The organism is Halomonas sp. GT (genome assembly GCF_002082565.1).
GTDB lineage: Bacteria > Pseudomonadota > Gammaproteobacteria > Pseudomonadales > Halomonadaceae > Vreelandella.
The window spans coordinates 1895617-1951773 of record NZ_CP020562.1; the positions used below are offsets into that span (position 1 = coordinate 1895617).

Genomic DNA, 56157 nt, shown 5'->3' on the forward strand with positions numbered 1-56157 from the left:
CTAACTTGGTGGAAACCAGTCGAGCGATAGGCGAGTCTGGCAATGTCGATGATTGGTATGCCTCGCTGGAAAAGTTTGCCCGCATGCCACCCAATTGCCAGACGGTCCGCATGGCGCTGCTGCTGGGCGTTATCGAGCGAGGCATCGAGCCATGCTCTCCCCACGAGTACTGGTACGAAGAAGCCCTTGCGCTACCCAATGCGCACCCGGGCCTGCGCCAAAGGGTTATTTCCAGGTTAGAAGAGAATTTAATTGGTTAACATCTATCCCCTAAGCGTCTGGCGTTCTTTGTGCCTGAGCGATCGCTAGCAGCTGTGAAACCGACAGAAATAGCGTCACATTAATTTGCGAAATACCAAAAAAATCAGCATGATAGTTCCTAGCTACTTGTAAGGTTCTAATAATAAGGTGAATCATGGAAACGAGTGCTATGCAGGCGTTGTTAGATAAAGCACGCTGTCTAAAACAACCCGAACGAGAGCGGACACTGTTTGATACAGGGGCGCAGGGTTACTTTGATACTGACAACAGACTTGCTCGCTTTCTTTCCGCGCAATAGTCATGGAGAGTGGAAATGGCTGATAGCAGGGAAGCCCAATTTCAACAAGACATCATCGACGCCATGGCCACCGGTGGTTGGGCAGTGGGCACTGCCAGCGGCTATGACCGTACCACAGCACTTTATACCGAAGATCTGCTGGGGTATGTGCAGGAAGCTTGGCCCGAGCGCTGGGAGAAGTTCTGCAAGGCTAACCCGCAATCGTCTGAAACGGTGTTTGTGCAGAAATTGGTACGCGAACTGGAGCGGGCGGGCACGCTAGAAGTGCTGCGCCATGGTTTTAAAGTACCGGGCGTGACGTTCGACCTGTGTAGCTTTAAACCTGACCACGCCATGAACCCTGACGCGCTTTCCCGCTACCGTGCCAACCGCCTACGCGTGGTGCCGGAAGTTTCTTACTCGCCCCATGCCCGAGAGAAGGGCAAGGGCGGCGAAAGCTATAACCCGCGTCTGGATCTGGTGCTATTTGTTAACGGCATACCCACTGCTACGCTTGAGCTGAAAAGCGAATTCAAGCAGTCGGTGGAAAATGCCAAGCGCCAATACCGCAACGATCGACCGCTAAAAGATCCCATTACTCGCAAGGTCGAGCCGCTGCTGGCGTTTAAGCGCGGCGCGCTGGTGCACTTTGCGGTTAGCCAAGCGGAAGTGGCCATGACCACCAAGCTGGCGGGTAAAGAGACGTTTTTTCTGCCGTTTAACCTGGGCAGCGAAGGCGGCGGTGCCGGTAATCCGCCAGCAAAAGATGACAACGGCTACGCCACAAGCTACTTGTGGGAGCGTGTGCTCTTGCCGGATGCTTGGCTGAAGATTCTCGGGCGTTTTTTGCACTTGGAGCAGAAAACCACCGAAGACTTTCACGGTCGACGCAAAACGAAAGAAACGCTGATTTTCCCGCGCTACCACCAATGGGAAGTGGTTAATCAGCTGATTGAGACCACCCAAGCCGAAGATGGCGGCCAGCGCTATCTAGTTCAGCACAGCGCTGGTTCAGGTAAGTCCAACTCGATTGCCTGGCTGGCCCACCAGCTCGCCAACCTCTATGACGAAAGCGGCCAGCAGAAGCGCTTCAACTCAGTGATTGTGGTGACTGACCGCACCGTGCTAGATAGCCAGCTGCAAAACACCATCTACCAGTTTGAACATGCCCATGGCGTGGTCTGCCCCATTACCCGCGATGTCGGCAATCAGAGCAAATCTGAACAGCTGGCGGAGGCGCTGGCGAGCAATACCCGCATCATCATCGTTACCATTCAAACGTTCCCTGCGCTGTTCGATGCCCTTGATAAGCGGCCTACGCTTGCCGAAGGTCGCTATGCAGTGATTGCCGACGAAGCTCACTCCTCACAGGCAGGCGATTCTGCGCGCAAGCTCAAGGCGCTGCTAGCCGCCGCAGGAGAGAGCGCTGATGAAGACGAAGAAATCAGTGCAGAAGCAATGTTAGATGCAGCCGTATCCACTCGTCGCCCGAATGAGCGCATCAGCTACTACGCCTTTACCGCCACACCCAAGGCCAAAACACTAGAACTGTTTGGCCGTGTGCCAGACCCAAGCTTGCCGCCAAGTGCGGACAACAAGCCTGAGCCATTTCATCTCTACTCAATGCGCCAAGCTATCGAGGAAGGCTTCATTCTGGATGTGCTGCGTAATTACGTCACCTACAGTACCGCCTGGAAACTGGCCCATTTAGAAGATGAAGAGCAGGAAGTAGACGCCAAAAAGGCCTCTCGCGCATTAGCTAAGTGGGTGCGCTTGCATCCTTACAACATTGCCCAGCGCGTAGAGGTCATTGTTGAGCACTTTCGCGCCAATGTGCGTCATTTGCTAGATGGCCAGGCCAAGGCCATGGTGGTCACCGCTAGCCGCCAAGAGGCGGTACGCTACCAGCTGGCGATGCGCCAGTATGTGGAAGCTCAAGGCTATAGCGACGTGCATCCCTTGGTGGCGTTTTCCGGCAGCGTACCGGCAGATGAGATCATTCCTGAAGAAGTCAGCGAAACCAGCAAGCTACTCAACCCCGGCGTGCGTGGGCGTGACTTAGCCAAGGCGCTGGACAGCGACGATTTCAACGTTATGATCGCCGCTAACAAGTACCAGACCGGCTTTGACCAGCCCAAGCTATGCGCCATGTACGTGGATAAAAAACTGCAGGGCGTAGACTGCGTGCAGACGCTCTCGCGGCTGAACCGCCTGTTTCCCGGCAAACAGACATTTATCCTCGATTTTTTTAATGAACCACAAGAAATCTTAGAAGCGTTTGCGCCGTATTACCGCAAAGCAACCTTGGCTGACGTTTCCGACCCGCAGGTGGTGTATGACCTTAAACGCACACTGGATGCTAACGGCATTTATCACTGGCCGGAGGTAGAAGCGTTCGCGACTGCTTTCTTTGACCCTAAAGCACCGGCCTCGCGCCTGAGTTATCACTGCCAGCCCGCTCAAGATCGATTCAAAAAGCGTTATGAAGTCACCGTAGAGCAGCAACAAACATGGAAAGATGCTCGCCAGCAGGCGGAACAGCAGGGTGACGAAAAAGGGCGCATGCGTGCGGAGCAGGAGTTAGAAGACGCAGGCAAGACCCGCGATGAGCTTGACCTGTTCCGCAAAAACTTACAGAGCTTTGTACGCACCTATGAATTTCTCAGTCAGATCATCCACTTCGATGATGCTGAATTAGAACAGCTGTGCGTGTATGCCAAGCACCTGCATCCCTTGCTACGTATTGATCGGTTATTAATTGGCGACCCTATTGATGTCAGCGAACTTGAGCTGGACAGCTATCGGCTGACCAAACGCGCTGAACAGCGCCTCTCGCTTGAAGAGGAGAGCGGCGATTACGGCTTGAAACCGATTTCAGATGTTGGCTCCGGTAAACCCCATGACCCCGAAACTCAACGCCTTAATGAGATCATTGAGCGCCTGAATGACCTCTATGGCGCAGATATTAGCGATGGCGATAAGCTGCATTTTGCCAATGGCATTGCTGACCGCATTGAGCGTGATGATGCTGTTATGGCTCAGATTAATCATCATGATGAAACCCAAGTGATGCACGGGCTGTTTCCCAAGCGCGTCACCGACGCCGTGTTAGATGCCATGAACGACCATGAAAAGCTCAGTATGCCGTTACTGGAGAACGAAGAAACCGGCAGGCAGTTCGCGCTGCTTATCCTGAAGCTACTCACAGGTCGGCAGCCTGATGGTCGAATCTAGCGTATGATAATGGCTTCAAACGTGATGGACTCATCACGACACTGCAAAGATTTTACTGCCTGCGTCAGGTGGATGATTTACATCACATGGGTTGGAGGACACAGTGAATGGCTAAAGTTGGCTACCTCACGCACCTAGAAATTAATGGTTTTCGCTCTATCGAGTCTACCTCGCTAGAGCTCAAGCCACTGAACGTGCTCATTGGCCCTAATGGTGCGGGGAAGTCGAACTTCATCAATTTTTTTCGCTTCATGAATAAGCTGCTTCAAAAAGATTTGCAGCTATATGTAGCGGAACAGGGCGGAGCGGATGCGCTGCTTCATTTTGGCCGAAAACAGACTCCTACGCTTTCAACGTACTTGCGCTTTGATCCAAACAGCTATGGGGCAACCTTGATTCCATCGCAAGATGGGCGGCTAGTCTTTAAAGAAGAGTTTTGCGAGTTTTTTGCTGACGCCATAGGCTTTTCAGGTGGCGACAAAAAAAAAGCGCTTGCTAAGCCTGGTGCTGACGAATCAGCCTTGCCAGCACCGCAGGGTATGACTATTGCAGGTAATGTGGCTAAGCACATTTCCGACTGGAAGGTATATCACTTTCATGATACCAGCAGCAGTGCGCCTATGAAGCAGGCGGGAGAGCTGTTAGATAATGATCGCTTACGCGAACAGGGTGAAAACTTAGCGGCCTTCCTTTATGACATTCAGACCCATAACCCAGACATCTATAAGCGAATCGTGTCCACGATCCAGCGGGTCGCGCCGTTTTTTCACGATTTCATACTGGCACCTGAACGGCATAACGACAGTAAAATTCGGCTGCGTTGGAAACATAAAGGCAGCGACGCCTATTTTGATGCGCATGCACTTTCAGACGGTACGCTGCGCTTTATTTGCATGGCTACCTTACTGCTACAGCCCAGCCTACCTTCCCTGATATTGTTAGATGAACCTGAGCTAGGTTTGCACCCGTATGCCATACAGCTATTGGGTTCCATGCTTAGGCTGGTTAGCCAATCAACTCAAATTATTATCTCTACGCAGTCAGTATCGCTGGCTAATGAGTTTGGCGCTGACGATGTGGTCGTCGTTGAACATCACGAAAATCGCTCAACCTTTAAGCGTTTAGATGCGGGTGCGCTAGAAGCATGGTTGGATGACTATCGCTTAGGAGACCTTTGGGAGAAAAATCTGCTGGGAGGTACGCCAGCATGATTCGATTGGGTATTAGTGTTGAAGGGGCAACGGAACGCGAGTTTGTGACGCGGGTATTGGCACCGGTATTGGCACATAGCAATGTGTTTGCGTATCCCATTGATATGCATGGGCGTGTTTCGCTTGAGCGGGTTGAAAAAGAGCTTAGCAAGCTTCTTGCGATGTTTGACCATGTGACCACATTCTACGATTTCTATGGATTTCATAAACGGCCAGAGGGTAGTGTTGATGCGTTAGAAGCAGCGATCAACGATTTGATATCAGCCGATAAACGGCATCGATTTACGCCATACGTTCAGCAGTATGAATTTGAAGCGCTGGTGCTCGCAGTTCCTGACCGTGCAGAAAGTGTCATTGGCGTTAGTGGCCTGGGCGATAAGATCCGTCAGATAGTAGATCAGTGTGGCGGGGCTGAACAAGTCAACGATGGTTATGACACCTGCCCCTCACGGCGTATTAAAGCGATTGCCCCTCAGTATGATAAAAAATTCCATGGTCCAGTTACTTTAGAAGATGGTTTGCAGGAGGCGAGGGCAGCTTGCCCTCGCTTTGATGCTTGGCTGACTGCTATAGAACAGCTCAGAATAAAAATATGACTAAATAAAATTTAATTCTGGCCGATAGTTTCATTGCAGCATTCAAAAGCTAAAAAAGGATTTGCAATGAAATTAGCAAATGCTATGGCAGTTTCGTGCGTGATTGGATTGGCGGCTATGCCTGTTACTGCCAATGCCTACTTTGGTGAGCCTGGTACCTGGGCAAGGGGTTGGGGCCAAGGAACGGCAGAGTATATGGCGGTAAGTTCTGACGGCTCTGCTGAGTTGTACATTGCATGTAATGATGAAAACCCAGTGAGCATGACGCTGACTATTGACGGTATCGCTTACGGGAATGACCGGCAGGGTGAGTTCAATCTTGTACTGGATGGTTATGAAATATCCATTCCACATTTCACTAATTCACGCGCGCACGCTGAAGGGTTCCTTTATGCTTGGGAACGCATGCGTAAAGCCACAAGTATTATTGCTGTGACAGATGATGGTAAGCGTGTGGAGCTTCCAAGTCGTGGCTCTGCGGCAGCACTGCCAAGTGTTGACTCTCCCGCGATGGGCTGTAAAACACAATTCTACTCGTTCTGAAGGATTTTAGGCGCTGTGCCAAGCAGCGCCTAAATATGACAGTTGTTCCTTAAAGGATGTAATCCGCCCATTCCTGCATCATTGCTCTACGCTTTTCAAACAGATCTCCACGTCGATAGGCGGCTTCCACTTTGTTTTCAATGGCATGTGCTAACGCCATTTCAGCTACATCCCTAGGGTAGCTCGTTACCTCGCCTGTCCAATCCCTAAAGCTTGAGCGGAAACCGTGGGGTACAAAGTAACCTTGCTCGCCGTTTGGTCCGTACCCCAGCCCCCGCATGAACTGTAAAAGAGACATATTGGAAAGTGGGCGGCCAGTTTTCATGCCTGGAAAAATATGGTTGTTACCTTTCATGCGCGGGAGAGTAAGAAGCAGATCTACTGCTTGACTAGATAATGGCACCCTGTGCTCACGATTCGCTTTCATACGTGTGGCGGGTATCTGCCAAGTTGATTTTGCTATGTCGATTTCATGCCACTCAGCATTGAGTACTTCTGACGTGCGAGTAGCGGTCAATATGAGGAACTGCAGCGCTTTAGAAGACATGCTGTTGTAATGCTGAATTGAGTTCATAAACGCCGCTACTTGCTCGTAAGGCATAGCAGGGTGGTGATTCACCTTTTGAACCCTCGAAGGCTTAGCTAGGAGTTTGTCGAGATGGCCACGCCAGCGGGCAGGGTTAACCGGGTCGCGATATTCATGTGCCGCTGCGAAGTCTAATACGTTTTCAATACGTCCTTGTACACGCTTAGCGGTCTCGTTTTTGACCGTCCAGATAGGCGTTAAAATCTTCAATATGTCCTGAGTTGTGACTTCCTCTACAGGGAGGTTTCCTATCACAGGGCGCACGTATGTTTTAAGCGTGCTTACCCATTGACGCGCATGTTTAGCATTCCGCCAGCTGCGGCGGTGCGACTGGATATAGCGTGCTGCGCAGTGCGTAAACGTTACAGGCGCAATTTCTTTTTCAGTTCTCTGCTCACGAGCTGCTAACGGGTCGATACCCTGCTTAACGAGCTTACGTTGCTCAGAAGCTACATCTCTTGCCTCAGATAGAGATGTATCTGCATAGCTACCAAGACCCATATCTCTCAGCTTGCCATCCCAGCGAAAACGGTAAATCCAGCTTGCGCCGCCACCTTTACCAATTTTGAGGTACAGCCCATCCCCATCATTGGTCATGCCAGGGTTTGATTCCCTGACCAGCTTTTGAACGCCTTTAGTCGTCAGTTTTCCCATAGCCGCTATCCCCGTAGTAGGTTTTCAGCGTACCATATTCCAGCCCATACTCCAGCCCATACTTAGTCTCTGTTTTACGTAATATAAGAATGGATGGGGCTGGACTGTTTTGGCTGTTTTTTTATTTCAAATCAGTGGCTTGATGGAAGGCATTGGATGCTGTTGGATATTTAATATACGGACTGTCCCTCCGCCACTTATCTCGAAAAGCCCCTGATTCGTCAGGGGCTTTTTTCGTTTCTAAGCTTTGCGCTTCCTGCCAAGTAAGCCTTCTATAAAATGCACCGGTCTTTCACTGTGTCCAGATTGTGTTTGGGAGTCTGTAAGCCCGCGGCGCATTTGGCATAGCCTCCCCTATTTCAAAGCGTGAAATTTTGCGCTGCACTTGGCATAGCCGCCGGCAAGTCATATATTGATCATAAGGATACGATCAATATTAGATGTGGATTGCTTGAAGCTTCTACTCCAAAAACTTGCAAGTGAAAGTCGTCTTGGTGGAGATCGACAGCTTGTAGTGCCCGCAAAAGAGCTGCTCTTTACATCATGCCAGTGCTAAATTTTCCCTGATCTCACTCGCCATCCCCCGCAGCCTATTCACACACCGTTCTATAAACGCGCTCTCAAGCGCTTTTTTTGTTAGGTGAGATGTTGGGTAATTTTTTGTGACAGGTTTCGCTTCCTAAGCTACTGTCATCTTAAGGATTGTGAGAGATTATGATGCGTTGTTTTCGACCTCACGTTCACGTTGAGTAGCGCTAAAAAAGGGAAGTAAGCATGTCTAAAAAAACCAATTTATTCTCTATTTCGACCGCTGTGGCGCTTTCTCTGCTACTAGTTTCCTCTACGCTGGCCAGTGAGGCCAGTGAGGCCAGTGAGGCCAGTGAGGCCAGTGAGGCCAGTGAGGCCAGTGAGGCCAGTGAGGCCAGTGAGGCCAGTGAGTCGAATGAAGTGTATAGCGAGACGGCAACAGGGATGGTTGAGGTCGTTGTTCAAGCAATCTGCGATGGCGATATAGAAAGGCACCTTGGGATGCATCAACGTAAAATTGAACCGGATCCCTATTATGAAGAGAAATTTTCTGTCTTCCACGAAGCATGTAACGATGCGGGTATTGCGGAGATTGAAGTAGCGTCGGATTTTGATGATGACGTCATGCAGGAGCAGAAGCGCCGGTATTTAATTAACGCGAATATTGTGATGGGAGACGGGGCTGTTTACACGACGTCGATTCGAGTAGCTTGGGGCGCAGTCCAGGGTCCAGAAGGCAGTGAGCCCGTTGAGACGTGGAGATTGGCTGGGCTAAGTAGAGTACAGGTGCCCATTCTTAATGAGGCTCTGTCACAGGATTAGATCCAGGTTGATCTCTGCTTAAGCCAGCGACCCCAGGAGGAATCGTAGCGTGTTACCCCTGGGGATATAAGTTGGCGAGATATGCCGTTTTAGATTTTGATATCGTAGTCGACGTATTTGTTCATTAGCTCGTCGTAGGTGCCGTCTTGCTTGATCTCTCGCAGTGCCTCATTGAACTGCTCCGCCAGGGCTTCGTTACGAGGGTGAAAGGCTGCCGCCACGCCATGCCCGAAGTAGTGCTTGGGCTCGCGTATTAGCGGCGAGCTGGTAACAATCCCACTGCCTTCAGCGTTAACTTCAAGCGATGACAACGCTAGCGGGTAATACATAAACGCTGCGTCTAAGCGACCTGTTCTAATGTCCACTGCGAGATCTTCACCCGTTGCATAGCGGCGTACGTCAACGAGATCGCCATAGGTATCGGTAATGTACTCATCACGGATGGTCCCACGCTGAACGCCTACCGATAGGCCCTCAAGGGCGTCATGATCCTCAATATTGACCTCGTTGCCTTCCTGAGTTACCCATACACTAGGGTTGCTGTAGTAGGGTTCTGAGAACAGTACTTGTTCGCGGCGTGCATCGGTGATTGCCATTGAGGACATGATGGCGTCGTATTTTCGTGCTAATAAGCCGGGGATGATGCCGTCCCAGCCTTGCTCTACCCATTCGCACTCACGCTGGATGCGTCGACATACTTCTTCACCCAGCTCCACTTCAAAGCCTGTTAAGGTGCCGTCGGGCAAACGATACTCAAAAGGCTCAAAGGGAACATCAACAGCGAGACGAAGTGGGTTATCGGAGTAGGCCGGAACGGCGAATAGCAGTGATGTAAGTGCCGTTGCTATTCCTACGTGGCTGCGGGGCATAGTACTTTCCTTTTTTCGTTTTTATATAAGGTGTTGGTTAATTAATTTTGCATGATTCGCCTAATAGGTAAAGTGCTAGTTAACTAGGTGTGCCCAGTACCCATGATAAAAAGGCCCTGATGCTTCAGGGCCCTTTGTGGTTCCTAGACGCGTTGCTTTCGCGATTTGATCGTTTCAGCTTTATGACCTTGATCGCAATGGCCGCCACTGAGCATGCCAGGGCAGGGAAAATAACGTCTAACACTGAATCAAGCGTCCAGCCATGCCAAACCCCTTCAAACATGCCCACTGGTAATGTTTGCCCCCATTCCCAACCACGTTGAACGGCTAGCCTGTATTCATGTTGTGCAATCTCACGCCCAAGCAATAGGGCTACTGCGATAGCACCAGTGACTCTTGCGTTTGCAAAAGGAAGCAGGGCCATTTGAATCAGCAGCGCGACCAACACATGCTCTAAGTGGGTAATATTCACATTGGGTTCCCATGTAGCGCTCGTGAGGAAAATTAAGTGTGCACTATAATGCTCATTAATTCTTCTCTGAGTTAATTATGTGCGCTAAACTGCTCATAAATGATCGGCAGAAGAATTTTTGAGTACTTTACTGCTCATAAATGTTTTCTGTTATGGGCGACTTGGTCACATGAAGATTAGTGGCTATCGGCATAGGTGATTCGTGAAATTAACGATACAGGTTCATTTTGAACAAGCGTGGCATGATGCGGCTGAATTGTCGTTGCCTAACCCTGAACAGGGGACTCGTGGGCAGTCTCGGCTGCGCTATGCGACTGACTATGCCGTTGAGTGGCTATTTCACGATGATCTGCATGCTTGCAGTATGCAGTTGCCTATCGAGTTAATGCTGACCCATGAATCGCCACACTGGTTCGGTTTCTTAGAAGATATTATGCCAGCTGGGGCTAGCCGACGTTTTTGGGTGGATTACCTAGGTCTTCACGATTTGCCAGTCGGGCAACAGGATGCTGAATTACTGGCACGTGGCACTATCGCACCGGTCGGCAACTTACGTATCAAAGAATCAGTGCCTGATCTCTCCGTAAAGAAAACCTTAGAAGAGAGGCGTTTTCCGCTGCAAAGCGTTGTAGAGCGTCAGGTGGACTTTTTAGAGTATGCCCAACAGATGGGGGCAGCCAGTGGTGGTGCCACTGGCGCTGGTGGTGAGGCGCCAAAATTGCTGCTCAGATTGACGGACGACGACCACGTTTGGATTGATACCTGGCAGGATGAAAACCACCGACCTGACCTACCCATGCTGGTGAAATTTCCACGCGGTAGGCGCTCAACTGACGACTGCGATATCTTGCGCGCTGAATATCATTATTATCAGGAGCTTGCGTCGTTAGGGGTTGCCACGATAGATACCGAACGGATGCGTTTGGTGGAGGGGGAACGTTATCCGTCGCTGTGGCTGCCTCGATTCGACATGCAGTACCTCGAAGGCACTTGGGTGCGCTATGGTTTGGAGTCGGTTTACTCCTTGGTAGGCGCTGCGCCGGGCACTTTCCTGCATCATGGCGAAACAATTCGCCAATTGGTTCGCTTGCTGGGCTCTCAGCATCGCGTGCAAGAACAAAGCGCCGTATTCAATAGCGATCTATTTGCCTTGGAGTGGATTAAGCGTGATTTGTTGAATATCGCTTTCGGCAACTCTGATAATCATGGTCGAAATACAGCGTTGTTGAAGCGGCCCGAAGGCATTGGGCTTGCCCCCGTGTATGACTTCGCGCCTATGAAGGCTGACCCCGAGGGGGTAACACGAACAACGCAATGGGGAGCGCCTCTGGAAGTTGGCGGAGAGTACGATTGGCGAGGAATTGCCAACACCCTGGCAGATGTTGTCGATCCAGCGCGAGTGGTGGAGGAGCTCCGTGCGCTCGCATTGAAGCTAGAGGGTGTCGATGAACGTTTGGCTGCTCGTGGGGTTCCAACCCGAATCCTTGATATGCCTGCAGTAGGCCTGCGCACTATCAATACTCGACTCAAGCGCTGGGGGTTGCTATGAAGCGCTATGCTGATGATCGCGAAGAAGCCTTAGTGGCTCTGTTGAAACGGTTCTATGCGGGGGAAATCACCGATGGAGAGCTATTGCGTGCGTTACGCCGTGATGTACTGGGCCTAAACCAGACGCGTTATGCCGCATTGGTGGGCATTAGTCGACGAACCTTGTCGGACCTGGAAGGTGATAAAAATAATGTCACCCTAGAAGTTAAGAACCGCGTATTCCGGCCGCTAGGGTTAGAAGTGAGCTTGCTGCCGCGTAAACGTGCTCTGTTGGAGCAGATATTGACGTTCACCGAGTAATCTTCGCTGAGGGAAACTATCTGCTTCTCAATACCGCTAAATTTTGAGTACCTTTACCCCATAATCAACGGGAGTGACGATGCCTTCGAGCTTGCCAATCTGGGCTATGTCGCTGTGGGAAATCACGCTACTGATGTTGGTCTCAGGAAAACGCAGATTTTTAACAATATGAACCTGATTTGGCATGCCTTTGGCGTCGACATCCATAATCCAGGCCAGAAAGCTGCCCGAGTATTTGGCCAGGCACCCAATAGGGTAAAGGCCGTACACTTGGATGTACTCAACTAACACTGTCTTGTCGTAGGCCGTGTCTGCATTACTGACAATACGGTACGCATCGAGTGGGGAGTGCGCTGGTTCTCCATTACGCGAGTGTAATAGCTTGTTGACCACTTTAATGACCGCAATTAAACGAATTAACTTCGATAAATGATGGCTGCGCTTCGCTGCGGGATAGCCAGAGCCGTCTAGTCGTTCATTAGCATTTTCAATGACATCGAGGCAGGTGGGACTTGGCTTCCACCCTAGCATGTGAAGTTTGTTAAGTAGTTCTTCTACATGACCACTGAGAATTAACTTCTGCGCCGGGTTCATGTTTACCTTCAATGATGGCAATTCTTCGCTTACTAACAGGGGTTTGCCGGCAGTGTGTAGCAGTGCACCGAGCATCGCTTCACGCACTTGCGGGTCGTGCGGGTCCCGGGAGAGTAGTAAGTCGGCTAGCAGACCTGTGACCTGAACGGCATGCCTAACCCAGTCTGGTTCTTCCCTCAGGTATGCCAGCGCATACAGAAATGCCTTGCGATCCTGTTCGACAAGATAACGAAGCGTATCAACGCAATCGTATAAAATCTCGCTCGGGAATAAGTCGCGATTTTTCATATACATCAGCGCTACCTGGAGCTGATGGGCGACATCCATCACACCGCGTTCCATCGGCGGCTGGCGTCCTTGCTTCTCACGCTCTTGGGCTTCTCGCTGCAAAATTTTCTTCTCTTTGAGGCCAGGAATGAAAAGGGAAGAGTGATACGTCAGCTTATCATTGGATCCGGTACGGTAGGCAGCCTCTCTCTCGGACTCATTAACGAATTGAAATAGGGTTTCGGCTTGTGACGTCGACAGGTTGATGAACTGAACGCCTACCGCCGCATAACCATGATTGCCAAAAGGGCGCATATGGCAGATTCTGCCCTCGGCAAAAAAACTCTCTCCATTAGGAAATTCGAGTGTTACACCAGGAATGTTCTGGTTGATACCGATTGCTACACTATCTGCCAAATCGATATCGACCATACACCCGCCGATTGAAAGGTTACGTAATCGACCCAGCACATGAAGATTGTTGGAGTAAACCTCTAGGCCTACGCGGGCTAGCATACCGAGGATAAAAGGAATGCGAACCGCGCCTCTGTTTTCTTGGACAAACACGGACTCTGGTAGCTGGCACTCCAGGCGGTAATGATTACTATCAGACTTCTGTAGTTTGGCAGTGACATTGCTGAGGCTGTAAGTTTCGCGCTCCATGGTGTGGGCGCCTTTCAGTGCCTCTAAGTCAAAGTTAACGCTGCCATGAGCAAAATAACGCGCGATATCTAATCCTGCGTATTCGACTCCCAGCACCATGTGCCCAGTGCTCAGATTTAGCTCTATAACCTCGGCGGTTAAGGCGTAGGGCATGTCCTTTGAATAAACAGAGAGTTCGTTAGTATGTTTCAGCAACGAGCGAATGATATTGGCTGAAGGATTTTGGTGCTGGGCGGGAGAGAGCATCTGCAATACCTGCTTATTTGAGTCGTTTCTATTTGCCCAGGGCAAGGCACTAATTCTAGTTTTTATGCGTGCAAACTCTGTATATTTACTAGCAGTGTAATCAAAGAAGTGACTCTTTTTTTGCAGATAAATTGCTTAGAAATATCATAAATATAAGATTACTTTACTACCCCTTAGGCTAGCAGCCAGAGGAGCTAACCGCCAGGGGTGGCGCGTTTATATAATTAATTTCTTGAGTAACTCCAAAGCAATATAAGAGGGGTGCCTAGATGGCACCCTTTTTTTGTGACAAGCAGTCAACAGATTAAGTGGTGAAGCCTCAATGATACCCTTCGCCCACTTTTACCTTGCCGCGGAATACCCAGTACGTCCAGGCGGTGTAAGCCAATACGATAGGAATTACAAATAGCATGCCGATCAGCAAAAACAATTGCGATTCCGGTGCAGAAGCGGCATCCCAAATTGTATAGTTGGGCGGTACGATAACCGGCCACTTACTGGCAATTAGGCCTAGGTAGGTAAAGATAAATAAGCCCAGAGTTGCGACAAACGGTAAACCTTCCTGCTGGCGTTTTACAGCACGATAAAGAATGACTGCGCAGCCCAAAGCGAGAAGCGGGAAGATACCAATTATGTGAATATTGTTTAGCCAACGTTCCATTACTTCAGGGCTTATGATGGGTGTCCAGAGGCTGACAATGCCGAATACCACCAGTACCGCTAAAAGTAATTTTGGTGTTATCCGATAGGCCCACTGCTGCACATGGCCTTCTGATTTTAAAATCAACCAAGTTGAACCAAGCAGTGCGTAGCCAGCCATCAGCCCAAGGCCCGTGATTATCGTAAAGGGAGTCAACCAATCCAGCGCGCCACCGACATAGCGAAAGTCTTCGACGGCAAACCCTTGTATGTAAGCGCCGACCACCGCGCCTTGAGCGAACGTGGCAATGGCCGAGCCCCAACAAAATGCACGGTTCCACCAGCGGCGATTTTTCTTAGACTTGAAGCGAAACTCGAACGAGATGCCGCGAAAGATCAAGCCAGCCAGCATTAGGAAAACACCGATGTAGAGAGCTGGCAAGAAAACGGAATAAACCAGAGGAAAGGCGCCAAGCAGGCCCGCTCCGCCCAGCACCAGCCAAGTCTCATTGCCATCCCACACGGGGGCAACAGAGTTCATCATCACATCACGTGACTCTTCATCAGGGGCAAAGGGAAACAAAATACCCAACCCCAGATCAAAGCCATCCATCAAGACATACATAATAACGCCAAAACCAATAATGGCAGCCCAGATGAGTGAAAGATCAATACTCATGCGTTGGCTCCTTCCAAATCATCATCAAATGGGGTGTGTGCAGCTGATAAGGGGCGTTTCGGGCGTTCAACTTCGCCTTCAACTTCAGCCTGTGTTTCTTTCATACCATTGCGCACAACACGCGTTAGATAATAAATGCCGGTTAAAAACACCACGCTGTAAACAGCGATATAGCCAATCAAGGTAAACAGTGCCATACCGCCGGTAAGGGAAGGCGTTAACCCTTCCGCATGGGTCATGACGCCGTACACTAACCAAGGTGCACGTCCTGATTCGGTAACAATCCAGCCACCCAGTACCGCAAGGAAGGGTGATGCAATCATGACAGTAAGCGTTTTTAAGAAAAGTGGGTTTTCATAAACACGCCCTTTACGACGCAAACATAATCCAGTCAGTGCAACTGCAATCATCAGCAAGCCAATGCCTACCATGACGCGGAAGGCCCAAAACACAATGATGACCGGAGGCTGCTCTTCTATCGGTACTGCGTTAAGCCCAGGTACTTCGCCATCTACATGGTGCGTCAGAATTAAGCTGGCAAGATTGGGAATGCCAATTTCAAAGTGATTGGTCTGGGCTTCTTTGTCAGGTATAGCAAAAAGCAGAAGCGGCACATTGGTTTGCGTTTCCCAGTTTCCCTCCATAGCGGCTACTTTTGTTGGCTGATGTTCCAGGGTGTTCAGGCCGTGAAAATCGCCGACTACCGCTTGCGCTGGCGCTAAAATCAGTAGTAGCCATAAGCACATAGATAGCGCTTTTTTGTTAGCTTCAACATCGCGCTTACGTAATAAGAACCAGGCGCTAACGCCTGCGACGACGAATCCGCCGGTTAGGAAAGAAGCCATGCCCATGTGAACGAAGCGATACCAGAAGGAGGGGTTAAAGAGTGCTTCCATCCAGGAAGTAATATGGAACCGACCATCGATTAGTTCATAACCTGCCGGGGTTTGCATCCAGCTGTTAGCAGAAAGTATCCAGAAAGAAGATATGAACGTGCCTACGGCAACCATTATGGCAGCAAATAAATGCACACCTTCAGGTACTTTATTGCGGCCAAATAACAGCACGCCCAGAAAAGCAGCTTCAAGGAAAAAGGCCGTCACTACCTCATAGCTGAGGACAGGTCCTAAGAAGTTAGATGTCGCGTAGGCAAAGTTACTCCAGTTAGTACCAAACTGAAACGACATAACAATGCCTGATACGACGCCCATGCCAAACACAACGGCAAACACTTTTGTCCAGAAAAGCGCCAAGCGATCCCAGGCGGGGTTTTCCGTTTTGTAAAAGAGGCCATGCAGTAGCGCGATGTAGGAAGCCAGACCGATAGTAAACACCGGAAAAATGGCATGAAACGATACAACAAAAGCGAACTGCAGCCTTGAAAGCAACAGAGGATCTAATTCCATGGCGACCTCCCTAGATCGTGTGACATGAAAAAATTGAAAATCAGTAGTTGTCGCAGGAGCTATATTCTTAATGGCTATGGTTATATTTCTTTAATTATTAATAGTAGTTGAAACCACTGTGCGACGTAAGTTGAAAGTATCCAATGGCACATGACGTATTGTCGCATCTCCTTAATCGTTAATTGTTATCATTACCATAAGCTTTTGCTTCTATTTTAGATTTGCTGGTGGTAAATTTATCGACGCTAGGTTTGCTAGCGCAATCTGGCGAATGCTGAAGGATTGATAAATTCGCTAACGTTTAAAAGGAACTCTTGATGAAACGAACCGCTTCTCTTTTACTTGTGGGCCTAATTAGCAGTGGCTCTTTGGTTGCTAGTGACAGTGAGCGTCTTGATCACTTTGAAGGAAAATCCTCCGATAGCCTGGAACAAGCATTTACAAATTTAAATGAAGGGAATCAGAAACTTGCAGAATTGCTTTCACAAGATGAGATCACAGATGCTCAAATGGGCGAGATCCATATGCTCACTTACACGTTAGAAAACGCACTGCAAAAAGTTGGTGAAGAAGTAGATACAATGGCTGTCTTGTTAGAAGAGGTACATCTAGGATCGGAAACACTTGATCATGAGCGCGTAACAAGCAACGGTGAACGTTATTTAGAAGCGTCTTCACTGCTTATTGAATAAAATAGGTGAAAGAAGCACTTAAAAAAGTACCTAAGCAACGCACAGAGAACGACGCATACAAGGCTCGTCTGCTTTAGGCGGGCCGGTGCCAGCCCCAACGGGGCATTTCTGCCACAAGAAAATCTGCTTATAAATTTTGCTAAGCTATCCAGCTGTTTTTTGCTGGCGTCTCTCTTCTATGCTTTCACCTCCGTCTTCACCTCTGCCTCCATTTCGATCTTCACGCTGGTTGCATGGGGGACATTTGCAAACGCTCTATAGTCCGCTATGGCGGACATCGCCTCGATTACAACGTCGAAGAGAGCGGATGACACTTCAAGACGGCGATTTTATTGATGTGGATTGGTATGGGCCTGAGAGTGAGTCGGCGCACTGTGTACTGCTGCTTCATGGCCTAACTGGCAGCTCTTCTTCACTGTATATCCTTGGGCAACGGCAGGCGTTAGCGGCGCGCGGCTGGCAGAGCGTGGCTGTTAATTGGCGCGGCTGCTCTGGTGAGCCAAATCATCGCGCCAGGGGATATCACTCTGGCACGAGTGAGGACTTGGCGGATGTGGTTAATCAACTTGCGTTCCGCTATCCAAATAAACTGTTGGCTGCGATTGGTTACTCATTGGGTGGCAATGTGTTGCTCAAGTATTTGGGCGAAGAGGGTAGCAATACTCCGTTGAAGGCGGCGGTAGCGGTATCGGTACCGTTTCGTCTAGACCACTGTGCAGACCGAATAAGTAAAGGCTTTTCCAGAATTTATCAGGCTCGTTTCCTGCGCGACCTGCGCCAGTATGTTGAACATAAACAACAGGCGTTTTTACGCCAAGGGCGAAGGGAAGAGCTGGCGCGTTTAGCAGCGCTTGAAACGTTACAAGGTATGAAGACATTTTGGGACTTCGATGGCCGCGTTACTGCGCCATTGCATGGCTTTGAAAGTGCCGACGACTATTACCAACGCTGCAGCAGTGCTTTCTTTGTGGAGCACCTTCGTATTCCAACGCTCATTGTGCATGCCCAAGATGACCCTTTTATCTATCCTCAGAGCGTTCCAAATGCTGAAACCCTGCCAAGTTATGTCACGTTGGAGCTTCATGCCTCGGGTGGCCATGTGGGCTTTATAGAGGGGCCTCCGTGGCGGCCGCGTTATTATCTTGAGCACCGATTGCCTGACTGGCTGCAATCGCAGGTTTTCAGTCAGGGTGTGTCGGATAACGCTAACGCACTACTATGCTAATTAACGTCAATCACTCAGAGGTTGCTATGTCCGCGTTCTTCGACCGCTTAAACGGTGTCTCGTCTCCTCGTATTGGGTTGGGGTGCATGAATCTATCCCATGGCTATGGACAGCACGTGCCAGAAAAAAAAGCGCTTCGGGTATTGGAAGGAGCCTTCGAGATGGGATACCGTCATTTTGATACGGCGACTCTCTATGGTGGAACAGCAAATGAGCGGTTGTTGGGGCTCGCTTTGCAAACAAAAAGGCATCAACTGTTTCTCGCTAGCAAGTGTGGAATGGCATTGGATGTTGAAACAGGGAAACGCATCATCGATGGTCGCCCTGATACGTTGCGTCGCCAGTGTGAAGAGAGTTTGTCACGACTGAAAACGGATTATCTAGATATATACTACCTACATCGTCTAGACCGCAGTGTTGCCATTGAAGAGAGTGTTGGGGCGCTGGGCCGACTAGTGGAAGAGGGTAAAATTGGCGCAGTTGGTTTATCTGAGATATCGGCAGAAACACTTCGAAAAGGCAATGCGGAATACCCTGTTGCCGCAGTACAGTCAGAATACTCACTCTGGACACGTAATCCTGACATTGCCCTGAAGGATGTATGCGCGGAGCTTGGTGCCGCCTTGGTGGCGTTCAGTCCACTTGGTCGTGGTTTTTTGACGGGGTCAGTGGAAGAAAGTACGCAGTTTTCGATGGGGGATATGCGCGCCGGAATGCCTCGCTTTAGTAAAGACAATCTACCCCATAATATAGCTTTGTTGGATGACGTTAAGGCAATTGCTAGCCGTCTTGAGATATCCCCCGCTCAGCTGGCGCTAGCTTGGCTAAACGCCCAGGGCCATCATATTGTTCCGATTCCTGGTTCCTGCTCGGTGACGCACATGCGCGAAAATTTGCATGCTGAAACAGTCACTTTAGAGGCCACAATAGTGACCAAGTTAAATGGCATGCTAATGCCAGACCAAGTTGCTGGCGCTCGTTACAGTGACGCGCAACAAGCCGATATTGATACCGAAGAGTTTGTGGATTGATAGCGTCGTTAAATTATTTACCCAGCCCCGTTGCTTTCTTTCCAGTGAGGACTATTATTCGCTACCAACAACGATGTTGTTAGCCCACTAAGGAACACTGCCATGTTAAAAGGTCTGATTATTTGTTTCGCAGTGCTATTTGCGCAATTGGCGGTGTTGAACGTGATCGATGCACGTCTCTATAACGCCCAGGACGTGCGCCAAGCAGGGACAACGCAGCATTTACCCCATAAGGAAGAAGACGATAACGTTTCACCGGCATAAAAACAGCGGCGACGGGCAACACATTGTCCGTCGCCGCTGTTTTATAACCACTGTTCTAAATAACATGATTACAAAAAACGTTGCGTTATAAATATTTTACAACATCTCATTCAGCCACTGTTTAAAGGTTTCCCACGAGCGTTCGTCTGCCCGCTCATGGTAACGGTCACTGCCAAATACACTAAATGCGTGAGGTGCACCCGAATAGATGCCGACCTCGTAGGTGATCCCAGCTTGTTCTAACGCTGTTGCTAGCGTTGTTACATCATCTAAGCTAACCGACGTATCAGCACCACCATGAGCAATATAAATGGGCGGTGTATCACTGTCATAAGACTGGCCTTCAGGCGTGTCTAAACCACCATGAAAGCTGGTATAGGCTGCGATATCGTCAGCATCTCCTGAGCGCGCAATTTCTAATGCCACGGCACCTCCAAAGCAATAGCCCATGATAACGGTTTGTTGGGCTGCACCCTCTTTCCTTGCCTGTTCCAATCCCGCTAGAGTCAAATGCCGCATTTGTTCACGATCTTCGTAAAGTGCGCGTGTTGCCGCTTGTTTGTCTTCTGTTGCCTGAGGCCGGTTGCCTGCGCCAAATAAGTCAATGGCAAACGCATCATAGCCCTCGGCCGCTAACATATCAGCACGTTGACGTTCGTAGTCATCGATGCCATCCCAGTCGTGAATGATTAGCACGCTGCCTTTTGTATTGTCACCAGCAGATATAAAGTAGCCTTCGTAGGCTTCACCATCGACTTCGTAACGAATGTCTTCACCGCCAGCAGTGAAGCTGTAAGCGGGAGAGGCGAAGGTAATAACGCCAAATGTGACGACGGTCAGGGGAATTTTATAGCGCATTTCTATGTCCAAAGTGGTGTGGAATGTTAAGCATAGTCAACGCTGGAGGAGTGAGTACCTTTAAAAGCAGTTGTTTGCGTGGAAGACAAATACTTGCGTCTGGAACTTGGTAACGGCATCCTTGTCCGTTGTTAGTATTACTATTAGGGAGCATAGATAAATGGCTTTTAACGATTCGAACACGGCGAGAGCGCAAACGCGCAGCGAAGTAAGTAGTGTTAGCGCTAACAAAGTTCTGCGTAACACTTATGCGCTATTGGCCATGACATTGCTATTCTCCGCGGTCACCGCTGGTGCCTCCGTAGCAATGGGCATCCAACAAATGAACATTTTTGTGTTCTTTATTGGTGCATACGGCCTGATGTTCCTGGTTCATAAAACGGCCAATTCAGCAGCTGGATTGTTGGCTACTTTCGCATTCACTGGATTTATGGGCTTCACGCTTGGTCCAATCATTTCCGCCTATCTTACGTTGCCTAACGGTGGCGCGTTGATAATGAATGCATTGGCAATGACTGGTTTGACGTTTATCGGCCTTTCTGCGGTTGCATTAACCACCAAGAAAGACTTCAGCTTTTTAGGTAATTTCCTAATGGCTGGCGCCATTGTATTGATTTTGGCAATGGTAGCTGGGCTGATCTTCAACATCCCTGCGCTTTCATTGATGGTTTCTGCTGGTTTTGTGCTGTTTGCATCAGCTGCGATTCTCTACCAAACCAGTGAAATTGTTCATCGGGCAGGAGAGACCAACTATATTCTCGCAACTGTCACGCTTTATGTTTCCATTTATAATCTGTTTATCAGTCTTCTCTCGATACTAGGCATTATGAGTAACGACTGATCATCCCCGCAGTATTATCGCGACAGGCCCTACTTGCTAGGGTCTGTTTTTTTAGGGGCGGACTGTGTCGAGATAATCCGATGGAGTATGGCTTATTGGTCATGGGGGCGCCGTATAGTAGTGCAGCCCCTCATTCCGCGCTGCGATTTGCCCAAGCAGTGCTAAATGAAGGACACCGCATCAAGGGCGTTTTTTTCTATCAAGATGGCGTTCATAATGCCTCCCACTTAATGTCTCCTCCACAGGATGAGCTCAATATGCGGGATGCTTGGGTTGACCTATATCGTCAGCACGGGGTGGCATTAGATGTATGCATAGCGGCGGCGTTACGCCGTGGCGTGATGAGTGAAGCAGAGGCAAAGCGACATGGGCAAGCGAACTTCAATCTTGAAGCACCCTTTGAATTAACGGGGTTAGGGCAACTGCTTGAGCTACAGCAGTGCTGTGATCGTTTGATTACGTTTGCTTAGTATTGAACAGAGCTGAAAAACAAGACTGAAAGACAGGGCGACCGGGGTTGATAGGTAGGACTAAGATGGCTGATGCAAATGAGCGACTTATCGTTATACGACATGCGCCCTATAGCTCAAATGAGTTGCGGGAAGGGCTGGATGTTGCGCTAGTGTCTGCTGCCTTTGGGCAAGCTGTTGATCTGCTGTTTTTAGGGCAGGGGATATTCGCGTTACTCAAAGAGCAACAGGTTGGCGCGCCTGGCCAAAAAGCCACTCTACCGACAATTAATATGTTAGAAATGTACGATATAGAAAACATATTAGTCCCTACAGAGACTCTACAAGCTTTCAATATAGCCACTGATCAGCTGGTTGAGGGAGTTACCCAAGTCCCGGCTTCATACGTGCCAGACCTATTCCAGCGTTATAATTATGTTCTTAATTTTTAATTTTGCGCTCAATTTTTAGCAGAGTAGCCAATAACTATGCTGCATATTTTGAATAAACCTCCCCACAGCGATGCTGCTGTGCAAATGCTCAACGCACTCAGCATTGGCGATGCTGTTGTGCTGATAGAAGACGGCGTGCAGGCAGCGCTTTATCCTGAATGGCAAGGCTGGGCAACCAATGCAGCGTCGATTTTTTTGCTAGCTGAGGATGCCATTTCGAGAGGGATTCACTCTGTTGCCACAAGCCACGGGCTGCCTTTGATAGAGATGGATGGCTTTATTAGGTTGACCGAGCAAAATGAAAAGATCATTTCCTGGTATTGAATATGAGTAATCAAAGTTTATACCGTTATCTTGATTCATCGCAAAAGGTTCAACTTGATCCTGAGGGATATCTCGTTAAGCAGGATCAGTGGAGCAATGAGGTTGCTCAGTTACTCGCTGAGGATGAAGGGTTAACTCTCACAGAAAAACACTGGGAAATTATTCAACTGGTGCGCGATTTTTATACCCAATATGAAATGGCTCCCGCAATGCGACCTTTAGTAAAAGCCACAAAACAGGCGCTGGGTGATGAGAAGGGGAATTCGATTTATTTAATGACCCTGTTTCCGGGTAGTCCACCAAAGCGTATTGCTCGCATCGCTGGCCTTCCTAAGCCCACAAACTGTTTATAGCAATTTTTATCGCTATTTTAGCGATATGAGATATTTGCGTTAGACCAAGTCGCCTCGTGTACAAACAGAAAGCACGACCGCATCTTCTGGGCTGGTAGAAACAAGGGCATGCCCCATGTCACTATCAAAATAAATACTATCGCCTTCGGCGAGCATGAGTGGCGCATAAAACTCTGTGTATAACAAAATATCGCCTTCTAAGATCATCAGAAACTCTTCACCGTCGTGTCGAACCCACTGATGATACTCATCAAAACTGCGTGCCCTAACAATGGTCTTGAAGGGAATCATGCGCTTTTGAGCAAGCTGATGCCCTAGCAGCTCATGCTCGTAGGTAGGGGTAGGGTGTACCTGGCCCTTGCCCTTACGGGTAAGATCTCTACGTCCCATGGTATAGCGCTCACGCTTCGGCGGCGTAAATAGCTGGGGTAGATCGATGTTTAGGCCGGTAATTAGTTTTTGAACCACACTGAACGTAGGCGATACTTGGTCATTTTCGATCTTGGAGAGTGTTGACCGTGCTAAGCCTGTACGCTGGCTAACGTCTTCCAGTGTCCACTGGTTAGCAAGGCGAATTTGTTTTAAACGTTCACCCAGGCGTAAAGGTTCGACAAAGGGCTTTCGCCCAGAAGCTATGCGCAGCGCAGCATGCTCTTCAGTAGTAGCGGTCATAAAAAGCCACGTGAGTAAACGTCAATAAAACCGCATATTATCACAGACGACTACTCTCAAGGTCGCGCAGTTTCCCAGCAATGCAGTTTTCAAACAACGTCGCATCACATTTTTCAATAGTGAGTGGCATACGTCATGGCACATCCGTAAAGGGCAAGCCCAGCAAAGCTTTTAAGTGGGCTTCTGCACCGCTAGCGAGGGTTTTCGGGTTATACCCCCCCTCAAGTACTGAAACCACTCGATTTTCTGCATAAAGGGCTGCAATCTCCATTGCTAAGTGCGTTATCCAATAAAAGTCCTCATCTTCTAAACAGATGTCACCCATCGGGTCGTCCCGATGAGCATCAAAACCTGCAGAAAGCATGACTAAATCTGGTTTGAATGCATGGAGAGCGGGAAGCCACTGCCGTTCGATAATGCGTCTAAACTCTTTACTATCAGTACCTACTTCCAGCGGCGTATTGACCACATTTTGCCATTCACTGCGTAAATAGCGCCACGGGTAAAACGGATACTGGAAGCTAGTGCACACCAGTACTTCAGGGTCATTTTTGAAGATATCAATAGTGCCGTTGCATTGGTGCACATCGAAATCGAGTATTGCGATACGTCTAGCACCATATTTTGCTTTTGCATGGGCTGCTCCGACGGCAATGTTGTTATAAAAACAAAACCCCATCGCATCAGCCGCTTCCGCATGATGGCCTGGCGGGCGTACTGCACAAAATACGTTGTCAGCTTGGCGCTTAAAAACTTGATCAACTCCGCGAATGACGGCGCCTGCGGCCACTCTGGCTGCTTTTAGGCTATCAGGATTCATCATTGTGTCGCTATCGAGAGTAACGATGCCCTCTTTCGGCAGGCACTTCTCTAACGCATTAAGGTGCCTTGTTGGGTGTACTCTTGCTAACGCTTCGTCACACGCCTCTTTGGCATCCGCCTGCATGGTTTGTTGAAGAAGGCCTGCTAGCGACAGGCGAGCACGAATCGCTTCAAGCCGTTGGGGGCTTTCAGGGTGCTCAGGCCCCATATGGTGCAATGCGCAGTCTGGGTGAGTAAGGTAGGCAGTAATCATGCAAGCGCTCCGAAGACAATATCGCCACCTTAATCGTCCCAGGGGCTTGCGCGACAGTGTCAATAAGTCGTACACAGTGGTTATTAATTTCAGGGGAGACGCATTCGTGAGCACACGTTTTTTGCATCATTTTTTCGAACCGAGCACAGTGGCTGTGTTCGGTGCCTCTGAAAAGCCAGCCTCGTTGGGTGGTTTAGTACTCAATAATCTTCAAGAGGGCGGTTTTAGGGGGAAAATATGGGCGGTCAATCTTAAAGGATATGACTCAGTTTTTGGTGTGGATTGCGTCCGCACCGTGAATGAGCTCCCTGAAATCCCTGATTTAGCCGTTATTTGTTCCCCAATCGATGGTGTCCCTAGTCTTATCAAAAAACTTGGGCAGTTTGGTGTTAAAGCTGCTTTGGTGCTTTCCGGTGGTGCTTACCTTGATCGTGAGACGGGTAATAAGGGGTCTATTCGGCAACGTATGTTGCAGTCGGCGATTGAGTCGGGTATCCGGGTATTAGGGCCAGAATGCATGGGGCTGATTGTGCCTGGGAAGAAACTGAATGCCTCCTATGCCAGTCAGCCAGTTCAAGCAGGCAAGGTGGCCTATTTAGGGCAATCGGGCATGTTGGCAAATGCCATGATTGATTGGGCTGCTGGCCGCGATGTTGGCTTTTCTCACTTGATCACGGTAGGCGACAGTGTCGATGTTCTACTGCCAGATTTGATTGATTATGTGAATCAGTTTTCTCCTGCGCAAGCGATTCTGCTGCATCTTGAACGTGTTATGGATGCTCAGCATTTTATGACCTCCGTACGCGATGCATCGCGTAACCGTTTGGTCGTCGCCATCAAGAGTGGTCGAACGCCGCAGTCAGATATTTCGGGTATGGCCCCTACGCCAGGTATTGCTAATCGTGATGTGGTTTTTGATGCGGCCTTCGCCCGAGCCGGCGTTGTTCGCGTCAATGATTATGATGAATTGTTGGATGCGCTTGAAACCTTATCGCGAATGAAGCCGCTTCGCGGCGACCGTTTGGCTATTGTTTCTAATGGTTTAGGACCTGCCATGCTGGCGATCGACAAACTGATTAGCGCGGGCGGTAAACTGGCGGAGTTTACTGAAGAGACCCAGCGTGTATTGCATAAAAGCCAGGTAGATATGAGCAAGCCCGGTGAAAATCCAGTAGATTTAGGCGGCAACGCGACGCCAGAGCGTTTTGTAGAAGCGCTAACAATTGTCACTGCTGATCCAAATGTGGATGCCGTACTGGTAGTTCACGCGCCTACTCGTTTAGCGCCTTCATTGGCCACCGCTCAGGCGCTGATTGATCATCGAAAAACATTTAAACGTAATTTGCTGACGAGTTGGATGGGGCTGAAAGAAGCCCTGAACGCTAGGCATGTGTGTAATTTGGCGGGTATACCTACCTATACATCTCCGGAAAAAGCAGTGAAAGCATTTATGCATATGGTGGATTACCAGCGTGTTCAGGCGCTGCTGCATGAAATTCCACCTAGCTTGCCTTTTTCGACCAGTGCAGAGATTCGTGCGGAGTGTCGCGCGCTGATTAAAAACGCCAAAGCAGAGGGGCGGCAAACGTTAACCCACTCCGAAACGGCCCAGGTGCTAGAAGCCTATGGCATTCCCGCTGCACCGAGTGTCTATTTAGCTAACCCGGAAGATGCCTTAGCGATGGCAGATCATTTTCCTGGGCCCAAGGCGCTAAAAGTCATCCACGAAGGCAATTGCCGACCTTATCGCTACCGTAAACATCCCCATAAAATATCCGCGGGCCTACTTCAAGATTTAGAAACGCCGGAACAAATTGCTGAAGGAATACGTCAGCTGGGCGATAAGGTGCGCGAGAAATTCCCAGAATATGCTATTCGCGAATACTGTTTGCAACCAATGCAGCGTGGGAAGCATTCAATGCAGATCTGTGCCGGAATCACTCGTGACCCCGTGTTCGGTCCGTTGATTGTTTTCGGTATAGGCGGCTACAAAGTGAACGTGCTAGCGGACCGTCAGATTGCGCTTCCACCGCTGAACATGAGTTTGGCCGCGGACGTGGTAGGTAGAACCCATGCAGCTTCATTAATTCGCGAGCATTCGGCCGACCCCGAACGGGATATCCAGCGGCTCTGCCAGCTGTTGGTTAAGCTATCCCAAATGGCGTCTGACTTGGGCGACTTGAGGGGGCTTGAACTCAATCCTTTGCTGCTGAACCGTGATGGGATGTTAGCAGTGGATTTTGCCATGGACTTAGGCACGCCCGCGCGTTTTGCCATCATGCCTTATCCTGAAGAGCTACGTGAGTGGGTAACGCTGAAAAATGGATGGCGGGTAGAGGTTCGCCCCATCCGCGCGGAAGATGCCCCTCTGATTACGACGTTCCATCGACAGTTATCAGAGGAAAGTATTCGTTTTCGTTATTTTCACAATAAATCCAGCTTAACCCAGCGTGATTTGTCGATTCTGTCGCATATCAACTACGATCGGCAGATGGCTTTTATTGCCGAGCATCAGCACGATGACGGCAGTAAAGAGATGTTGGGTGTTGTTCGGGTATGGAATGATCCCGATAATATTCGCACGGAATTTTCGGTCATTATCCGTGACGATTTGCAGGGGCTGGGTATTGGTAGTCTGTTAATGAAAAAAATGATCGATTACTGCACCAATATTGGCACCCTCGAAATGATCGGCAAAATCATGGTAGATAACCACCCCATGCGCGCCTTGATGAAGCACTTGGGCTTTAGATGTCGCTATAACATGGAGGAGCAGGTGATTGATGCCGTGCTTAGGTTGAACGAACCTGAAAGTGAATGGCAGCGCCACCGGTTAGAGAGTCAGCCTGACTAGGTTACTTCTAACACAAATAGGCCTGCCTCAAACTCCTAAGAGGCAGGCCCATCCATGGGGTGGGTAAAAGCGAGTGGAGATAATGTCTAAATTAATAAGCCATTAAATTAATGGATTTCTTAATTAAGGAGCTAAGCGGAAGCGGCTCCAATCGCCGCCGTCACGCCGTTCAAAGCGTAGGCGATCGTGAAGACGGCTGGGTTGCCCCTGCCAGAACTCAATCATTTCAGGATTAACTCGATAGCCACCCCAGTGATTCGGACGCGGAATATCTTGCCCTTCGTACGCTTGTTCAAAGCGTTTTTGCCGCTCTTCAATCCAATTGCGATCAGGGATTACGACACTCTGGGTAGCAATCCAGGCACCCAACTGGCTACCACGTGGCCGACTGGAAAAGTATTCATCAGACTCCTCGTGTGCCACTTGTTCTACTGGTCCTTCAATACGGACTTGTCGTGACAACGAAGGCCACCAAAAGGTGATGGCAGCAAAAGGTACGTTACTCAGTTCACTACCTTTGTGGCTATGGTAGTTGGTGAAAAATACCATACCTTTCTCGTCAAACCCCTTGAGTAGAACAACACGGGCGTGGGGGCGTCCCTGACTATCTACCGTAGAAAGGGTCATTGCGTTACCGTCTTGTCCTTCTGTTTCCAACGCTAGACTAAACCACTCATCAAACAGCACAAAGGGATTGTCAGGGGCTTGGGCTTCATCAAGGCGGCCGCCTTCATAATCGCGCCTAATATCAGCTATATTGCGTGTCATTGAATACTGCTCCCTTTAAATTTTGTTCATGGTCGCTGGTCTTTCTGTAAAGCTCAAGCCCTGTCTCTAAGCCTTGCTTACACGCTCTATTTAGAAGCCCAGCCGAGAAGTTGATGACGGTACGGGTAATGCAAAGTTGCCTGATTGTATAACGCGTCGACTGTGCTCTGTAATGCGTTATATCAGAAACATTGAAGAAATGAGAAAATGTATGAATAGAAGATAAAGGGCAACGTAATGCAGAATGAAAGAAAACAGCTAGCCGTTTGGGACGTCTTTGTACGCTTATTCCATTGGTGTTTGTTGGCAGCGGTGATCATTTCGTTTTACACCACTAAAACCAATGGCGCACCGTTTTTGTTTCCGATTGAGGTTCATGCCCAGGCAGGCTACCTCATTATTGGTTTATTGATATTTCGCGTGATATGGGGCGTAAAAGGCCCTGTTTATGCTCGTTTTAGTACGTTTATTTATGGACCAAAAGAGACGGCAATTTATGCAAACGCACTGCTGAAGCGGCGTGCACCCCGCTATGCGAGCCACAACCCTCTGGGGGGGTGGATGGTGGTTCTTTTGTTGCTCTCACTGAGTTTTCAGGCAGTGAGTGGGCTGTTTTTGAGTGACGATATCTTCTTTCAGGGCCCGTTTTACGGTTTGTTGGGCCGAGACATAAGTGGAGAGCTAGCCAGTTTGCATTCACTGAATAGTGATGTGCTGCTTATCTTAATAGGAATTCATGTTGCGGGCATCGTTGTGCATGCTCTGCAAGGAGAGCATCTAGTCGCTGCGATGGTGACGGGAATCAAACGTTTCAATAGTGAACCGATTGATATAAAACCTGCCCGCCGAACTAAGCATCGCCTGTTTGCGCTAGGTGCTTTTTTAGTTGCGGCGGGCGTTTGTGGCTGGTTGTGGTTTTATCCCCACTGATATTTCTAGCAAACAGAGCGCTAGCTAAGCTGACCCTTGGCGCTGTTGACGACTTCGAAAACGTGCGTACGCCATACAACCAGTAAACAGTGCCAGTGATACCACAGCTTCAAGCACACCGCGAACGCCTTGGCCGGGCAGGGTGGCCAGCATAGTGCCTTGAGTGAAGTACAATAGGCTGACAAATGCTAACCAAGCATGGCCTCTGGCTCGTTGACCAATGATAGAGGGTAGGAATAATAAGAGTGGCAGAACAAATGCAACCACAGGACGCCAGTTAAAGGTATCACCCTGAATAAAAAAGCCACGATAGATAACTAGCAGCAGCAGAACGACAAAACTAACGAGCACTAATTGCCTTGCTTGCTGGGTGAGTTTGTCGAGGCCATGGCGAGTCTCAAGACCTTCTAACCACTGCCTCATACCGCTTCCTCCTGGCGCATTTTATGCAGCGCTCTTGCTAGCCTAGCCAACCGTTTGCCTTGAGCAAGACACAGTGCCCGTTCGTGCTCGTCGACAGAGCGGTCACTACGCGCACCGGCAACATGGCTTGCCCCATAGGGTGTACCACCGGTTTGGGTGCTGAGAAGGGCCGTTTCATTATAGGGAATGCCTGCGTAGACCATGCCGTGATGTAGTAACGGAATCAGCATGGTGAGAAGCGTGCTTTCTTGGCCACCGTGAAGGCTGGAAGTGGATGTAAATGCACAGGCAGGTTTATCAATCAACGCGCCATTCATCCATAGGCTGCTGGTGGTATCTAGAAAATACTTAAGCGGCGCAGCCATATTGCCAAAACGTGTAGGGCTGCCCAATGCCAATGCGCTGCAGTGGCGTAAATCCTCAAGGTCTGCATAAACTGCTCCCTCTGCTGGAATCTCGGGGTCAACAGCTTCACACGTTGTGGAGACAGGGGGAACGGTGCGAAGCCGCGCTTCAACCCCCGTAATGCTTTCGACACCTGCTGCAATTTGCCGTGCCATATCCGCAGTGGCTCCTGAGCGCGAATAGTAAAGAATTAAAACAAACGGCGTGGAATCACTCATGAGGTATCCTAGAAATAACGACGTAAAGAGGGCGCTGGGTTGTCTGCTTATGGTACCAGAGCTAATGGTTGTACAGGAGATGCGTTAAGCAATTGGCTGAGCGTGGGCATGCGTAGGTAAACCCATGCGGTTGAACCGTCAGTCAGCGTGTGTTTGACCCGCTCATAGCGAATGCCCAAGCGCTCATAACGATCCAAGCGTAATAGCTGATCCGCAGTGACTTCTAACCGTAACCCATCTACATGGCTATAGGCATCGGGAGTCAAGTCTAGGCCCTGTTTTTTGAAGCCTTCAAGACGAGCTGGTTGCGGGTTGCCTGAACTGCCCATCACCACCCAGCGCACAGGGAGATAACGCAGCGTGCCATAAACGAAGACACTGTGGGTTCGCTCTTCAATGATCGGCAAGTGCGAGGGGCGCTCGTAAAACCACGGGCTCAGCATTGTCAGCCAAAGCCAACCTGCAGCACCGATTAGTAGTGCTGTGCTACACGCGACCAAACGTTTTAACCAAACCATGCCCACTCCTTTGATTATGTTGGCTATCAGCGTGGCGTTAGATGTTGATGAAAACAAGTCTTAAGCAATGTCGGCGGGTTTGCTAGGATAAGGGCATTAGACCCTGTTATAGGAGCCTGTTATGAATCAATCACTTCGTGATGAGATGGATTTCAGTGCGTTGGTCGGCGATGTAAAGCCGCTACCCAAGCATAACCGCGCAGATACAGGCATTCAGCGCCAGCGGCCAACAGAGGCCCAGCTAGCTCGTCGTGAAAGTGCGGAGCAGCGTCTGGAAGAGCGTAATTTTTTATCCGATGATTTTGTCGACTTGTTGCCGCCTTTTGATCCGATTGAATACCGCCGTGAGGGTATTCAGCAAGGCGTAGTCGATAAACTGAAACATGGTGGCTACAATGTTCAGGCTCAATTACATCTCTTACGACGGCCGTTGGCAGAGTGCCGCAGAATGCTGTTCCCGTTTATTCAAGAAGCTTACTTTCACGACCTTCGCTCTGTGCTCATTGTGCATGGGCGAGGTCGAGAAATAGATAGTCCTGCGAATGTCCTGCGTTCCTATTTGGCTAAATGGCTTACTCAATTCGATGAAGTGCAAGCCTATGTTTCTGCGCAGCCTTCGGAGGGCGGCCTTGGTGCCACCTGGGTTATGTTGCGTAAAAGTGACCGTGCCAAAGCTAACAACCGTGAGCGCCAGCAAAAACGCCGCGGTTAACCTGCCATTCTTTATCACGCAAAAGGGCAGCCGAGAAGCTGCCCTTTCTGTTTCTACTTCTATCTCGGTACCGTTTGGCGCTACTGCTTGTTGTCCGCTAGGCGACGCTCGAATAATGCTTGGCGTTGCTCAACATCGGTTTGGTAGCGAACACTAAACATGTTTAACGCACGTATAGCATCGTCGGGATGTTGATCATCACGTAGAGCCATGGAAGTAAAACCACAGCGGCGCATATAATCCAACTGGTCGACCAGAACATCACCGACTGCACGTACTTCACCAGTGTAGCTGTAGCGTTCACGAAGCAAACGAGCAAGCGTGTAGCCACGTCCATCCGTAAATGCTGGAAAATCGATGGCTATGGCACTGGTGCTGCTTAGCTGCTGGCCAAGCTCCGTGGTTAACTCGGTATCACTTGAAAGCAGCGGTGCTAGCTCGACATCGTCTTGGTTCGCTTGCCAGAGTGCCAACGGCACAAAGGCAGGGCGTTGCTCAGGAAGCGTATCTGCGTCATAGGACACACACCACGCATTCTCTGCTGCCAATTCACCATCAGCGATCAGGTGATCGACATGTACCGGCGTGAGCTCAACCGCGTCAGTCTGAGTGTCATTGCTGGGCATAAACACGCTCCTTAAAGGGTTTTAAGCCAATACGACGATAGGTGTCGAGAAACCGCTCGTCTTCGTGACGTTCAGCCACGTAGACTTGAAGTACCTTATCGACAACGTCCGGCACGTCTTCGCGGTAGAAAGAGGGCCCTAGGATTTTACCTAGCGAGGCATCGTCAGTTGAGTTACCACCAATTGAAATTTGGTAATACTCTTCGCCTTTTTTGTCGACGCCAAGTATGCCGATGTGACCAACGTGGTGATGCCCACAGGCGTTCATGCAGCCTGAGATGTTGAGATCCAGTGGACCGAGGTCATAGAGGAAATCCAGGTCTTCAAACCGCTCCTGTAGTGCTTGAGCGATTGGAATGGAGACCGCATTGGCCAAGCCACAGTAGTCACCGCCAGGGCAGCAGATTATGTCGTTCAGCGTGCCCACTGTTGGGTTGGCCATGCCCAGTGCATCAAGCTCTTTCCAGAGTGCTTCCAGCTCATCGACGGGAACATCAGACAGCACTAAGTTTTGCTCGTGGGTCACGCGCACTTCACCGAAGCTATAGCGATCGGCCAAGTCGGCGACGGCTTCCATTTGATCCGCTGTGACATCACCAGGTGCGTGTTCGCGGCGCTTAAGCGATAACGTCACTGCTTTATAACCTGGGACTTTGTGGTCGGTGACGTTATTCGTCACAAAGCGGGCCAAGCTACGATTTTCGCTGCGTAACTGTTCGAAATCGGCAATAGCACTCTCAGCAACCAGACGACGCTCTGGCTCAGGGAAGTGGATCTTGGCCGCATCAACTGCTGCTTGGTTGAGTGTTTGCGGGCCATCTTTAAGATGCGCCCACTCTTCGTCAACGCGACGGCGAAACTCTTCAATACCGAGCGCTTTGACGAGAATTTTAATACGTGCTTTAAACTTGTTATCGCGGCGACCAAATTGGTTATACACGCGAACACATGCTTCCAGATACGTTAACAGATGCTGCCAGGGAAGGTCTTCGCGCACTACGTCGCCAATCATAGGTGTGCGGCCAAGGCCGCCACCTGCTAGCACTTTAATGCGCACGTCACCGTCTTCGTTACGCCATAGCCTTAGGCCGATATCATGCACTTGGATAGCCGCACGATCCTGTGCGGCACCGCTGACAGCAATTTTAAATTTGCGCGGCAGGTAGGCGAACTCTGGATGTAAGGTTGACCACTGACGAATTAGCTCACACCAAGGGCGTGGGTCTTCCACTTCATCCCCCGCGATACCGGCAAACTGGTCACTGGTGGTATTGCGGATGCAGTTGCCGCTGGTTTGGATAGCGTGCATTTGTACTTTGGCGAGGTCTGCCAAAATATCGGGCACGTCTTCCAATGCGGGCCAGTTCAGCTGCAAGTTTTGCCGAGTCGTGAAGTGGCCATAGCCACGGTCATAGCGGCGGGTAATGTCCGCTAACGCGCGAAGCTGCTTGCCCGCCAGCATGCCGTAGGGGATGGCGATTCGCAGCATTGGCGCATGCTTCTGAATATACAGGCCGTTTTGGAGTCGCAGCGGGCGAAACTCTTCTTCTCCCAAACGTCCGGCGCGGTAGCGGTCCATTTGGTCACGAAACTGAGCAACGCGCTCGTCAACCAACGTTTGGTCGTGAATATCATAACGGTACATGTGGCACGATCCTGCTAAAAGCGAAATGGTCACGTCGAGACGGACGGTAATGTGCCGTCACCTTAACGCGGGCGTCATATTCTACAAAAGAATATATAATTATCTTTTTATCGCTAAATGGTATTTAAAGTTCATAAGTCATAGCGCTTGAGCTAGCCAGCGTCGACGCTGCCATACCCATAAGAAGCTGCTGGAATTGAGTGCACGATAGAAGAGCTGCACTAGCCATACGCCGAGTAGCCCATATTCCAACTCAATGCCTACCCACCAGGCCAGTGGCAGAAACACTAACCACTGCATACTCAAAGTGAGCAACATCACTGTTCGCTGAGCGCCAGCGCCCATTAACGTTTGGGCCAGCACCAGTGCGGCAGCATCCAGCACTATCATTAAGCCAGTAATTTGTAAGGGAAGAGTGCCTAACTGAATAAGTGAGTGATCTTCAAAAAAAATAGCCAGAACAGTTGCCGGGAACAACAGCATAGGGAGTGCCAACACTGTCAGCAGCAAACCAGCGACGCTTAATGCGTCGATTCCCCAGCGGTGTGCTGCCTGTTGATCATCGCGCCCTAACGCTTCACCGACCAAGCTCATTGCCGCCACACCCACCCCGACTCCAGGTAAAATAAGTAGCAACGATAGATTCACTAGCACATGGCCGACAGCGACACTCTGCGTGCCCATCCTACCTAATAGCCAGAACAGCACCACATAGCCGGCGGCAAACCATACTTGTTGCAGTGAGTGCGGGATAGCCAAAAATAGTGTGGTCTGTAATGAACGCAATGTCAGCTTCTGTCGGGTAAGTGCGTGGGCGTTATACGTCACGTAAGCCCAAATAATCAGTCCCAGCAGTAGCGAAAGCGTCGTGCCAATACCTGCACCATTGGCACCCAGCGCTGGAAGGCCACCAATGCCATAAATTAATCCTGCACTAGCGATCACATTGAACACATGCACAATGACGATAATACGCAGGTAAAGGTGCGTGTGCTGCCGGCCGTTCCAGTAACCGCGAAAGCAAAGTGTTAAGGCAATCGCGGCTAACGATACAACGCGCCAGCGGAAATACTCCACGGCAATGGTCGTCACATCATCTGCTGGCGTAATTAATTGTATTAACTGGGGAGCCTGCCACCACGCGAGACACGATAATGGAATACCGACCATAACGGCGATCAGCAAGCCAGAGTGAAGTGAGCGTGTTAGCGGGAAGTGTTCTGCGCCCAGGTCTTGAGAGGTTTGCGACTGGACGCTGGAAGAGAGGCCAAACACCAGCGCCGTCATCATAAACATGGCATAGCCGCCGATACCAACACCTGCCAATGCCTCTTGGCCTAAGTGGCCTACCAGCGCAGCATCAATAAGGTTGAGCATGCTCTGTGAGAGCATGCCCAGCATGATGGGTAAGGCTAAGCGCATGACCTTACCTTGGCGGCGTCCCACTGCTGACATTAGCTAGGGTCGTAAGAGAGCACTGGCGATAGCCAGCGTTCCATTTCCACTAACGGCATCTGCTTACGTTGCGCAATCGCTTCCACTTGATCCCGGGTGATTTTGCCGGTGGAGAAGTATTTGGACTGGGGGTGTGCGAAGTACCAGCCAGAGACCGCCGCCGCAGGCCACATGGCAAAATTTTCGGTCAGTGCCAAGCCGGTATTTTCTGTCGCATCAAGCAACCGGAACAACGTGGCCTTTTCGGTATGGTCAGGGCAGGCTGGGTAGCCGGGAGCAGGGCGGATACCCTGATATTTCTCGGCAATTAGCGCGTCATTATCCAGCGTCTCTTCCGGCACATAGCCCCAGAACTCTTTGCGCACGCGCTCGTGCATGCGCTCGGCAAACGCTTCTGCCAAACGGTCGGTTAATGCTTGCACCATGATGGCATTGTAATCGTCACCAGCTGCTTCATAGGCTTTGGAAAGTTCATCAACCCCATGGCCTGTGGTAACCGCAAAGCCACCAATCCAGTCGGCTTTGCCGCTCTCTTTAGGCGCAATAAAATCCGCAAGGCTGTAGCAAATACCGTCACGCCCTTTGGTGGTCTGCTGGCGAATGTGGTGCAAACGCTCAACTACTTCGGTGCGGCTTTCATCGGCATAGACTTCAATGACATCGTCATCGACGCTGTTAGCGGGCCACAGGCCAATGACGCCGCGCGCCTGAACACGCTTTTCGTCGATTAGCTTGCGCAGCATCACTTTGGCATCTGCAAACAAATTGCGTGCAGCTTCGCCGACTACCTTATCTTCAAGGATTTTGGGGTACTTGCCAGCGAGCTGCCAGCTCATAAAGAACGGTGTCCAATCGATGCGTTCAACCAGCTCTTCAAGATCGTAGTCGTCGAAGGTTTTGAGACCCAGCACCTGAGGTTTAACTGGAGTAAAGCTGTTCCAATCCGTGCGAAAGCGTCGTTTACGGGCTTGGGTGTAATCCAAGTCTGCGGCTTTAGGGCGGCGTTTGGCGTTACGCTCACGCACTTTTTCGTACTCTTCGCGAATCTCGGCAACGTAGGCGGCTTTAAGGTTCGGCGCCAGTAAACGGCCTGCAACGCCAACCGCTCGGGAGGCATCAGTTACATAAATCACGGGGTGATCGTATTGTGGCTCAATTTTTACGGCTGTATGGGCTTTTGAGGTAGTGGCACCACCAATGAGCAGCGGCAGATCCATGCCTCTGCGCTTCATTTCTTTAGCAACATGCACCATCTCATCAAGCGATGGGGTAATCAGCCCAGAAAGCCCAATGATGTCAGCATTGTGGTCTTGGGCTGCTTGCAGAATTTTTTCGGTGGGCACCATCACGCCAAGGTCGATGACTTCATAGTTATTACACTGCAGTACCACGCCGACAATGTTTTTGCCGATATCGTGAACATCGCCTTTAACCGTGGCCATTACGATCTTACCTTTGGCCTTGGTCTCTTCGCTTTTTTCCGCTTCGATATAGGGAATCAGGTAGGCAACCGCCTGCTTCATGACGCGAGCCGACTTAACTACCTGAGGTAGGAACATTTTTCCGGCACCAAACAGGTCGCCAACCACGTTCATGCCATCCATTAACGGGCCTTCGATCACCTCGATGGGCCTAGCGGCCTCGGCGCGAGCCTGTTCGGTGTCCTCTTCTATATATGCAGTTACGCCTTTAACCAACGCATGCTCGATACGCTTATTCACTGGCCAACTGCGCCACTCCAGGTCTTCTTTTTTGGCGGCGCCGCTGCCATCGCCCTTGTACTTGTCGGCAAGGTCAAGCAGCCGCTCGGTACCATCGCTACGGCGGTTGAGTACGACGTCTTCTACCGCATCACGCAGCTCAGTGGGTAAGTCATCATAAACCGCCAATTGGCCCGCATTGACGATGCCCATGCTGAGGCCTGCACGAATGGCGTGGTAAAGGAACACCGAGTGAATAGCTTCACGAACGGGGTTATTGCCTCGAAATGAAAACGAGACGTTCGACACGCCGCCGGAGATCATCGCGTGAGGCAGGTGCTCACGGATCCACTGGGTAGCCTCAATGAAATCGACGGCATAGTTATTGTGCTCATCTATGCCGGTCGCGATAGCAAAGATATTAGGATCGAAAATAATATCTTCCGCAGGGAAACCAATGTCATCGACGAGTAAGCGGTAGGCGCGTTCACAAATCTCGGTTTTACGCGCAAAGGTATCTGCTTGGCCTTCTTCATCAAACGCCATGACCACAATGGCGGCGCCAAAGCGGCGACACTTGGTGGCTTGCTCGCGAAACGCGGCTTCACCTTCTTTCAGCGAGATCGAGTTGACCACCGCTTTGCCTTGAACGCACTTAAGGCCCGCTTCGATGATGTCCCATTTAGAGGAGTCGATCATGATCGGAACGCGAGCGATATCGGGTTCGCCAGCGATTAAATTAAGGAAACGAACCATCGCTTCCTGGGACTCCAACATGCCTTCGTCCATGTTGATGTCGATAATTTGCGCGCCGTTCTCGACCTGCTCTAAGGCGACTTCAAGCGCGGTTGTGAAGTCTTCTTCGACGATCAGCCGCTTAAAGCGTGCCGAGCCGGTCACGTTAGTGCGCTCACCGACATTGACAAACAGCGCGTCGGCTTCAATGTTGAAGGGCTCTAAGCCAGACAGTCGGCACGCATGACTACGCTTTGCAACCTTGCGGGGCGCCATCGAGCTGACTGCCTCAGCGATGGCTCGAATATGCTCAGGGGTTGAGCCACAGCAACCCCCAATAATATTGACCAGTCCGCTTTCTGCGAACTCGCTGACAATGGCCGCCATTTCCTCTGGGGTTTGGTCATACTCACCAAACTCATTGGGTAGACCCGCATTGGGGTGCGCAGAAACAAAGGTATCGGCTTTAGTGGAAAGCTCTTCGATGTAAGGGCGCAGCTCTTCCGCACCTAGAGCACAGTTCAAGCCAACTGAGAGCGGCTGAGCGTGGCGAACAGAGTTCCAGAATGCCTCGGTGGTTTGACCAGAAAGCGTGCGGCCTGACGCATCGGTAATGGTGCCGGAAATCATCACAGGCAGCCGCGTGTTCAGGTCATCAAACAACTCTTCAAGCGCATAAATAGCGGCTTTGGCATTAAGTGTGTCAAAGATGGTCTCGATCATAATAAGATCGGCACCGCCTTCGATTAACGCACTAGCAGCTTCGTAATAGTTCTCGCGAAGCTCGTCGAAGGTGACATTGCGCTTAGAAGGGTCGTTGACATCTGGCGACAGAGACGCGGTGCGTGAGGTTGGCCCAAGTACCCCAGCGACATACCGCGGGATATTCGTTTCAGCAGCCACAGCATCACAGACATTACGTGCCAAACGTGCCGACTCACGATTCAGCTCAGGCACCAAATCTTCCATGCCATAGTCTGACTGAGAAAGACGTGTGCTATTAAACGTATTGGTTTCGATAATATCCGCGCCAGCTTCTAGATAGTCGCGGTGAATACGTGCCACTAAGTCCGGACAGGTAAGTGCTAATAAGTCATTATTACCTTTAAGATCCGAGGGCCAGTCACGAAAGCGGTCACTACGAAAATCGTCCTCGCTGAGTTCGGCGTTCTGCAACATGGTGCCCATGCCGCCGTCCAAAATCAGGATACGTTGGGAAAGGCGTTGGGTGAGGGAAGCAGTCAAATCACTAGCAGCCATGGCAGGGGGGAATCTCCAGCGTCTCAGTCGAAAGGATATTTTTTATAGTCGTCGTCATAGTGTGAGCGGCGCCTATCATAACAAAGGGCACACCATAGGGCAGCAAGTAAGGGCGTGAAGTTATTGCAGTATCTTAATGAGTCGCGCTCATATACATAGGCAATAGCCTACTAAAATAGTCGGGATTGTGCTGGCGAGCAGTTTTGCTTACCATAGGCGTTAATGAAATAGTTATAAATGACATGTGATGTGGCCAAGCCACAACCACGGGAGGATAACATCCCTTATGACCGCGACTATCGAAACTGATACCCAAGGTATTGATATTACTGACAGTGCTCAGGAATATCTTGCTGAACTGTTGGAAAAGCAGAATGTTGAAGGCATTGCTGTGCGTATTTTTATCACCCAACCCGGCACGCCTTACGCGGAAACATGTTTAGCCTATTGCCGTCCAGGTGAAGAAGAACCCACTGACGTTAAGCTTGAGCTTGAAAAAATTAACGTATTTCTCGATAAAAACAGTTTGGCGTTTTTAGACGAGGCGGTTGTTGATTTTAACGCGGATCGTATGGGCGGCCAGTTAACCATCAAGGCTCCTAACGCGAAAATGCCTAAAGTTAACGCGGACAGCCCGCTGGAAGACCGCATCAACTACACGCTTTACAGTGAGATTAACCCAGGGCTGGCGGCCCACGGTGGTGAAATCAAGCTGGTAGAGCTGACCGAAGATAAGGTAGCGATCCTTGCTTTTGGTGGCGGCTGCCAAGGGTGTGCAGCGGTAGATTTAACGCTTAAAGATGGCGTTGAGAAAACGCTGATGGAGCGGATTCCTGAGTTAGCGGGTATCCGTGACGTGACCGATCACACGGATACAACGAACGCTTACTACCGCTAAACGTTATATTAGCTGTACCGTTCCCGTTTCGAAAAGCCTAGCAGAAATTTGCTGGGCTTTTTTTATGAGCGGTAGGTCATTCGCTAGGTGATGAGTCTTCTTTTTCTTGCGAGGAAAGCGTTTCGGGCAGAGCTGTTAACTGCGCCTGAAGGGCTTCCATTCGCTGCCAAAGCTGTTGCTGCCAGTTTTCATCCTTGAGCGCCGCTTGGTGCTGCTGTTCTAGTGCTTGGTGGGCCTTAACAAGCTCCTCTTGTAGGCTAGCGTGTTGCTCTTTAAGCGACATATTGTTGCGCTCAAGCTCGTCAATTCGCTGTTGCAAGCTGCTGTTGTCTAATTCGTAGTGCTGCAGCGCCTCTTTTTTGAGCTGAAGCTCTTTCGCCAAGCTGTCTGAGCGCTGCTCGAACTGAAGCAGGCGTTTTTGTAGTGCTTTCTCTTCTTGGGCACGCTCTTGTCTTAGCGTGTCTAGCAACGCCATCAGTTTTCCTTCTGCTGCTTCGTTACGCTGTTCTTCCTGAACAAGGCGCTGTTCCCAAACGGCTTGGCGTTGTTGCAGCTCTTCAGTAAAACGCTCTTTCTGCGAAGCTACATCATGCTCAGACTGGGTAAGCAACTGCTGGTATCGCTTAGCATCTTGGTTGGCTTGCTCTGCCTGTTGCTGCCGCTGATGCTCGCTCGCTTGGCTGGCAGCCAGCTCGCGGTTCAGTGTTTCCAGGCGTTGTTCTGTATGCCGCAAATGTTCTGCAAGGGCGCTTTCTCGTTGTTCCGCATTCGCTGTCTGCTGAAGTGCTTCGGCGGCTTCCTGCTGAGCACTCTCTACCTGCCGATTAGCATCTTCACGATAGTGGACGAGCGCTTGATTGGCGACCTCTTGCGCCTCGCGCCATAGCTCGGTTGCGACGTTAACGATGACTTCTGGTACGCCCTTGGGTGGTGGAACATCGCGATTTTGCTCTCGTTCAATACGCCAGCTACGGAAATGCTCGCTGATCGTTGTGAAGCTGCCCGTTCCCAGTACTTCCCGAATACGTTGCACGCTAGGAGTGTCGCCGCGAGCGAGCAGGGTATCGATTGCTTGCTGAACATCACTGTATTGAATCCCGCTGCGAGCCATGGTGCTTATCCCTGTCAGATTAATAGCGCTATTTTCGTAGGGTTTGGATAAAATTACAATAATTACGTAATGCATAAAACGTAATATTATTTACAATAAATGTTATAAATTCAAGATTACTGCCATTATCTTGAATTTAAGTGCTGATAACAGCACACTTAACCCATTGAAAAATCATGCGGTAGATATGGGGAAACACGTAGAGATGTCTAGAGAGGTAGCGAAACAGCAAGAGCCAGCAAGCAAAGGCCTAGAAAGAGATAGCTGGCCTGATTTGCTGCCTAGGCTTTATGAACCTGCCGCCCTGGAAATTGGCGTACAGTTAATTGATGCTCAAAACGACGTTGAAGCTGTAGCTGCTTGGCTCAGGGAGTATCAATACAGCCCTCAAACGCTGAAAAGTTACCGCCGAGAGGCGGAGCGCCTGCTGCTTTGGTTATCCAGCCACAACACGACTTTGTGTGATATGAATCGTGAAATGTTGCGCCAATACGAGGCTTTTCTGGCAGATCCTCAGCCAGCTGAGCAGTGGGTGGGGGCAAGTAAGCCTCGACATCATAATCAATGGCGACCTTTTCGTGGTGGTCTTTCGCCGGCAAGCCGACGGCAAAGCCTGATTATTCTGCAGGGCTTGTTTAGCTGGCTAGTGGAAGCAGGGTGGGTGCGCCATAACCCTTTTGTACTGATGCGCGACAAGGCAAGGCGGTTGAATAACCAAGCTCAAACCATTGAACGCTATTTCGAGCGAGAGCTTTGGGCATGGTTTTGGCAATGGCTGAATGCGCCAGCCGGGCATGCTAGTGAGCGAAAAGCGTATGAGCAAGCGCGGCGACGATTTATATTCAGCTTCGCTTATCTGTTAGCGCCTCGTATTAGTGAAATGGCTGACGCTCGGATGGATGACTTTCAGGAAAGCGAGGGGCGATGGTGGTGGGTGGTGGTCGGTAAGGGGAGTAAGTTTGCACGTATTCCGGTGCCCAGCGATATGCTTGAGTGTGTGCTCGAATGGCGGGAAGCGCTTGGATTAGCAGGCCTGCCCAGTTATCACGAACCCGACCCTCTTATTCGTGCGTTAGATAAACGTCGTGGGATTAGCGACAACCAACTTTATCGGTTGATTAAAGGCGTATTTAGCGAAGCGGCTGATGCGTTAGAAGCGCAAAATGGCAAGCCTGCGTATGTGAGTGCGCTGCGTCGTGCAACTCCTCACTGGTTGAGGCATACGTCGATTACACATCAAGCGCAAGCAGGGGTAAGCCTTCGCTATTTAGCCGAAAGTGCCCGTCATTCGAAATTGGACACGACGAGCCGCTATTTACACACCGAAGATAATGAATGGCACCAAGAGCAGCAGCGTCACCGCTTGAAAACGGCCCCAAAATAGTCTTCTAACCCGTTATAATGCAAGTATATTGAGACACCAACCCAAAGGTAACGCCATGGCAACTTCCGGCGCTGAGCTGGCCCAGCAAGAGCTGGTCGAAGAGTTTGAAATATTTGATAACTGGATGGATCGTTATCAATACATCATCGATATGGGGAAGCAGCTGCCTGACTTTCCGGAGGAGCAGCGAACAGAAGAGTTTAAGATTCAGGGCTGCCAATCTAACGTATGGATGTGTCACGAAGAGCAGGGCGACAGGCTTATCTTCAAAGCAACATCGGATGCGGCCATCGTTTCAGGACTGATTGCGTTGCTGCTTAGAATCTATAGCGATCGCACACCTGATGAAATTAGCCAAACCGAACCTCACTTCTTGAAAGATTTAGGTTTGGATAAGCACTTATCACCTACTCGCAGTAACGGCTTGCATGCCATGTTGGAGCGCATTTACCAAGTGGCAAAACAGTCTTAACTGTAAGTGCACACTGGAAAGCTTTATCAGTGATGATGGTCGCAGTTTGAATGAGGCGGCGCAGTTAAGTCGGGGTCTTCACGACACAGCTGCTCGCTTCGGCCACCAGGTACGGGATCGATACCGCCGGCGCTGCCTGGGTGGCATCTTATAATGCGCTTTATCGCCATCCAGCCGCCTTTGAAAGGGCCATGCACTTGAATGGCTTCAACGGTATAGGACGAGCAGCTGGGCCAAAATCGACAGCGCGGCCCTAGAAGAGGGCTGATTGTGTATTGATAGACCTTGATACAGCCAATCATGACGATGGCAAGTACCTTCAAGGCCCAGCGCTTTGCTTGGGATAGCGGCTTTACCACTATTTCTTGCCGTAAAGTGCCGCTGGATCGATAAGCGGCTCGCTGGTAATCGCCGCACGTTCCTCATTTACCGATAAGTAAAAACAGCTGCGTCGACCGGTGTGGCAAGCGGGTCCAGTTTGATCGACTTGAAGTAATAGCGTGTCACCATCGCAGTCGAGAGCCGCAGATTTCAGCTGCTGTTGTTGACCCGAGGTTTCACCTTTACGCCAGAGCTTTTTACGCGAGCGTGAATAGTAGCAAACACGCTGCGTTGCTAGCGTTTCTTCGAGTGCCTCGCGGTTCATCCATGCCATCATTAACACTTCGCCCGAATCAAACTGCTGAGCAATGGCAGGCAGCAAGCCTTGTTCGTTGAAGCGTACTGCATCAAGAAGGGTTTCCGTCCCGGGCAACGTGTCGGAAGGGCTGGCAGACTCTAAGGCTTTGAATAGGTCGCGTGGGGCTAATTGGTCAAAACGTGACATTACTCATTACTCGCAGATCGACAATTTTGGCACAAGCCTTGAAGTTCTATTGTTTGGCGCTCGACGTTAAACCCTTGGCGTTTGGCTAATTCAGCCAATTGGGCGCTTATTTCATCTAAGTGAAGCTCTTCAACGTAGCCACAGTGACGACAAATCAACAGCTGAAAGCCATGGGCATGCTCGGGACAAGCACAGGCAACGTAAGCATTTTGTGACTCTATACGATGGACGAGACCTTGCTCGATAAGAAAGTCTAGAGCACGGTAAACCGTGGGAGGTCTTGCTGCGGCATGCTCAGTGGATAGTTGGTCTAACAAGTCATACGCTTTTAGGCCGCCACCATTCTCAGCAATTAGTTCCAATACTCGGCGGCGAATAGGAGTAAATCTCACGCCTCGGGTATGGCACTGGGATTCCGCTTGTTGTAATAGCGTATTAGCTTCTGTCATTAGGGCACTCGTTGAACGGGATATGCGTAGTCTACGCCGTCGCCGAAGAAGTGTCAGGCGTTTCTACGAGTTCGCTTTGGCGGGCAAAGTGGTGCTGTGCAAACGCTACTCGCTCAGCAACGGGAACACCGTCAGGCTGTTGTTCGATTAGGTCAAGCCGGCGACGAAGTCCTTCTCCGTTCGTCATTTGTATAGCAAGCCCAGGGCGCGCATTAAGCTCAAGGAGCATGGGGCCATGCTGTCGATCTAATACCATATCGGTGCCAAGATAACCAAGCCCGGTCATCTCATAGCAGCCTGCGGCCAGATGGAGCAAAGTATCCCACTGTGGGACGACTAGGCTCGCCAAGTCGTGTCCTGTATCAGGGTGGCTAAAGCAAGGGCGGTCGAACTGCACCCCGCGCAGAGCCGCGCCTGTGGCAATGTTCAACCCGACACCAACAGCCCCCTGATGAAGATTAGCTTTTCCATCTGATGCCGCGGTAGAGAGCCGCATCATAGCCATGACAGGATACCCTTTAAACACGATGACTCGAATGTCCGGTACGCCCTCATAGGTATAAGCCATCAGGCTTTCATCGAAATTGATCAGCGTTTCGATGACGGCGACATCCGGTGAGCCGCCTAACGAATAGAGACCAGAAAGTATGTTCGAAACATGGCGCTCAATATCTTCAATCGATAAGCTGACACCGCTTGGCTTAATAAAGACACCATCTTGTACCTTTTCAATAACAAGTATGCCTTTTCCGCCACTGCCCTTGGCTGGCTTGATCACAAAGCCGGAATGGCCACTCAGCATCTCATCGATATGTTTGACACCAAACTGAGTCGTTACCGTACCAATGAGCTCAGGCGTTGTAATGCCAAAACGTTGCGCAAGAAGCTTGGTTTTCAGCTTATCGTCAACAAGCGGGTATAGGCGTCGGGAATTATAGCGGCCAATGTAGCGAATATTCCGCCGATTCATGCCGATAATTCCTTTGTCCCTAAGACGAGTCGGCCACGTCCAGTTCTTTAGCCAGCTCATGAGGATTTCTCTTCATCGGTAATTGGCTTAAAGCGGCGTAGCTCCAATAAACGGTAGCCCGTGTAATTACCAAGCAACAAGATAAGCGCCATTAGAATGAACTGAACGCCAAGGAAGTTGAAAGTAATGTGGCGAACCCAGGGATTATTCATAGCAAGGAATGCTAATACAGCAGTTAAGAGGCTGCCCCCGCCTTGAATCAATACCTGCTTTGGTCCTTCCTCCTCCCAAAGGATCGACATCCGCTCAATCGTCCATGCCAGGATAATCATCGGGAAAAACGTCACGGTTAACCCGGCGCTTAGCCCCATGCGATAAGCAATGACAGTGAAAATTGAGATGATTGCTATGACGGTGATGATGACCGCCGAAACCCTCGCTACCAGCAATAAATTGAGGTAAGAAAGATAATTCCGGATGATCAGGCCCATGGCCACAATCAACAGGAAGCCAATTAAGCCCGTTAGCAGGGTAGTTTGAATAAATGCTAATGCAATAAGCACCGGCATAAACGTGCCCGACGTTTTCACCCCAACCAGTACGCGCAAGAACACTACTACCAGTGCACCAATGGGAATCAGCAGAATCGTTTGGAAAAGAGCCTGCTCTTCCAGAGGAAGGCTATGGATAGAGAAGTTCAGTAGCGTGTCGTCAGAATAATGATTACGAACCGCCGCAGACGCAGGCTGATAATGCGTCAACATAGAAAAGGTTACCCGTGAGTTGGTGCCGCCCTGAACCTCTAGGACTGCGCGACCGCCTGTTTCCCAGAGCAGAAGGTTATCGGGCTTTCCTTGTTCGCCGGTCGCAGGATTAAATAGTGCCCATGTTTCAGCAGATTCATCGAACACTTGAATCCAACTGCTTAGAGTTTGTCGACGACGACCATCTTCCATCAACAGACCGCTTACTTCCCTTGCATGAACACCCGCTTGATTCAACAAGCGCACAATCAGTGGCGATGGTTGTTCTTGAGTTAGGAGTAGACGCGCATTTTCCCCTTGGCGTTCGCCATTAATATCTAAAATCAATTCTCTTGCAAAGGTAGCGTTATTGGCGCTTCGTGCCCAGGCACGATCAATTAATTGACTAGCGGCTGTGTCGTAGGGGCTTTCCCAGGGAGGGGGGGACGATAATTCTGGAGGCGTTTGTACCGGGGAACGTGCATCCGGCGAAACAAGCATCTGCACAGAATAATAAAGCTGCTGACTACCAGCTGCATTGCGGATAGTCCACTCAGCCTGACGACCTAGTTCATCTGCTTTGTAGGCAAGCCCATAGCCAGAAGATGCCGTGTTTTCAGTCAAAACTCGATAGCCGGCCTGATGAGAAGGTAGCGCTAAATCAACCTGCACAGGGCCGTCTTGGGCATTAAAGTTGATAACCGCTTCGATTTCCCACACCTGGCGCTGTTCACCGGGTAGCCAGGGGATTTCGAACTGAACATGTCGATGCACACTGGCGGCAATGCCAACCAGCAGCAGTAATCCAACGATTAAATAAAATGGCAACCGTGACATCATGATTCCTTTCAGCGAAAAACGGCGGGGAAGAGCTGTTACTCTTCAGTATCGTCTTGATCTGCTGCTTCATCTTCAGCGGCTTGATCGGCGGGTTCACCACCAGGAAATTCTGGGCGTTCGTAAAGATAGGTTTGAGCAACGTCAATGGTGGCAATATCCATCATGAACCGTCGTCCTAATAGCACTGGATAGTCCAGATGGGTGCGGTTATTAAGCGTGAACTCAACGTTTTCGCGGATTGGGCCTAAGGTCATTAAAAGCGAGATCACTGGGCGAGACTCTTCACCAGATGCCTGAACAATACGCACTCTACGTACAATTGGCGCTTCGATCCATTCGTCACGCACGCGGTCTACGACCACGTCATCGTCATTTAGTGCCAATTTAAAGCGTACCCAGTTTTCGCCATCACGTTCAAAGCGGGTAATTTCGGATGCTGATAATGATGACGTGTTGGCTCCTGAATCCACGCGCGCCTTCAGGTAAGTGCCAACACTGGGCAAACCAATCCACTCGCTACGGCCTAGCAGTGTTTTGTTGTCTTGAGTGGTCTCAACATCACACTCTTCACGAACAATAACGGGCTCTTCACCGCGTGCTTGAATACCAGCCACATCTTGACGTAAATAGCGCAACAGGCTGCCGACTTCGCGAACATCAGCCGTCAGTACTTGCTGCTGCCTAAGCTGCTGCTCTTGTAGTGAAGACGCTGATGCACACTGCTGGGCAAGAGAGGTTTCAAGTTCAAGGATGCGGGTGTTAAATGACGCTTCGCTTAATGGCGGTGGTTCATTCGTTTCTGGCGGTGTTACAGCACAGCCTGCAAACGAAAGCGACAAACCAGCCATTAGACACAATACACCTGAGCGCATAACGTGAGATATCCTTAAACAAGAAGAGCATGAATGATAAGGAGAAGGACATTGTATTGTCCAACTTGATCAGCTAGTTTTGGAACCTTTATTTGCTCAATTTAACATAATATATATTATACGAACCTAGAGATTATATAGAAACACTTGTTAATGCTACTGTGTCGCACCAATTTCTCCTACAATGGCTATACGATTAACATCTTTCGTGTAGGAATGCTCCAATGATACGCAAACTTATAATTGCCACTACCCTATTTGTGCTTGCTGGCTGTGCCAATGTCGAGGTTGAAGATTATGCCAGCACAACTCCTCGCTTAGATATTGCTGAGTACTTCACTGGCAACACCCGAGCTTGGGGTATGGTGCAAGACTACTCTGGTGAAGTACAGCGCCGTTTCACAGTCGACATTACGGGAACATATGACGGCAACAAGCTGACGCTTGATGAAGCTTTTTTGTTTGCTGATGGTGAAACGGATCGTCGGGTGTGGGAGTTTGAGCGCGTAGACGATCATCACTGGGTTGGCACTGCGAATGATGTTGAAGGCCAAGTAAATGCGCGTCAGTATGGTTACGCCTTCCATATGCGCTACCCGCTTGATATCGAGGTTAGCGGCCGCACTATCCGTTTCTCAATGGATGATTGGATGTATCTGCAGCCCGATGGGCGTTTGATAAACCGCACAGCAATGAAGAAATTTGGCTTTACCTTAGGAGAAATCACCTTGGTTTTCGAGCAAGTCAATTCGTGAGCCTAATTTCTTAACAACTATGCCAATCCTTCATTAAAAACAGCCTGCTTAATAAAGCAGGCTGTTTTGTTTTACCATTAGCCAATCAGAGAGCTAACGTTGAGCTTATTACTCACCAGCAGGTGCAGCGTATGACCCGTCTTCCTGGTGTACTTCATTACCAGTGATTGCTGGAGTGAAGACGCATGCGACGGTCATACCTTTTTCTTTACCGCGTAACAGGTGTTCGTCGTGCTGATCTAACAGGTAAATATCGCCTGCTTTGATCGGCCAGATTTTGCCATCGGCTAGGGTTTCTACCTCGCCTTCTCCTTCATAGCAAAACACAGCTTCATAATGATTCTTGTAATGAATGTGAGTCTCAGTGCCTGGGAAAATACGGGTAATATGAAATGAGAAACCGGCATTATCGTTGGCTAAAACAAGACGCGTACTGTCCCAGTTGCCATTTTCGGCAGTGACAAGACGATCTGTTTTACGTGCTTCTTCAAGATTACGAACGATCATAGAATTGCTCCGTTATGAGGCTCTTGGTATTAACCAAAGCGGCCCAGTGCTGAATCGATGCTGCTAACTTACCCTAACTCTACATCACGCTTGGATAACAGCATTGACCGAGGCTTCTAGAATATCCAACGCTTCCAGCAAGTCCTCATCACTGATGGTCAGCGGGCATAGGCACTTGACTACTTCACCGTCTTGGCCACTGGTCTCGATAATAAGGCCGTGCTCGAACGCTTTGCTGGTGATCTTGTCAGCAATATCACCAGAGACAACATCAATACCACGCATTAGGCCACGCCCGCGTTCAGTGGCAGGCATGCCGTTCTCACTGAGTAAGGCCGCCAGCTTTTGGAAACGCTCTTCCACAATACGCGCTTTGCGCTGAACATCACGCTCAAAAACATCATTTGACCAATATTTTTTAAGTGCAGCCGTAGCGGTTACCATTGCCAGACTGAAGCCACGGAACGTACCGTTGTACTGTCCAGGCTTCCATTTATCAAGCTCTGGGCGCATCAATACATGGGCAAAGGGCAGCCCGAATCCAGAGAGTGATTTTGAGTTAGTTATGATATCAGGCGTGATGCCCGCGTGTTCAAAGCTAAAGAACTTGCCCGTGCGGCCACAGCCAGCTTGGATGTCGTCAATAATCAACAAAATATCATGGGCGTGACAGATGCTCTCTAAACGCTTGAGCCATTCCAGGCCTGCCACGTTAATACCGCCCTCGCCTTGCACGGTTTCGACAATAACACCCGCCGGAATATCGAGGCCGCCAGATTTGTCGTTAAGTAATTTCTCGAAGTAATCCAGCGTGTCCGCATGCTCTCCCATATAACCATCAAAGGGTAAAAAGCTTGCGCCCTGTGTAGGAATACCACCAGTCGCCTCGCGGAATTTGCGGTTACCCGTGGTTGCCAATGCCCCCATAGTGACGCCGTGGAAGCCGTTGGTGAAGGTCACAATGTTATGGCGACCTTTAGCAACACGGGCCAAACGGATGGCCGCTTCTACTGCATTAGTTCCTGTCGGACCAGGCAAGTGTACTTTGTAGTCTAAGCCTCGGGGTTTGAAGATAACCTCTTCAAGGGTTTCCAAGTAATCGCGCTTTGCAGCTGTCCACATATCCAGGCCATGAACGATGCCATCTGTCGATAGATAGTCGATCATTGCTTGTTTGAGATGTGGATTGTTATGGCCATAATTAAGAGTGCCGGCACCGGCTAGGAAGTCAATGTACTCACGACCATTCTCGTCCGTTAAACGAGCATTTTGGGCTTTCGTAAACACAACGGGGAATGAGCGCGAATAAGTACGTACGTTAGATTCCATGCGTTCAAGCGTCTGGGTCTGCATTAACGACCTCCTTTTTAAATCATTGAGCCAAGCGTAGGACAAACTGGCGGAAGCAGCGGTAACAAATTTAAGAACGTAACCAGCTATGGAGAGCCGCGTACTAGGCAGCAATAGCTGGTCCGTTCCGTTACATACTGTCTGTTTGAAATGGACCTATACGAACTAGGTTTTCAGGATCATGCTCTCCACCGAGTTGTTCGGTAGAGAAATATTCACGGCTATTTAAAGGGGCTTGCCAACGTGCCGCTAGGCGCCGAAATAGGCCCCAAGAGGCCTGATTATCTGGAGTGATCGTCGTTTCCAGATGGTGCACATTATCAAGTTCTGGGCGCGACATAATGGCTTCTACTAAGCGGCGTGCCAAACCTGTACCACGTGCTTTTTCACCGACGGCAACTTGCCATAGAAAGTAGGTGTCCGGCGCGTTGTCTTTCACATAACCAGATACAAACCCTACTATCTCGCCCTCTTCATTTGTTGCAACCGCACAAGTGTCACGAAACTGAGTTGCCAACAGTAGATAAGCATAAGCAGAATTAACATCAAGCGGCGGACAAGCTTTTATCAACTCGTAGACGCCCCAGCCATCATCTGCATTCGGCTTGCGAATAAATAACGGAGTAGACGCATGCCCAACCACAGCATCAGCGACTGTCGGGCGGGCAAGGTCTGCAGAAGGGGTAAAAGGTGTTATTGGCGTACTCATGGTTATGCTTCGCTGTAGCGAATTTGAGCGCCATTATAACAGCTGATTATGAGCAATTCAAAAATCATATTATTCATCCTGTCCTTTTCCATAAATTCTGGTTATCGAAAGTGGTTCTGCCTACACAAAGTAGGTGAAAGAACCGCTGTATTTGGAGAGTTTAGATCAACCCCCCATAGCTGCGAGACAAAAAAGGCGAGCTAATGCTCGCCTTGAAAATGTGAATTTTATGAAATCAATTGCGCGTGGCTGTTCTCATTGTCACAAACTCTTCCGCACCTGTTGGGTGAATACCGATGGTGCGATCAAAATCTTCTTTTGTAAGCCCAGCCCTTACCGCAATGGCGATCCCTTGTATTAGTTCACCGGCTTCTTCACCTACCATGTGAGCCCCTACGACAACATCTGTAGCATCATCGACGATCAGCTTCATCAAGGTGCGTTCTTGGCTACCTGACAATGTGTGTTTCATTGCTTTAAAGTCCGCGCTATAAACGCGAATTTTGCCAATCTTTTCTCTGGCAGCTTCTTCAGATAGTCCTACCGTCCCGATATTGGGGTGGCAAAAGACGGCGGTAGGAATCGTGGCGTAGTCCAGCGGTTTAGGCAGTGTTTCATTGAAGTGGATATCAACTAGCTGCATCGCCTCAGCCAGTGCTACGGGCGTCAATTCAGGCCCTTGGGTCAAATCGCCAAGCGCTAAAATTGAAGGGGCCGACGTCTCGTAGCGTTCATTCACTGGGATTTTTCCACTGCTATCTAGGTGAATCTCCAATGCCTCAAGCCCTAATCCTTGCGTATTGGCATTCCGCCCTGTCGCTGCTAAAACGGCATCTACCTCTTGGACATCACCGTTAGTTAAGTACACGTTAAACGCAGCGCCGTTGGGTTCAATCCGTTCAATATTGGTGTTGAAATGAAGGTTGACGCCTTTTTTGCTCATTTCATCCCGGGTAAAAGCACGGACTTCTTCATCAAACCCTTTAAGAAAAAGGTCTCCACGATAAATCAAATGCGTTTCGCTACCGAGGCCGTTAAAAATACTCGCGAACTCGACTGCAATATAGCCGCCTCCCAAAACGAGAAACCGCTCTGGAAAAGTATCAAGATCAAATATTTGATTTGAAGTGACTGTATATTCACTGCCAGGAAAATCAGGCACCCATGGCCAGCCACCTGTAGCCAGCAGTATCTTTTGCGCGGTTACTTGGGTAACACCCTCTTCTGAGGTCAATGAAACGGTGTGTTCATCTTTCACAGTTGCTCTAGCATGAAGCAACACGACACCAGCGCCCTCTAACATCCGCTGATAAATGCCATTTAACCGTTTTATCTCACTGGTTTTATTATCGCGTAGTACTGACCAATCAAAGATAGCAGGTCCTGGCAATTGCCATCCAAAGCCTGCGGCATCATCAAAGCTGTCGTGAAAGTGGGCCGCATAGGAGTAAAGTTTTTTAGGTACGCAACCGACATTGACACAGGTGCCCCCTAAGTAACGATCTTCTGCTATGGCAACTCTGGCACCACTTGCCGCCGCCATTCGTGCGGCGCGAACCCCCCCTGACCCTGCTCCAATTACCAGTAAATCGTATTCATATTCCGCTTTATCTGCCATGTGCTGCTCCTATCCTAACCACTGCATGTACTTATCGATCATATACTTGCCGACAAAGGTCGCTAAGCACAAAGATTGACCTTAGATTCTGAGGAGGTTAAAAACCCTCTCTCTGTATCCTAGTTTGCTCTATCTTGAACCTAACAGCTCCTAAACCTGTGACGGAGATTCAATGTCTAATCCTATTGAGACACTGCTTGATAATAATCGCGCCTGGGCAGAGCGTATGTGTGAGGAAGATCCTGACTACTTTAAACGCCTTTCCAATCAGCAAAACCCTGATTACCTCTGGATTGGCTGTTCTGACAGTCGCGTCCCTGCTAACCAGATTATTGCTCTTCCACCAGGCGAAGTCTTTGTCCACCGTAATGTTGCTAACCTTCTCCACCATACCGACATGAACGCACTATCAGTTGTGCAGTTTGCGGTAGATGTACTTAAGGTCAGCCACATCATGATTGTGGGGCACTACGGTTGTGGTGGCATTAAGGCGGCAGTAACAGGCGGCGAATGCGGTGTCGTCGATTACTGGCTGCATTCGGTGCGTGAACAGTATAACCGCCACCGCGATACGCTTGAACACTTACCCATGGAAGAGCAAATTGATCGCATGTGCGAATTGAACGTAAAGGCTCAAGTTAATAGCTTGTGCCGAACCAAAATTCTGCAACGTGCCTGGCAAAGAGGCCAAGACATTTCAGTGCATGGCTGGGTCTATGGGTTGAGCGACGGCCGAGTAAAAGATCTAAAGTGCACCATAACCGGCCTCGAGCAGGTTGAAACCCTTTATCGTATTGACCGTCTTCAACAGAGCGACTGACACTTTCTGCGCCTATCGTTACTAGAGATATCTATTTTCAGCTAGTTATAGCGGTAGGCGCGATGACAGCTTTTACAGCTTAAACCAACATCAGAAAATGCTCGCGTGGCCGCGCGATAATCCTCTTGCTCAGCCGCCTCAATCAGCACTATCACTTTTTGCTCAAGATCCGTAAAGCCTGCTGCGAAATCTTCCCATTCCTCCCAGATTTCTGGGCGGGCGTCAGACCCACGCCCATGGGTGCCGACAATAAACGCAGGCAAAAAATGAGCTTGAGTAGCCTGTTCTTTAAGCGTTGCTAACCGCGGGGCGGCTCCACGAGCATCTTGGTTATTCACCAAGTCAAAACGCAATTGGCGAAGAAGCCTTTCTAGCTCTTTCAATTCATCCTGCCGCCATATGACTGCTTCTCGCTCACTCGCAAACGGGCTCTCTTCAACTGTTTGTGGCATTGCTGGTACGGCTTCTTCAACTACTATTTCTTCAGCGATGGCATGTGTGGCAGTCACACTTGAGACAGCAAAAACCCAAAGCATGAGCCATGAACGCTTTACAGTGTGTGGCATTTTACTGACCTTATGATGGATGATTTGGTCTTCTCACCACGACTAACCGATGGGACAGGTAACACCAGTACCTTTGAGGCCGCAGTAACCACCGGGATTTTTGTCCAGGTATTGCTGATGATAAGCCTCTGCGTAGTAAAAGGTATTCAGTGGCTTGATCTCGGTAGTAATAGCACCACGGCCAGCCTTGTCGAGTGCCTTTTGATAGGCATCGGCACTCTTTTCGGCCGCAATCAATTGCGCAGCCGTTGTTGTAAAAATAGCAGAGCGGTACTGGCTACCCACATCGTTGCCTTGACGGTTTCCCTGGGTGGGGTCGTGCTGTTCCCAAAAAATTTGCAACAACGTATCCAAGGATGTGGAAGTTGGGTCATATACCACTCTAACTACCTCGGTATGGCCTGTTTGTCCCGTACACGTTTCTTGATAAGTTGGGTTTTGTGTTTCTCCCCCGGCATAGCCTGCGGCAGTCACGTACACCCCCGGCACTTGCCAAAACAGGCGCTCAACGCCCCAAAAGCACCCCATTCCCAGAACAATTTCTTCATAACCTTCTGGGAATGGAGGGTGAAGTGAGTGGCCGGTAACGGTATGAACACTACTCGTTTCAATCGGCGTTACGCGGCCAAGTGATGCTGAATTTGCTTTAGAAAATAGCGTCATAACGCCCTCTTATTGACGTGGATAAATCGTAGGGTCACCGGAACGAGTAAAAGTGTAAATTAAGTCGACGGCTTGATTGGCACCCGATACTGCCTGGACGTATAGATTACGCCAAAGTGTGTAGCGTAACGTCAGTTCTGCAATAGGCGAGAAAATGCCAACACCGTAGCTAATACGGATGTCATCAGTTAGCTGCCCAGTCAGCGCTACTTGGCTGTTGTCACCCGCTCCAGTGGTATCTAAGGTTAAATCGCTAATACCAAAGGCTTCTCCAATTGAACCAACGGCACCGCCTGTCCGGCCAAGAGACATCCCAATTAAGGCGGTAGTCAAGGCGCTATCAATACCTCCACCAGAAGCATCTGGTGCACGTCCTCTCAATAAATATGACAGCGCACGGGTTTCATCCATTCCTGGTTCTGAAAAAATAAGTACATTGGGTTCTTCTGCATTGCCACTAACGCGAAGGCCAGCAATAACCTCATCTTCTGTGATATCAGGATTTCGAATGGCTTCGAAATCCAGGATTGGAAGTCCTGGAGGACCGCTGAATATTAATTGCCCACGGCGAATCAGGAGATCTTGACCAAAGGCTTGGAAGCGGCCATCGACTAAATTGACATCACCAAACAGCTGAAGTGCACCGCTGTCTTGACGAATTTCTAGCGTGCCACCTAACCCCGAATTAAGCCCATATGCTGATATTTGCATATCACGGCCCAAGGTTAGTGTGATAAGCACATCAAGGTCCATTCCTGATTGTGATAGCTCGTCAGCAGCGCTTGGGTCATTATTGGCAGCTCGTTGCTGAGCTAGTCGTTCAGCTTCTCGGTCGTCACGTTCGGTGATAATGACTTCATCAGAGCTTGGGCTAACAGCTGAGGCAGGAAGATCGCCAACCTCCAAGCGTGCCCATGGAAGATCGACATTGCCACGTACTTGCAAACGATCCGGCGTGACACGAATGCGAATATCAGGCGCGGCTTCTAAACGTCCAAACTGTGGTAAGACGATTAATAGTGGCTCCTGAGTCGCGTTTACGTCGACACCAATACGCCAGTCATCACCTGAGGGCCAAAACGCATCTCCGGTAATATTTAAGCGGCCACGTTCAGCCGCAATAAAACCATTTATGTCCCCTTGCTCGCCATCAAACGCAACGACTAGCTCGCCGTCTTTAATGTCAATAGGAATATCTGGGCCATTAACGCCTAGATTGCGAAGTGCAAGCTGCCCCTGTAAATCTGGCTGGCTGGTTGTTCCAGTAATTTGTATACGGCCATTTAAGTCTCCATCTAAACGATCCATGCCCACCACTAGGGGACGGTAAGGCGTTAAGGAAAGCTCTTGAGCCCTTAGCTCTCCACTAAGCCCACCACGACCAAGTGGATCACTAATAGTGAGATTGAGTGCCAGCTCACCAGCATCTTCAAACGACAGTACAACATCGGCATCAGCTTGAGCTTGGCTGGCTTCTAGCTGCGTGTTTAAGCTAATCATCGGAAGTTGTACAGGCTGACCGTAATCGTTGACCGCAGTAATCGCTAACTCGCTTAACACCTGAACATCGGCTTGCCACTGAGCCCCCCCTTGGCGCCAAGCGGCAACAATGTCTGCCGTTGTGTCACCTTCAAAACTCCACTCTTCAGGCAATAAAGGCTCCAGCGCTTCCATCGGCACTTCTCTGATGCTTAGCACTGTGCGCCCTTGGTCTGCTGATGCAG

57 protein-coding genes (2 of these 57 cut by a window edge) are annotated in these 56157 nt (G+C 49.8%); 26 read left to right on the forward strand and 31 right to left on the reverse strand.

Annotated elements, in window-relative coordinates; all coding sequences use genetic code 11:
- From B6A39_RS08845 to B6A39_RS08865, 6 genes are all read left to right on the forward strand, one after another.
- Positions 1 to 260: the end of a hypothetical protein gene (locus tag B6A39_RS08845; protein ID WP_083004157.1), read on the forward strand. It extends 301 nt beyond the left edge of the window; 260 of the gene's 561 nt are visible here — the last part of the coding sequence; its start codon lies off the left edge, out of view; it ends in the stop codon at positions 258 to 260.
- A 155-nt stretch (positions 261 to 415) separates the two neighbouring features.
- Positions 416 to 559, forward strand: a complete 144-nt coding sequence (locus B6A39_RS18900) for a hypothetical protein (protein ID WP_156886212.1) — start codon at positions 416 to 418, stop codon at positions 557 to 559.
- Positions 560 to 574: 15 nt separating this feature from the next.
- On the forward strand, positions 575 to 3772 hold the full coding sequence (locus B6A39_RS08850) for a type I restriction endonuclease subunit R (RefSeq protein ID WP_083004161.1): 3198 nt from the start codon (positions 575 to 577) through the stop codon (positions 3770 to 3772).
- A gap of 107 nt (positions 3773 to 3879) precedes the next feature.
- The gene (locus B6A39_RS08855) at positions 3880 to 4983 is read left to right on the forward strand and encodes an AAA family ATPase (protein WP_078087603.1); all 1104 of its coding nucleotides are present in this window, start codon (positions 3880 to 3882) and stop codon (positions 4981 to 4983) included.
- Complete coding sequence (locus B6A39_RS08860) at positions 4980 to 5579, forward strand: DUF4276 family protein (RefSeq protein WP_083004165.1); 600 nt, start codon at positions 4980 to 4982, stop codon at positions 5577 to 5579. Before B6A39_RS08855 ends, B6A39_RS08860 begins: the two co-directional genes overlap by 4 nt.
- 66 nt (positions 5580 to 5645) lie before the next feature.
- Positions 5646 to 6122 carry a hypothetical protein gene (locus B6A39_RS08865; protein ID WP_083004168.1) on the forward strand — a complete coding sequence of 159 codons (477 nt, stop codon included), beginning with the start codon at positions 5646 to 5648 and terminating at the stop codon, positions 6120 to 6122.
- 49 nt (positions 6123 to 6171) lie between these two features.
- Here the strand turns inward: B6A39_RS08865 and B6A39_RS08870 are convergent, their stop codons facing one another.
- Positions 6172 to 7362, reverse strand: a complete 1191-nt coding sequence (locus tag B6A39_RS08870) for a tyrosine-type recombinase/integrase (RefSeq protein WP_083004172.1) — start codon at positions 7360 to 7362, stop codon at positions 6172 to 6174.
- Between the two features lie 774 nt (positions 7363 to 8136).
- Between B6A39_RS08870 and B6A39_RS18905 the strand changes: the two genes are divergently transcribed.
- Positions 8137 to 8712, forward strand: coding sequence for a hypothetical protein (locus B6A39_RS18905; protein WP_156886213.1), 576 nt, complete (start codon positions 8137 to 8139; stop codon positions 8710 to 8712).
- A gap of 89 nt (positions 8713 to 8801) precedes the next feature.
- Here B6A39_RS18905 and B6A39_RS08885 read toward each other — a convergent pair whose 3' ends face one another.
- Together B6A39_RS08885 and B6A39_RS08890 are read right to left on the reverse strand one after the other, a co-directional pair.
- A complete protein-coding gene (locus B6A39_RS08885) occupies positions 8802 to 9581 on the reverse strand; it encodes a transporter substrate-binding domain-containing protein (RefSeq protein WP_083004184.1) in 780 nt (259 codons plus the stop codon).
- Positions 9582 to 9705: 124 nt separating this feature from the next.
- Entirely contained in the window at positions 9706 to 10053 is a 348-nt protein-coding gene (locus B6A39_RS08890) for a hypothetical protein (protein WP_083004188.1), read from the reverse strand.
- A gap of 202 nt (positions 10054 to 10255) precedes the next feature.
- Here B6A39_RS08890 and B6A39_RS08895 point away from each other — a divergent pair, with 202 nt between their 5' ends.
- Together B6A39_RS08895 and B6A39_RS08900 are read left to right on the forward strand one after the other, a co-directional pair.
- Entirely contained in the window at positions 10256 to 11602 is a 1347-nt protein-coding gene (locus B6A39_RS08895) for a type II toxin-antitoxin system HipA family toxin (RefSeq protein WP_083004192.1), read from the forward strand.
- Positions 11599 to 11901 carry a helix-turn-helix domain-containing protein gene (locus B6A39_RS08900; protein ID WP_083004195.1) on the forward strand — a complete coding sequence of 101 codons (303 nt, stop codon included), beginning with the start codon at positions 11599 to 11601 and terminating at the stop codon, positions 11899 to 11901. Before B6A39_RS08895 ends, B6A39_RS08900 begins: the two co-directional genes overlap by 4 nt.
- 36 nt (positions 11902 to 11937) lie before the next feature.
- Here the strand turns inward: B6A39_RS08900 and B6A39_RS08905 are convergent, their stop codons facing one another.
- The 3 genes from B6A39_RS08905 to B6A39_RS08915 all read right to left on the reverse strand — a co-directional run bounded on the left by B6A39_RS08905 (position 11938) and on the right by B6A39_RS08915 (position 16395).
- Positions 11938 to 13671, reverse strand: coding sequence for a PilZ domain-containing protein (locus tag B6A39_RS08905; RefSeq protein ID WP_083004199.1), 1734 nt, complete (start codon positions 13669 to 13671; stop codon positions 11938 to 11940).
- 319 nt (positions 13672 to 13990) lie between these two features.
- A complete protein-coding gene (cydB, locus tag B6A39_RS08910) occupies positions 13991 to 14989 on the reverse strand; it encodes a cytochrome d ubiquinol oxidase subunit II (protein ID WP_083004202.1) in 999 nt (332 codons plus the stop codon).
- A complete protein-coding gene (locus B6A39_RS08915; protein ID WP_083004207.1) occupies positions 14986 to 16395 on the reverse strand; it encodes a cytochrome ubiquinol oxidase subunit I in 1410 nt (469 codons plus the stop codon). The genes cydB and B6A39_RS08915 overlap by 4 nt, the downstream gene beginning before the upstream one ends.
- A 317-nt stretch (positions 16396 to 16712) precedes the next feature.
- On the opposite strand from B6A39_RS08915, the gene B6A39_RS08920 reads away from it, so the two are divergent.
- The 4 genes from B6A39_RS08920 to B6A39_RS18980 all read left to right on the forward strand — a co-directional run bounded on the left by B6A39_RS08920 (position 16713) and on the right by B6A39_RS18980 (position 19607).
- Entirely contained in the window at positions 16713 to 17087 is a 375-nt protein-coding gene (locus B6A39_RS08920) for a DUF6746 family protein (protein ID WP_083004211.1), read from the forward strand.
- Positions 17088 to 17265: 178 nt separating this feature from the next.
- Positions 17266 to 18312 carry a hydrolase gene (locus tag B6A39_RS08925; RefSeq protein WP_083004214.1) on the forward strand — a complete coding sequence of 349 codons (1047 nt, stop codon included), beginning with the start codon at positions 17266 to 17268 and terminating at the stop codon, positions 18310 to 18312.
- A 26-nt stretch (positions 18313 to 18338) separates the two neighbouring features.
- On the forward strand, positions 18339 to 19343 hold the full coding sequence (locus B6A39_RS08930; protein WP_083007881.1) for an aldo/keto reductase: 1005 nt from the start codon (positions 18339 to 18341) through the stop codon (positions 19341 to 19343).
- A gap of 102 nt (positions 19344 to 19445) precedes the next feature.
- Positions 19446 to 19607 (forward strand): hypothetical protein, encoded by a 162-nt coding sequence (locus B6A39_RS18980; RefSeq protein WP_198036769.1) that lies wholly within the window; start codon positions 19446 to 19448, stop codon positions 19605 to 19607.
- 96 nt (positions 19608 to 19703) lie between these two features.
- Here B6A39_RS18980 and B6A39_RS08935 read toward each other — a convergent pair whose 3' ends face one another.
- Positions 19704 to 20465, reverse strand: a complete 762-nt coding sequence (locus B6A39_RS08935; RefSeq protein WP_083004218.1) for a dienelactone hydrolase family protein — start codon at positions 20463 to 20465, stop codon at positions 19704 to 19706.
- Between the two features lie 160 nt (positions 20466 to 20625).
- Between B6A39_RS08935 and B6A39_RS08940 the strand changes: the two genes are divergently transcribed.
- The 5 genes from B6A39_RS08940 to B6A39_RS08960 all read left to right on the forward strand — a co-directional run bounded on the left by B6A39_RS08940 (position 20626) and on the right by B6A39_RS08960 (position 22884).
- A complete protein-coding gene (locus B6A39_RS08940) occupies positions 20626 to 21306 on the forward strand; it encodes a Bax inhibitor-1/YccA family protein (RefSeq protein ID WP_009724389.1) in 681 nt (226 codons plus the stop codon).
- 80 nt (positions 21307 to 21386) lie between these two features.
- Entirely contained in the window at positions 21387 to 21776 is a 390-nt protein-coding gene (gene tusD, locus B6A39_RS08945; protein ID WP_083004221.1) for a sulfurtransferase complex subunit TusD, read from the forward strand.
- Positions 21777 to 21841: 65 nt separating this feature from the next.
- Positions 21842 to 22207: a DsrE family protein gene (locus B6A39_RS08950; RefSeq protein WP_083004224.1), complete on the forward strand. Its 366-nt coding sequence runs from the start codon at positions 21842 to 21844 to the stop codon at positions 22205 to 22207.
- Between the two features lie 36 nt (positions 22208 to 22243).
- A complete protein-coding gene (gene tusB, locus B6A39_RS08955) occupies positions 22244 to 22531 on the forward strand; it encodes a sulfurtransferase complex subunit TusB (RefSeq protein ID WP_083004228.1) in 288 nt (95 codons plus the stop codon).
- A gap of 2 nt (positions 22532 to 22533) precedes the next feature.
- A complete protein-coding gene (locus tag B6A39_RS08960) occupies positions 22534 to 22884 on the forward strand; it encodes a TusE/DsrC/DsvC family sulfur relay protein (protein ID WP_083004231.1) in 351 nt (116 codons plus the stop codon).
- A gap of 39 nt (positions 22885 to 22923) precedes the next feature.
- Here the strand turns inward: B6A39_RS08960 and B6A39_RS08965 are convergent, their stop codons facing one another.
- Positions 22924 to 23556, reverse strand: a complete 633-nt coding sequence (locus B6A39_RS08965) for a helix-turn-helix domain-containing protein (protein ID WP_083004235.1) — start codon at positions 23554 to 23556, stop codon at positions 22924 to 22926.
- A 133-nt stretch (positions 23557 to 23689) separates the two neighbouring features.
- Positions 23690 to 24631, reverse strand: a complete 942-nt coding sequence (locus tag B6A39_RS08970; protein ID WP_083004238.1) for a histone deacetylase family protein — start codon at positions 24629 to 24631, stop codon at positions 23690 to 23692.
- A 106-nt stretch (positions 24632 to 24737) separates the two neighbouring features.
- Between B6A39_RS08970 and B6A39_RS08975 the strand changes: the two genes are divergently transcribed.
- Positions 24738 to 27485, forward strand: a complete 2748-nt coding sequence (locus B6A39_RS08975) for a bifunctional acetate--CoA ligase family protein/GNAT family N-acetyltransferase (RefSeq protein ID WP_083004242.1) — start codon at positions 24738 to 24740, stop codon at positions 27483 to 27485.
- Positions 27486 to 27608: 123 nt separating this feature from the next.
- On the opposite strand, the gene pdxH is transcribed toward B6A39_RS08975, so the two are convergent.
- Positions 27609 to 28253: a pyridoxamine 5'-phosphate oxidase gene (gene pdxH, locus B6A39_RS08980; protein ID WP_083004245.1), complete on the reverse strand. Its 645-nt coding sequence runs from the start codon at positions 28251 to 28253 to the stop codon at positions 27609 to 27611.
- 237 nt (positions 28254 to 28490) lie between these two features.
- Here pdxH and B6A39_RS08985 point away from each other — a divergent pair, with 237 nt between their 5' ends.
- Positions 28491 to 29183, forward strand: coding sequence for a cytochrome b/b6 domain-containing protein (locus B6A39_RS08985; protein ID WP_083004249.1), 693 nt, complete (start codon positions 28491 to 28493; stop codon positions 29181 to 29183).
- A gap of 24 nt (positions 29184 to 29207) precedes the next feature.
- Here the strand turns inward: B6A39_RS08985 and B6A39_RS08990 are convergent, their stop codons facing one another.
- Genes B6A39_RS08990 through B6A39_RS09000 form a run of 3 tightly spaced genes read right to left on the reverse strand, consistent with a single transcriptional unit; the run spans position 29208 to position 30747 of the window.
- Positions 29208 to 29606, reverse strand: coding sequence for a DUF2069 domain-containing protein (locus B6A39_RS08990; RefSeq protein WP_083004253.1), 399 nt, complete (start codon positions 29604 to 29606; stop codon positions 29208 to 29210).
- The gene (gene wrbA, locus B6A39_RS08995) at positions 29603 to 30229 is read right to left on the reverse strand and encodes an NAD(P)H:quinone oxidoreductase (RefSeq protein WP_083004256.1); all 627 of its coding nucleotides are present in this window, start codon (positions 30227 to 30229) and stop codon (positions 29603 to 29605) included. The genes B6A39_RS08990 and wrbA overlap by 4 nt, the downstream gene beginning before the upstream one ends.
- A gap of 47 nt (positions 30230 to 30276) precedes the next feature.
- The gene (locus B6A39_RS09000; protein ID WP_083004261.1) at positions 30277 to 30747 is read right to left on the reverse strand and encodes a gamma-glutamylcyclotransferase family protein; all 471 of its coding nucleotides are present in this window, start codon (positions 30745 to 30747) and stop codon (positions 30277 to 30279) included.
- A 121-nt stretch (positions 30748 to 30868) separates the two neighbouring features.
- On the opposite strand from B6A39_RS09000, the gene smrA reads away from it, so the two are divergent.
- Entirely contained in the window at positions 30869 to 31459 is a 591-nt protein-coding gene (gene smrA, locus B6A39_RS09005; RefSeq protein ID WP_083004264.1) for a DNA endonuclease SmrA, read from the forward strand.
- An 80-nt stretch (positions 31460 to 31539) separates the two neighbouring features.
- Here smrA and B6A39_RS09010 read toward each other — a convergent pair whose 3' ends face one another.
- The 4 genes from B6A39_RS09010 to metH form a co-directional block, all read right to left on the reverse strand.
- Positions 31540 to 32085, reverse strand: coding sequence for a DUF934 domain-containing protein (locus B6A39_RS09010; RefSeq protein WP_083004268.1), 546 nt, complete (start codon positions 32083 to 32085; stop codon positions 31540 to 31542).
- Entirely contained in the window at positions 32072 to 33730 is a 1659-nt protein-coding gene (locus B6A39_RS09015) for a nitrite/sulfite reductase (protein ID WP_083004272.1), read from the reverse strand. Before B6A39_RS09015 ends, B6A39_RS09010 begins: the two co-directional genes overlap by 14 nt.
- A gap of 138 nt (positions 33731 to 33868) precedes the next feature.
- Positions 33869 to 35185 carry an MATE family efflux transporter gene (locus B6A39_RS09020; protein WP_083004275.1) on the reverse strand — a complete coding sequence of 439 codons (1317 nt, stop codon included), beginning with the start codon at positions 35183 to 35185 and terminating at the stop codon, positions 33869 to 33871.
- Positions 35185 to 38880, reverse strand: a complete 3696-nt coding sequence (metH, locus tag B6A39_RS09025; RefSeq protein WP_083004279.1) for a methionine synthase — start codon at positions 38878 to 38880, stop codon at positions 35185 to 35187. Before metH ends, B6A39_RS09020 begins: the two co-directional genes overlap by 1 nt.
- Before the next feature lie 286 nt (positions 38881 to 39166).
- On the opposite strand from metH, the gene nfuA reads away from it, so the two are divergent.
- On the forward strand, positions 39167 to 39778 hold the full coding sequence (gene nfuA / locus B6A39_RS09030; protein ID WP_038484241.1) for a Fe-S biogenesis protein NfuA: 612 nt from the start codon (positions 39167 to 39169) through the stop codon (positions 39776 to 39778).
- 76 nt (positions 39779 to 39854) lie between these two features.
- Here the strand turns inward: nfuA and B6A39_RS09035 are convergent, their stop codons facing one another.
- The gene (locus B6A39_RS09035) at positions 39855 to 40889 is read right to left on the reverse strand and encodes a DNA-binding protein (RefSeq protein WP_083004283.1); all 1035 of its coding nucleotides are present in this window, start codon (positions 40887 to 40889) and stop codon (positions 39855 to 39857) included.
- A gap of 205 nt (positions 40890 to 41094) precedes the next feature.
- Here B6A39_RS09035 and B6A39_RS09040 point away from each other — a divergent pair, with 205 nt between their 5' ends.
- Both B6A39_RS09040 and B6A39_RS09045 read left to right on the forward strand, forming a co-directional pair.
- The gene (locus tag B6A39_RS09040; RefSeq protein WP_083004287.1) at positions 41095 to 42273 is read left to right on the forward strand and encodes a tyrosine-type recombinase/integrase; all 1179 of its coding nucleotides are present in this window, start codon (positions 41095 to 41097) and stop codon (positions 42271 to 42273) included.
- Between the two features lie 55 nt (positions 42274 to 42328).
- On the forward strand, positions 42329 to 42745 hold the full coding sequence (locus tag B6A39_RS09045; RefSeq protein ID WP_083004290.1) for a SufE family protein: 417 nt from the start codon (positions 42329 to 42331) through the stop codon (positions 42743 to 42745).
- A 26-nt stretch (positions 42746 to 42771) separates the two neighbouring features.
- On the opposite strand, the gene yidD is transcribed toward B6A39_RS09045, so the two are convergent.
- Genes yidD through B6A39_RS09075 form a run of 6 tightly spaced genes read right to left on the reverse strand, consistent with a single transcriptional unit; the run spans position 42772 to position 47445 of the window.
- Complete coding sequence (gene yidD, locus B6A39_RS09050; protein ID WP_232318771.1) at positions 42772 to 43047, reverse strand: membrane protein insertion efficiency factor YidD; 276 nt, start codon at positions 43045 to 43047, stop codon at positions 42772 to 42774.
- A 56-nt stretch (positions 43048 to 43103) separates the two neighbouring features.
- Positions 43104 to 43571 (reverse strand): phosphoribosyl-AMP cyclohydrolase, encoded by a 468-nt coding sequence (gene hisI / locus B6A39_RS09055; RefSeq protein WP_083004297.1) that lies wholly within the window; start codon positions 43569 to 43571, stop codon positions 43104 to 43106.
- Entirely contained in the window at positions 43571 to 44020 is a 450-nt protein-coding gene (locus B6A39_RS09060) for a transcriptional repressor (RefSeq protein WP_038484256.1), read from the reverse strand. The genes hisI and B6A39_RS09060 overlap by 1 nt, the downstream gene beginning before the upstream one ends.
- A 31-nt stretch (positions 44021 to 44051) precedes the next feature.
- Positions 44052 to 45050, reverse strand: coding sequence for an alpha-L-glutamate ligase-like protein (locus B6A39_RS09065; RefSeq protein WP_083004301.1), 999 nt, complete (start codon positions 45048 to 45050; stop codon positions 44052 to 44054).
- A complete protein-coding gene (locus tag B6A39_RS09070; protein ID WP_083004304.1) occupies positions 45047 to 46570 on the reverse strand; it encodes an inactive transglutaminase family protein in 1524 nt (507 codons plus the stop codon). Before B6A39_RS09070 ends, B6A39_RS09065 begins: the two co-directional genes overlap by 4 nt.
- A 38-nt stretch (positions 46571 to 46608) precedes the next feature.
- Positions 46609 to 47445 carry an ATP-dependent zinc protease family protein gene (locus B6A39_RS09075; protein WP_083004309.1) on the reverse strand — a complete coding sequence of 279 codons (837 nt, stop codon included), beginning with the start codon at positions 47443 to 47445 and terminating at the stop codon, positions 46609 to 46611.
- A gap of 224 nt (positions 47446 to 47669) precedes the next feature.
- Between B6A39_RS09075 and B6A39_RS09080 the strand changes: the two genes are divergently transcribed.
- Positions 47670 to 48200, forward strand: coding sequence for a DUF3833 domain-containing protein (locus B6A39_RS09080; RefSeq protein ID WP_083004313.1), 531 nt, complete (start codon positions 47670 to 47672; stop codon positions 48198 to 48200).
- Between the two features lie 108 nt (positions 48201 to 48308).
- Here B6A39_RS09080 and B6A39_RS09085 read toward each other — a convergent pair whose 3' ends face one another.
- The 4 genes from B6A39_RS09085 to gorA form a co-directional block, all read right to left on the reverse strand.
- The gene (locus tag B6A39_RS09085; protein ID WP_009724424.1) at positions 48309 to 48707 is read right to left on the reverse strand and encodes an ectoine synthase; all 399 of its coding nucleotides are present in this window, start codon (positions 48705 to 48707) and stop codon (positions 48309 to 48311) included.
- Positions 48708 to 48791: 84 nt separating this feature from the next.
- Entirely contained in the window at positions 48792 to 50060 is a 1269-nt protein-coding gene (gene ectB, locus B6A39_RS09090; RefSeq protein ID WP_083004318.1) for a diaminobutyrate--2-oxoglutarate transaminase, read from the reverse strand.
- Between the two features lie 127 nt (positions 50061 to 50187).
- Positions 50188 to 50766 carry a diaminobutyrate acetyltransferase gene (gene ectA, locus B6A39_RS09095; protein ID WP_030072977.1) on the reverse strand — a complete coding sequence of 193 codons (579 nt, stop codon included), beginning with the start codon at positions 50764 to 50766 and terminating at the stop codon, positions 50188 to 50190.
- A 235-nt stretch (positions 50767 to 51001) separates the two neighbouring features.
- Complete coding sequence (gorA, locus tag B6A39_RS09100; protein ID WP_083004323.1) at positions 51002 to 52384, reverse strand: glutathione-disulfide reductase; 1383 nt, start codon at positions 52382 to 52384, stop codon at positions 51002 to 51004.
- A 172-nt stretch (positions 52385 to 52556) separates the two neighbouring features.
- On the opposite strand from gorA, the gene can reads away from it, so the two are divergent.
- Positions 52557 to 53204, forward strand: coding sequence for a carbonate dehydratase (gene can, locus B6A39_RS09105; protein WP_083004328.1), 648 nt, complete (start codon positions 52557 to 52559; stop codon positions 53202 to 53204).
- Positions 53205 to 53245: 41 nt separating this feature from the next.
- Here the strand turns inward: can and B6A39_RS09110 are convergent, their stop codons facing one another.
- The 3 genes in view from B6A39_RS09110 to tamB are tightly spaced (at most 42 nt apart) and all read right to left on the reverse strand, a layout consistent with a single transcriptional unit that may run on beyond the window.
- Positions 53246 to 53770, reverse strand: a complete 525-nt coding sequence (locus B6A39_RS09110; protein WP_156886214.1) for a c-type cytochrome — start codon at positions 53768 to 53770, stop codon at positions 53246 to 53248.
- A 42-nt stretch (positions 53771 to 53812) separates the two neighbouring features.
- Positions 53813 to 54433, reverse strand: a complete 621-nt coding sequence (gene msrA, locus B6A39_RS09115; RefSeq protein WP_083004331.1) for a peptide-methionine (S)-S-oxide reductase MsrA — start codon at positions 54431 to 54433, stop codon at positions 53813 to 53815.
- A 9-nt stretch (positions 54434 to 54442) separates the two neighbouring features.
- Positions 54443 to 56157, reverse strand: the end of a protein-coding gene (gene tamB / locus B6A39_RS09120) for an autotransporter assembly complex protein TamB (protein WP_232318763.1). It continues 2293 nt past the right edge of the window; only the last 1715 of its 4008 coding nucleotides appear in the window; the start codon falls outside the window, past its right edge — the gene reads right to left on this strand; its stop codon occupies positions 54443 to 54445.

What these genes read in the sequence shown, in the direction of transcription:
- B6A39_RS18900 (WP_156886212.1), top strand. Translation starts at nt 416, where the DNA reads ATGGAAACGAGTGCTATGCAGGCGTTGTTAGATAAAGCACGCTGTCTA.
- B6A39_RS08850 (WP_083004161.1), top strand. Translation starts at nt 575, where the DNA reads ATGGCTGATAGCAGGGAAGCCCAATTTCAACAAGACATCATCGACGCC.
- B6A39_RS08855 (WP_078087603.1), top strand. Translation starts at nt 3,880, where the DNA reads ATGGCTAAAGTTGGCTACCTCACGCACCTAGAAATTAATGGTTTTCGC.
- B6A39_RS08860 (WP_083004165.1), top strand. Translation starts at nt 4,980, where the DNA reads ATGATTCGATTGGGTATTAGTGTTGAAGGGGCAACGGAACGCGAGTTT.
- B6A39_RS08865 (WP_083004168.1), top strand. Translation starts at nt 5,646, where the DNA reads ATGAAATTAGCAAATGCTATGGCAGTTTCGTGCGTGATTGGATTGGCG.
- B6A39_RS08870 (WP_083004172.1), bottom strand. Translation starts at nt 7,362, where the DNA reads ATGGGAAAACTGACGACTAAAGGCGTTCAAAAGCTGGTCAGGGAATCA.
- B6A39_RS18905 (WP_156886213.1), top strand. Translation starts at nt 8,137, where the DNA reads ATGTCTAAAAAAACCAATTTATTCTCTATTTCGACCGCTGTGGCGCTT.
- B6A39_RS08885 (WP_083004184.1), bottom strand. Translation starts at nt 9,581, where the DNA reads ATGCCCCGCAGCCACGTAGGAATAGCAACGGCACTTACATCACTGCTA.
- B6A39_RS08900 (WP_083004195.1), top strand. Translation starts at nt 11,599, where the DNA reads ATGAAGCGCTATGCTGATGATCGCGAAGAAGCCTTAGTGGCTCTGTTG.
- B6A39_RS08905 (WP_083004199.1), bottom strand. Translation starts at nt 13,671, where the DNA reads ATGCTCTCTCCCGCCCAGCACCAAAATCCTTCAGCCAATATCATTCGC.
- cydB (WP_083004202.1), bottom strand. Translation starts at nt 14,989, where the DNA reads ATGAGTATTGATCTTTCACTCATCTGGGCTGCCATTATTGGTTTTGGC.
- B6A39_RS08915 (WP_083004207.1), bottom strand. Translation starts at nt 16,395, where the DNA reads ATGGAATTAGATCCTCTGTTGCTTTCAAGGCTGCAGTTCGCTTTTGTT.
- B6A39_RS08920 (WP_083004211.1), top strand. Translation starts at nt 16,713, where the DNA reads ATGAAACGAACCGCTTCTCTTTTACTTGTGGGCCTAATTAGCAGTGGC.
- B6A39_RS08925 (WP_083004214.1), top strand. Translation starts at nt 17,266, where the DNA reads ATGCTTTCACCTCCGTCTTCACCTCTGCCTCCATTTCGATCTTCACGC.
- B6A39_RS08930 (WP_083007881.1), top strand. Translation starts at nt 18,339, where the DNA reads ATGTCCGCGTTCTTCGACCGCTTAAACGGTGTCTCGTCTCCTCGTATT.
- B6A39_RS18980 (WP_198036769.1), top strand. Translation starts at nt 19,446, where the DNA reads ATGTTAAAAGGTCTGATTATTTGTTTCGCAGTGCTATTTGCGCAATTG.
- B6A39_RS08935 (WP_083004218.1), bottom strand. Translation starts at nt 20,465, where the DNA reads ATGCGCTATAAAATTCCCCTGACCGTCGTCACATTTGGCGTTATTACC.
- B6A39_RS08940 (WP_009724389.1), top strand. Translation starts at nt 20,626, where the DNA reads ATGGCTTTTAACGATTCGAACACGGCGAGAGCGCAAACGCGCAGCGAA.
- tusD (WP_083004221.1), top strand. Translation starts at nt 21,387, where the DNA reads ATGGAGTATGGCTTATTGGTCATGGGGGCGCCGTATAGTAGTGCAGCC.
- B6A39_RS08950 (WP_083004224.1), top strand. Translation starts at nt 21,842, where the DNA reads ATGGCTGATGCAAATGAGCGACTTATCGTTATACGACATGCGCCCTAT.
- tusB (WP_083004228.1), top strand. Translation starts at nt 22,244, where the DNA reads ATGCTGCATATTTTGAATAAACCTCCCCACAGCGATGCTGCTGTGCAA.
- B6A39_RS08960 (WP_083004231.1), top strand. Translation starts at nt 22,534, where the DNA reads ATGAGTAATCAAAGTTTATACCGTTATCTTGATTCATCGCAAAAGGTT.
- B6A39_RS08965 (WP_083004235.1), bottom strand. Translation starts at nt 23,556, where the DNA reads ATGACCGCTACTACTGAAGAGCATGCTGCGCTGCGCATAGCTTCTGGG.
- B6A39_RS08970 (WP_083004238.1), bottom strand. Translation starts at nt 24,631, where the DNA reads ATGATTACTGCCTACCTTACTCACCCAGACTGCGCATTGCACCATATG.
- pdxH (WP_083004245.1), bottom strand. Translation starts at nt 28,253, where the DNA reads ATGACACGCAATATAGCTGATATTAGGCGCGATTATGAAGGCGGCCGC.
- B6A39_RS08985 (WP_083004249.1), top strand. Translation starts at nt 28,491, where the DNA reads ATGCAGAATGAAAGAAAACAGCTAGCCGTTTGGGACGTCTTTGTACGC.
- B6A39_RS08990 (WP_083004253.1), bottom strand. Translation starts at nt 29,606, where the DNA reads ATGAGGCAGTGGTTAGAAGGTCTTGAGACTCGCCATGGCCTCGACAAA.
- wrbA (WP_083004256.1), bottom strand. Translation starts at nt 30,229, where the DNA reads ATGAGTGATTCCACGCCGTTTGTTTTAATTCTTTACTATTCGCGCTCA.
- B6A39_RS09000 (WP_083004261.1), bottom strand. Translation starts at nt 30,747, where the DNA reads ATGGTTTGGTTAAAACGTTTGGTCGCGTGTAGCACAGCACTACTAATC.
- smrA (WP_083004264.1), top strand. Translation starts at nt 30,869, where the DNA reads ATGAATCAATCACTTCGTGATGAGATGGATTTCAGTGCGTTGGTCGGC.
- B6A39_RS09010 (WP_083004268.1), bottom strand. Translation starts at nt 32,085, where the DNA reads ATGCCCAGCAATGACACTCAGACTGACGCGGTTGAGCTCACGCCGGTA.
- B6A39_RS09015 (WP_083004272.1), bottom strand. Translation starts at nt 33,730, where the DNA reads ATGTACCGTTATGATATTCACGACCAAACGTTGGTTGACGAGCGCGTT.
- B6A39_RS09020 (WP_083004275.1), bottom strand. Translation starts at nt 35,185, where the DNA reads ATGTCAGCAGTGGGACGCCGCCAAGGTAAGGTCATGCGCTTAGCCTTA.
- metH (WP_083004279.1), bottom strand. Translation starts at nt 38,880, where the DNA reads ATGGCTGCTAGTGATTTGACTGCTTCCCTCACCCAACGCCTTTCCCAA.
- nfuA (WP_038484241.1), top strand. Translation starts at nt 39,167, where the DNA reads ATGACCGCGACTATCGAAACTGATACCCAAGGTATTGATATTACTGAC.
- B6A39_RS09035 (WP_083004283.1), bottom strand. Translation starts at nt 40,889, where the DNA reads ATGGCTCGCAGCGGGATTCAATACAGTGATGTTCAGCAAGCAATCGAT.
- B6A39_RS09040 (WP_083004287.1), top strand. Translation starts at nt 41,095, where the DNA reads ATGTCTAGAGAGGTAGCGAAACAGCAAGAGCCAGCAAGCAAAGGCCTA.
- B6A39_RS09045 (WP_083004290.1), top strand. Translation starts at nt 42,329, where the DNA reads ATGGCAACTTCCGGCGCTGAGCTGGCCCAGCAAGAGCTGGTCGAAGAG.
- yidD (WP_232318771.1), bottom strand. Translation starts at nt 43,047, where the DNA reads ATGATTGGCTGTATCAAGGTCTATCAATACACAATCAGCCCTCTTCTA.
- hisI (WP_083004297.1), bottom strand. Translation starts at nt 43,571, where the DNA reads ATGTCACGTTTTGACCAATTAGCCCCACGCGACCTATTCAAAGCCTTA.
- B6A39_RS09060 (WP_038484256.1), bottom strand. Translation starts at nt 44,020, where the DNA reads ATGACAGAAGCTAATACGCTATTACAACAAGCGGAATCCCAGTGCCAT.
- B6A39_RS09065 (WP_083004301.1), bottom strand. Translation starts at nt 45,050, where the DNA reads ATGAGCTGGCTAAAGAACTGGACGTGGCCGACTCGTCTTAGGGACAAA.
- B6A39_RS09070 (WP_083004304.1), bottom strand. Translation starts at nt 46,570, where the DNA reads ATGTCACGGTTGCCATTTTATTTAATCGTTGGATTACTGCTGCTGGTT.
- B6A39_RS09075 (WP_083004309.1), bottom strand. Translation starts at nt 47,445, where the DNA reads ATGCGCTCAGGTGTATTGTGTCTAATGGCTGGTTTGTCGCTTTCGTTT.
- B6A39_RS09080 (WP_083004313.1), top strand. Translation starts at nt 47,670, where the DNA reads ATGATACGCAAACTTATAATTGCCACTACCCTATTTGTGCTTGCTGGC.
- B6A39_RS09085 (WP_009724424.1), bottom strand. Translation starts at nt 48,707, where the DNA reads ATGATCGTTCGTAATCTTGAAGAAGCACGTAAAACAGATCGTCTTGTC.
- ectB (WP_083004318.1), bottom strand. Translation starts at nt 50,060, where the DNA reads ATGCAGACCCAGACGCTTGAACGCATGGAATCTAACGTACGTACTTAT.
- ectA (WP_030072977.1), bottom strand. Translation starts at nt 50,766, where the DNA reads ATGAGTACGCCAATAACACCTTTTACCCCTTCTGCAGACCTTGCCCGC.
- gorA (WP_083004323.1), bottom strand. Translation starts at nt 52,384, where the DNA reads ATGGCAGATAAAGCGGAATATGAATACGATTTACTGGTAATTGGAGCA.
- can (WP_083004328.1), top strand. Translation starts at nt 52,557, where the DNA reads ATGTCTAATCCTATTGAGACACTGCTTGATAATAATCGCGCCTGGGCA.
- B6A39_RS09110 (WP_156886214.1), bottom strand. Translation starts at nt 53,770, where the DNA reads ATGCCACACACTGTAAAGCGTTCATGGCTCATGCTTTGGGTTTTTGCT.
- msrA (WP_083004331.1), bottom strand. Translation starts at nt 54,433, where the DNA reads ATGACGCTATTTTCTAAAGCAAATTCAGCATCACTTGGCCGCGTAACG.